Here is a 54,237-nt window from a genome sequence, read left to right on the forward strand (position 1 = left end):
CACATTTGGAATGCATTTTCCTGTGGGAGCCAGCCTGCTGGCGATGACGGCCTCAAACCGCGACGCTGATCTCCTGTTTGTCTACCGCCACCAACGTCTCGATCATTGCTCTCGCCGCCGGTGACAGCCGGAATCCCGTACGGCTCACAATCCCGCACCGCGCATTCATGCTCTCCAGATTCTGCGGCAGGTTGCGCCAGTGCAGCAGCGCCAGCGAGCCCTGGGCAATGTCCTCGACAAACGCCTCTTCAGTGCCCACGCCGATCGCGTTGGACTGCAGCACCACTTTCACCAGCGCAGGAAAATGTTCGGTCTCGATGGTCGGTGAAAAGTCGATCCGGCCGCTGAGATTCGCCAGCAATTTGCGAATGCCCGGCGGGATCAGCGTGGTCGCCAGCGGGTAGTCGAACATGTCGTTGGTCGACAGGCTTTCCTTGGCCAACAGTGGATGCCCCGGCCGGCAGAAAAACACCCCGCGCTTGGGTGTCAACGGCTGGGTCTGGAAGTTCGGGTCGGACTCGAAATGGCGGATGTCGGCGATGAAGAATTCGATCTCCTCGCGGCTCAGGGCGCGGCTGAGTTTTTCCCAGTTATCCACCTGAAAACAGGTGCGCACTTTCGGGTGGGCGTTGATGAATTGCGCCACCGCATCCGGCACCAGTTTCACCGCCGGTGCCGGACCGCAACCGAAGTGCAGTTCGCCGGCATCGAGCTTGGTCATCTGCGTCACTTCGGCGCTGAGCAACGCGGCGCCCTGCACAAGTGTGAGGGCGTGCTGCAGCACCACCTGGCCCTCCGGCGTGGGGCGCAGGTCCTTGTTGCCGCGGTCCACCAGCACACAGCCGAACTCCTGCTCCAGCCCTTGAATGCTGCGGCTGAACGCCGGTTGAGTGATGCCCATGGCGTCGGCCGCGCGGACAAAACTGCGGTGTTCGTTGAGGGCGATGAAGTAGCGCAACTGGCGAAGATCCATATGCTTTTCCGGCATCCTAAAAATAGCTCGAAGGCATTTGCGACGAGGTTGCTTGAGGTTTTAAATGCAAGCTCTTATTCCGTCAACGAAGCATGTGAATATCTATTAGATGTAAATGGAATATAGATAGAGCGTTGTTTCGCTGCCGTCCAACCGCAAGCAGTCGATGAGGGTCTTCCCATGAGCAATGCCGCACTCGCTGTAAAACCCGCTGTCCACGCGCTGGACATTCATCCGGTGGCCGGCCGTATCGGCGCCGAAATCCGTGGCGTGCACCTGTCCGGTGAGCTGGATGCCGCGACGGTTGAAGCCATTCAGCAGGCGCTGATCCAGTACAAGGTCGTGTTCTTCCGCGAGCAGACCCAGCTCGACGATCAGCGTCAGGAAGCTTTCGCCCATCTGCTTGGCGAGCCAGTGGCGCATCCGACCGTGCCATCCCGCGAGGGCACCCGTTACCTGCTGGAACTGGACGGCGCCGAAGGGCAGCGCGCCAACTCCTGGCACACCGACGTGACCTTCGTCGATGCCTACCCGAAAGCCTCGATCCTGCGCTCGGTAGTGGCCCCGGCATTCGGCGGCGACACCCTCTGGGCGAACACCGCGACGGCGTACAACGAACTGCCGACCGAGTTGCGCGAGCTGGCGGACAAACTGCTGGCCGTGCACAGCAACGAATACGACTACGCCGCCGTGAAGCCGGACGTGTCGGCGGAGAAGCTTGAGCGCTATCGCAAGATCTTCACTTCGACCGTTTACGAGACAGAGCATCCGGTGGTGCGTGTGCACCCGATCAGCGGCGAAAAGAGCTTGCTGCTGGGGCATTTCGTCAAACGCATCAAGGGTTATTCACAGGCGGATTCGGCGTATCTGTTTGGTCTGTTGCAGAGCCATGTGATCCGTCAGGAAAACATCGTGCGCTGGCGCTGGAAGGCCGGTGATGTGGCGATCTGGGATAACCGTTCGACGCAGCATTATGCGATTGATGATTACGGCACTCAGGATCGGGTGGTGCGTCGGGTGACGCTCAAAGGGGAAGTGCCGGTCGGGGCGAATGGGCAGCGTAGTCAGACCATCAAAGGGCGCGATTAAGATCAAAAGATCAAAAGCCCCTCACCCCCGCCCTCTCCCAGAGGGAGAGGGAGCTGACCGAGGTGTGTTACGTCATACATCGACCTGTAAAAGCTGTGTCGATTGTGGATTCGGTAAAGCTCAAACAGGTCAACGTAAATCACCAATATCCCGCGATCAGTCCCCTCTCCCCCCGGGAGAGGGTTAGGGTGAGGGAGCTCTTGCTCTTGCCTTCGCTCTACCAAACGCCAATCTGAACCATCTTCTCAGTCTCCGGCTCCCCATAGCGAAACCGTTGCCCACGCAAATCAATCTCCTGATGACTGATCGTCGTGCGCCGCTTCAACCCGCGCACCCATTCGAACAGATACCCCGCATGCTCCTCGCGCACCGCCGCATGCGCCGGGTCTGCGCCCAGATCCTGCAGCTCCTGCGGATCATTCAACAGATCGAAAAGTTGCGGCCGGAAGCCGTCGTACGCCAGGTATTTCCAGCGCTCGCTGCGCACCATGGTCATGCGGCAACGGTCGATCGGCTGGCCCAGTCGCTCCCGCGCCGGGGCCTGGAAGGCGTAGTCGTATTCGCTGATCGCATAGCGACGCCAGTCAGGGTTTTCACCGTGCAGCAGTGGAATCAACGAGCGACCTTCCAGTCGATGCTCGGCACCTGTCACGCCCAGCGCGTCGAGAAAGGTCGGCACGCCGTCGATGGTTTCCGCCAGACGTTCGTCCACCGTGCCCCGTGTGATGTCCGCCGCCGCACGCGGGTCGCGCACGATCAACGGCACGCCCACCGCTTGCTCCAGCAGAAACTCCTTCTCACCCAGCCAGTGATCGCCCAGGAAGTCGCCGTGATCGCTGGTGAACACGATCAGCGTGTCCTCCCAGCGCCCGTTGCTTTGCAGGAAATCGAACAGACGCCCCAACTGATCATCGACCTGTTTGACCAGGCCCATGTACGTCGGGATCACGTTCAGTCGTACCGGGTCTTTGGAGAAATTCAGGCTTTCCTCATGCTGGCAAAAGGCCTGATAGACGGGGTGGTCGCTTGGAGAGGCATTACGTACCGGTTCGAGAATCGATTTCGTACTGTACAATGTGTGGTACGGGGTCGGTACGATATAGGGCCAATGGGGTTTGATATAGGACAGGTGTAAAAACCACGGTTTTTCACCTTGCTCACCGATGAAGTCGATGGCTCGATTTGTAGTGTAGACAGTCTCTGAATGTTGCTCGGGAATTCGCGCCGGCAAATGGGCGTTGCGCATTTTCCAGCCGCTGAGGATTTCGCCGTTTTCGCCTTCGGCCGCATTGGCCCAGTCGTGCCAGGGGTTGCGTCCTTCGAAACCCTGTTCACGCAGGTAATGGGTGTATGGCGCGGATTCGCGTTTGTCATCGAACAGCGGGTCGTCGGGGAAGATGCCGTCGTGACGAAAGTACGGCTCGAAGCCGACTTCATTGAGCACTTCGGCTTGCGCGCTTTCAGGGTTGATCGCCAGCCGCTGCAAGGCGTCCACGTTGGCCGTGGCGTGGGTCTTGCCGACCAGCGCAGTACGAATGCCGTGGGGTCGCAGGTAATCGCCGATGGTCAGTTCTTCCAGCGGCAGCGGCACGGCGTTCCACGCCACCTGATGGCTGCTGACATAACGCCCGGTGTAGGCCGACATCCGCGACGGGCCGCAAATCGTGCCCTGGGTGTAGGCGCGGCTGAAGCGCACGCCGGCGGCGGCCAGGCGATCGATGTTCGGGGTGTGCAGGTGCGGGTGGCCATAGCAGGACAGGTAATCGCGGCGCAGTTGATCGCACATGATGTACAGCACGTTGCGCACGGTTTTTTGCGGCTTGGACATGGGATTCACCAGTCAGAAAGACAGGCGAGGTTTTTCGCTTTCGGCGAGGGTGTTCGGCAAGTGCATTCGGGGAATGCTTGCCATGCATGAAACGCATGGGCTCAGACGGCGAGGTTCGCCAGTGAACACACCTCTTCTTCCACCGCATCGATCGCCTTGATCTGCTCGATCATCGCCTCGGCCAGCGGCGATAGTCGATACCCGGCGCGGCTGACAATGCCGTAACGGGTGTAGAGCTCCTCCAGATCATCCGCCAACCCTTCGATCTTCAAGCACACCAATTCGCCCCGGGCCTGATGCAGCGCATCCGAATAGGCGCCGACGATGCCAATCGCATCAGAGCGCAGCACCACGCCCAGCAGGCTCGCGCTGTTTTCGCACTCCACGTTCGGAACGAAGTCCGGCCGACCACTAAGATCGACGATGACCTTGCGCAGATTCGGCGGGCGAATGCTCACGGCCAGTGGATAACTCATCAATTGCTCTGCCGTGACTCGTTCAAAAGCAGCCAGCGGATGCGCGGCGCGGCAGCAGAAATGCCATTTGCGCGGGCGCAACCGGTGGGTCAGATAATCCGGATCCGCCTCGAAGTGGCGAGTGTCGGCGACAAAGAATTCGAACTCTTCACACAGCAATCTCTTGCTCAGGCTCTGCCAGTCATCGACCTGGTAATGCACCCGCGCTTTCGGGTATCGGCCGATGAAGCTGCCGATCGCTCGCGGGATCAATCCTGCCGCCGGTGCCGGGCCGCAACCGAAGCGCAATTCCCCCGCCTCCAGCCCGTTGAACTGGCTGATCTCGTTAGCCATTTGCTGGGCACCGCTGACCAGCCGCCGCGCGTGTTCAAGCAACACCTGACCCTGTTTGGTCGGCGGCAATTCCTTGCGCCCGCGATCGACCAACTGGCAACCGACGCTGTGTTCCAGCGCCTGAATGCTGCGACTGAAGGCCGACTGCGACAGGTTCACTGCCTGCGCCCCCGCGACGAAGCTGCGTTGATCGGCGAGGGCGATGAAGTGGCGGAGCTGGCGCAAGTCGATATGCATTTTTCACATAAAAAATATCCGGGAAATGCATTGGATATGCATTAGGTCGACTCCTTATAAAGGCAATCTCTTATGCAGTAAATCTTTGTAAAAACATAAATAAATAACTTAAAAGAATATGCGACACGAAAGATGTCAGCGTGTTTTTTGACCAGGAGCAGCCCCATGAGTCCGTTGAACCTCGCTTCACCGCCGCCGCCACGACGGCTCAAACGTCTGCCCCTGGCCCTTTTGTTGGCGGGGAGTGCCAGTTGGACCCACAGCTACGCCGCTGAAACGGAAACCCCTGTGCCAGCACCGGCAGGCAAGACCGCGACCGCCACTTCGCAACTGGAAACCGTGACCGTCACCACTCGCCGTCGCGAAGAAAGTTCGCAGGATGTACCGACGCCGATGAGTGTGGTCAGCGGCCAGACTCTGGAGACGCAGCGGGTCTATCGAATCCAGGATTTGCAGCAACTGGTGCCCAGCGTCAACGTCGCCTACATGCATGCGCGCCAGTCCAGCGTGTCGATTCGCGGCCTGGGGAATAACCCGGCCAGCGACGGTCTGGAAGGCAGCGTCGGGCTGTACATCGACAACGTTTATCTGGGCCGGCCGGGGATGGCGGTGTTCGACCTGATGGACATCGAACAGCTTGAAGTCCTGCGCGGGCCGCAAGGTACGTTGTTCGGCAAGAACACCACCGCCGGGGTGATCAACATCAGCACTCGCGCACCGAGTTTCACCCCGGAGCGCAGCATCGAAACCTCGGTCGGCGAGGACGGCTATTTCCAGACCAAGGGCACGCTTTCCGGGCCGCTCAACGATCAATTGGCCGGGCGCATTTCCGCCTATCGCACCCGCAGCGATGGCGACATTAAAAACGAATTCAACGGTCATGACTTGAACGGCGGTTCCCGCGATGGCTTCCGTGCGCAGTTGCTGTTCAAGCCCAACGAAGATTTCAATCTGCGCTGGATCGGTGATTACAACGAAGAGGATTCCAGCGCTGGCACTCGCGTGCTGTACAACACCGGGCCGACCATCAATGGCGTCAACCTCTATCAGTCGCGGGCAAATGCCGCCGGCGCGACGCTGGTCAACGGCTCGCACCGCAAGGTCAATCTGGACAACGACCAACACGTCACGGTGCATCAGGGCGGTACATCGGTGGAGGCCAACTGGACGCTGCCGAGCGACTTCACCCTGACCTCGATCAGTTCCTACCGCTACTGGAATTTCACCCCGGCCAACGACGATGGCCTTAATGTCGCGGCGACCTACAACGCTGGCGTGTCGGTGGAAGACAAGCAGTACTCGCAGGAATTTCGCCTCGCATCGCCCAAGGGGGAGTCCTTCGATTACGTGCTCGGCGCGTACTACTTCGGCTCGGACCTGGACAACAAATCCTTCGCCTATTACGGCCCCCAGGCCGACATCTGGAATGGTACGCCACGGGGTGCATTGGCCAACGTTGGCAGCGTCGGTCGCGGGCACATCCAGACCGACAGTTTCGCGCTGTTCGCCCAAGGCACCTGGCATCTCACGCCGCGACTGGATTTCACCGCCGGCGTGCGTGGCACTTATGAAGAGAAGAACGCCTGGGTCAATCGCGATGCGCCGCAAGGAGGCGTGGCGGTAACCGGTGCCGCCGCCACCGCCCGACGTGGCCGGACCGGCGCCTACGATTCCGGCGATCTGAATCAGTACAGCTCCAGTCCCTCGGGTTTGCTCAACCTCAGCTATCGCATTACCGATGATCTGCTCGGCTACGCCACGCTGTCCCACGGCGAAAAGTCCGGCGGGGTCAACCTCGTGGTCGGCTCGGCCCCGACCGCTGGCGCCGACTCGTTGCTGATCGGCACCGAGCGCGCCAACAACGCTGAACTCGGTTTCAAGAGCACCCTGTGGGACCGCCGCTTGCAGCTCAACGCCAACGTGTTCTGGACCCAGGTCAACGCCTACCAGACCAACGCCTACGACGACGTCAACCGCGTGCAATACCTGACCAATGCCGGTTCAGTGCGCTCGCGTGGTGTGGAATTCGAAAGCACTGTGATCCCGCTGCGCGGCCTGACGCTGAACTTCAACGGCTCGTTCAACGACGTCAGTTATCTCTCGTACAAGGATGCGCCGTGCCCACCTGAAGTCAGCCTCGCCCCCCGGGCGCCGGCCTCTTGCGACCTTAGCGGTCATCAGGTCGTCGGTGCCTCGAAATGGATCGGCAACGCCAATGGCAAATACGAATGGAATCTGGCCAACGGGCTGCAACCCTACGTCACCGGCAGCTACGCATTCCGCTCCAAAGCGGTGGGCACGGTCGAAGATTCCGACTACGGCCAGATCCCGAGTTACGCGGTGGTCAATCTCTCCACCGGCCTGCGCGGCGATTTCAATCAGGGGCAGTGGGACGTCTCGCTGTGGCTGAAAAACGCCTTCGACAAAACCTACTACACGACCCTGTGGACCGGCGGCAACGGCGGCTATGAAGGCCTGCTCGGGACGCCGCGCACGCTCGGCGTTACCGGTCGCTACGACTTCTGAGGCCTTGCGCGCAAAGTCACTGCACTGTCAGACAAAGCTCGCTTGCGCACTTGGCGCTTCGTCTTTCGAAAATGACGAACAGGATTTTCGAATCCTTTCCGGTGGTCGTCACGGTTACGACCCCTTTCGAGTAATCCGAAATCAAGGACTCTTTGGGTTGAAGGAGATTTTTTGTGCCGCCCTGAAAGACATTGATCGGGGCGGCGGTTTTGTTATGAACCGATACCGAAAGGGCAAGCTGTGACCCCGAGCGGGTCGCCTGGACAGGTACGACATCGAGCTGGCCATCGGTCAGCGCCGTGGTATCGGCCTGTACGACCTGCAAGCAGGCGGGAACCATTAGAAGTAAAGAGCAGATCAGGCGTCTGGCATTCATGTCGGAACTCCTTGAGCAGATAGATAAACCCGGTACGTCGGTTATATTTATGAGACAAGGGCGAGGACCTGTCACCTGTCAAACCTGACAGGTATAGCGCTTTTATATGTATTCCCCGATGACGGGTTATCGCGATCAACCTGGAGCCAGAACTGACGCATTATTAGAGACGCCCTGAACGGGCAGCAGAGGGATGCTGGTTGTTGGATTGAATGCTATCAACGTTCGCGAAGTTCGAAATAAGTGATGAGCGATTTCACTGGTGCATATAAAACTGTCGTTTAATCGTCGCGTCGACAATAAATGAATGCCCAATCATTCTAAACTTCGTGAGCTTTCACGAGGAAGCGTGCGCACCACTTTGACAGTGAGGCAGTCAGTCTCGCCGGGGAGTTTTTGAAGCAATGAGAAAATCTGTAAGTCGAAGGCCGATGCATTAAAAAATGCATCGGCCTTTTTGTTTGATTTTTAAAAAGTTCGTCAACCATCACCTTGGCGTTAGTTGCCACTGAATACCGTGTCATCGATAACCCGATGCCTTGGATGAATACTTTTTATGCCGGGAAAGCATGTCGATTCTGACGAATCGCTGGAAGCCTTGCGGGGCGTGGCTTCGGCGGAAATGACCGATTCTCATATTCCATAAACATCTATTCATAACATGAAAGATTACTTTCGGAGATAAGGCTCTAGCCCAATGATTGACCCATCGATCACGCCGTGGGGGATTCAACAAGCGGCGAATCGGCTACGCGAAAAAACGCAAAGAGACCGCAGGGAGTAAATCAATGGGCAATGTCCAGACCGCCGCCAGTGCACAGGAGGTGCTGTGGCGCCAGGCGCCGAGCGGCGAGTTGGTCGATCTCGGCCGGCCCCATCGTGTGCCGTTGGGGCAACTGCGTTTGCAGCGCGCGCCCAAGGGCATTCTGAGTCGCCGCGAAACGATTCTGCTCGGCGTTCTGGCGCTGGTGGTGCATGGCGCGGTGATCTACTGGATCAATCAGCACCCGACGCCGGCGCTGCCGATCGTGCCGCCGGAAATTCCACCGATGACCATCGAGTTTTCGCGCCCGGCACCACCGGCACCACCTGTGGTTGTACCGCCACCACCTGCGCCAGTGGTCGAGCCTCCGCCACCGGTGGAAGACGAACTGGCAATCAAGCCGCCACCAAAACCGAAGCCGATTCCCAAGCCGAAACCGGTCGCCAAACCCGTACCAAAACCGGCCCCCAAAGCCGTCGAGCAACCCCCGGTTCCGCCACAGCCGGCCGCTCCGGTCGCCGCGCCAGCGCCACCAGCACCACCGGCGCCTGCTCCGGTGACGCCGGCTTCGGCCAACGCCGCGTACCTGAAGAACCCGGCGCCGGAATATCCGTCGCTGGCCCAGCGTCGCGGTTGGGAAGGCACGGTGTTGCTGCGGGTGCACGTACTGGCCAGCGGCAAACCGGGCGAGATCCAGATACAGAAAAGCAGTGGCCGGCAACAGCTCGACGACGCGGCGCTGGACGCCGTGAAGCGCTGGAGCTTCGTACCGGCCAAGCAGGGTGATGTCGCCCAGGACGGCTGGGTCAGCGTGCCCATCGATTTCAAGATTCATTAAACCGAAACCAATTTCGCGCTAAACGTTTACACGAGGGAACACATCATGACGTTACTGGCATCTCCACTGGAATCCATCGAAAGCGCGGTGATCTGGCTGCTGGTGGTCTTCTCTGTCGCCACTTGGGGCCTGGCATTGCTCAAGGCTGTGCAGTTCGGTCGGTTGAAGGCGCAGGATCGCAAATTTCACAAGCGCTTCTGGGCGGCGTCGAGTCTGGACTCCGCTGCCGAGTTGAGCGAAACCCAGCCCGGCGCCGCAGCGCGGGTGGCGCAGGCCGGTTACGCGGCGATTCAAGTGGGCGAGGCGCCGCAGGCCAATGACCTGAGCCAGGCGATCAACCATCAGGATCGTCTCGAACGTGCCTTGCGCCAGCAGATCGTCCGCGAGCGCCGCTCGCTGGAAACCGGTCTGGCGGTAGTCGCGAGTATTGGCAGCACCTCGCCGTTCATTGGTTTGTTCGGCACGGTGTGGGGAATTATGGAAGCGTTGAAGGGAATCAGCGCAGCAGGTTCGGCAAGCCTGGAAACGGTCGCAGGGCCCATCGGTGCAGCGCTGGTCGCCACCGGGGTGGGGATCGCGGTCGCGGTGCCGGCGGTGCTGGTTTACAACTACTTTTTGCGCCGTCTGAAACTGACGGCGGCGGACCTGGACGACTTTGCCCACGACTTCTACAGCCTGGCGCAAAAGAGCTCGTTCCGCGTGTTGATCCACCCGACCGCGCACAAGATTGCGGCTCAGGGCAACGCAACAAAAGTGAAGGAGGCATCCTGATATGGCCTTCTCCACGCAAGACAGCGACGAGGTGCTGAGCGAGATCAACGTGACGCCGCTGGTGGACGTGATGCTGGTGCTGCTGGTGGTGTTCATCGTCACCGCGCCGCTGCTGACCAACGCGATACCGATCAACCTGCCGAAGACCGAGGCGGTGGCGCCGGTCGAGCAGAAAGACCCGTTGGTGGTGAGTATCGACGGTGCTGGAAAACTGTTTATCAACAAGGACGAAATACAGCCGGATCTGCTGGAGTTCAACCTCAAGTCGGCCAAGGCCAAGGACCCGGAAGTGCGCGTGCAATTGCAGGCAGACGACGGGGTGAATTACGGCGAAGTGGCGCGAGCCATGGCTTCGATTGAGCGGGCAGGCATCACCAAACTGTCGGTGATCACTGCACGATAAGGGTTTCACGTTTTTCCGGGGCCGTCTCCTTGGCAGGGTGCGGCCCCTTTTTTGTCTGATGATTTATATTCTTTTCAGGTCTTAATAAATAGCTTCTTATTCCTTAACGAATATAAATCCCGTCCCTATACTCCTTCAGGAACAGACACGACGCAGGAGAGCTCCCCCATGCGCAACGAATCAATCCGCTATCTGATTGTGCCGGGCTGGCAAGGATCGCCAGAAGATCATTGGCAAAGCCACTGGCAGAACAGTCTGCCGAACAGCGCGCGTGTGGAGCAGGCCGATTGGCTGACGCCGCGTCGTGAAGACTGGGTCGCGGCGCTGGCCGAGGCGATTGCCGCCGACAGCACGCCGGTGATCCTGATCGCTCACAGCCTGGGTTGCATCACCGTGGCGCACTGGGCGGCCACCGCGCCGTTGCAGCACCTGCGTCAGGTTCGCGGCGCGCTGCTGGTCGCGCCGGCGGATGTGGAGCGTCCTGCTTGTGTACCGGCATTGCGCAATTTCGCGCCGATTCCGACTGATCTGCTGCCTTTCCCGAGCCAGGTCGTCAGTTCCGACAACGACGCCGCTGTCAGCGCACCACGAGCGCTGGAACTGGCGCGCAACTGGGGCGCCGAGGCGGGGATTCTCGCGGGCGCCGGCCATATCAACGTGAAGTCCGGGCATCAACGCTGGGAGCAGGGATTCGCTTATCTGTATCGCCTGCAAAACCGCATGGAACACCACGCCCGGCGCCGTGCCTGACCACTTTTAATTTTTCAACGCCCCCGTCTCCCGGCGATTTGGGGCGGGAGTCTGCCATGAGTCTTGAAACCTTTGGCCAGCCGTTGCTGACCTTTCCCGATGCGGAAAAAAGTCCCCTGAGCATTCGCGCCAAGGCGCTGGTGTTCGTCGATCCGCGCTCGCGCCAGTTGCGCGAGGAAATGGCCCAACTCGCACCGCGCTCGATCTCGGTGTTGATTCGCGGCGAGACCGGCACCGGTAAGGAATTGCTCGCCCGCCACATCCATCGCGCCAGTGATCGCAGTGGTTTGTTTGTCTCGGTCAATTGCGGGGCGATCAGCCCGACGTATGCCGATGCCGAGTTGTTCGGCTACGCCGCCGGCAGCTACAGCGGTTCGGCCAGCAGTCGCGCCGGCTGGTTCGGCTCGGCCAACGGCGGCACCTTGTACCTGGACGAGATCGGCGACTTGCCGCTGCCGATCCAGATCAAGTTGCTCGCCGCGCTGGAAAACCACGAAGTCACCCGCGTCGGTGCCCATCAACCAAGCCCGGTGGATGTGCGCCTGGTGGCCGCGACCAGCATCGATCTGGCCCAAGCGGTGGCGGCGGGGAAATTCCACGAGCGGCTCTATCACTATCTCAGCGAAGGGCATCTGGAACTGCCGGCATTGCGGGCGCGGGTCGGTGACATTCTGTCGTTGGCCGAGTACTTCCTCGGCATCTACAGCCAGCGTCTGGACCTTCCCGTTCCGCTGATCAGCGAAGCGGCGCAGGAGGTGCTGGAGCAGCACAGCTGGCCGGGCAACACCCGTGAGCTGGAAAACGTCATTCATTTTGCGCTGCTCGTAAGCACGGGTGATGAAATCCTGCCGGAGCACTTGAACCTGCCCGAGGTGTCTGGGTCGCTGGTTCAGATCGAACGTCAGGTGGCGAGCATCAGCGCCAAAGGGACTGCCGAGGAACGTAAGGCATTGAAAGAATTACTGTTGGGCCTGAGTGAGGCGTTGTAACCATTTTGTTCAATATGAACAAAATGGAATATGAAGCTGAATAAACGTTATTGTCCGGGAATAAAAAATCCCGGTATTGTCCGACTCACGCCAGCAGTAGCACATCGCTGGCACACGTATTAATGCCGTCGTCGATGACGACCGTGATTTTCGACTAAGGACACTGCATGAAAAAGGTTCTGTTGTTTACCGCATTGGCGGCTGCTCTGACTGCTTCCCTGGCCCAGGCGGGTGAAAAACTGGTGGTTGCCGCAACGCCGGTACCTCACGCCGAGATCCTCGAGCTGATCAAGCCGACCCTCGCCAAAGAAGGCGTGGATCTGGAAATCAAAGTCTTCACCGATTACGTGCAGCCGAACGTGCAGGTGGGTGAAAAGCGTCTGGACGCCAACTACTTCCAGACCAAGCCTTACCTGGACAGCTTCAACGCCGGTAAATACAAGGATGACAAAGCCAAGTACCTGGTGACCGTGCAAGGTGTGCACGTTGAACCGTTCGGCGGCTACTCCAGCAAGTACAAAACCCTGGCCGAACTGCCGGATGGCGCCACCATCGCCATTCCGAACGAAGGCAGCAACAGCGGTCGTGCACTGATCCTGCTGCAGAAGGCTGGCCTGATCGAACTGAAAGATCCGAAGAACGCTCTGGCGACCCCGAAAGACATCGCCAAGAACCCGCACAACTTCAAGTTCAAGGAACTGGAGTCGGCCCTGCTGCCGCGTGTTCTGAAAGAAGTCGACCTGGACATGATCAACACCAACTACGCGCTGGAAGCCAAGTTGAACCCGACCAAGGACGCCTTGGTGATCGAAGGTGCCGATTCGCCTTACGTTAACTTCCTGGTCGCCCGTGAAGACAACAAGAACAGCGACGCCATCAAGAAACTGGCCGCTGCCCTGACCAGCCCGGAAGTCAAAGCGTTCATCGAGAAGAAGTACAACGGCGCGGTACTGCCGGCGTTCTGATCTGACGCGGCAACAACCCCCTTCAAGGTTGAAAAAAACGCCGATGGCCAGTGATGGTCATCGGCGTTTTTGTGTGTGCCTCAAAAGCCCCCCCCCTCACCCTAACCCTCTCCCCGAGGGAGAGGGGACTGATTGGGGGATGCTGTAGAGGTACGCCGACCTGATTATTCTTCACCGAATCCATAATCGGCTAGGTCTTTCAGGTCGATATAAGACGCAAGACACTTCGGTCGCTTCCCTCCCCCAGGGGGGAGGGCTGGGCGGGCGGCGTTCCGATGAGGGGGCTTTTCGCCTTTGATCTACGCGGTGTGTTTCAACGCCCGGCGCAACGCCACCAACAATTTCACAATCTCCTGCGGATCCAGTCGCTGCGGCACTTTTACGTCCATGTTTTCTTCCTTGTTATGGGTTTGGCCGGGGGAGTCTGGCCAAAAGCTGTTCGTCCTTGGAGGGCTTTTATGAAAAAAAGATCCGTCCTACAGCGCTGGGGACAATAGCCTTCCTCCTTCTTCCCGGCAAACCCGCCGATTAGTTTTTTGCGTGATATCAATATGCTTTAACGGTATTTAAATTCTTCTTTTTATACCTTTAAAGTCGGTGCCTGCAGGACAGCTACCCGCTGTCCATGGACTGCACCACCGTCGCTTACCGAGCGGCGTCAGGATGTTTCATGACTTTCGATTACGCATTTATCCTCAGCACCCTGCCGGCGTTTCTCAAAGCCGTGGGCGTGACGCTGCAGGTCGGTTTGATCGCCATTGGCACCTCGCTACTGGTGGCGTTGCTCAATGCAACGATTCTGGTGTTTCGCACGCCTTACCTGCAAAAACTGGTCGGGCTGTATGTCGAGCTGGCGCGCAACACGCCGCTGCTGATCCAGCTGTTCTTCGTCTACTTCGCGTTGCCGGCCCTGGGGATCAAGGTTTCCGGATTCACCGCCGCGATCATCACCATGACTTTCCTCGGCGGTGCCTACCTCACCGAAGTGCTGCGCGCCGGTGTCGATGCGGTGCCCCAGGCGCAGCTTGAATCGGGCCGCTCCATCGGTCTGTCCCACGGCCAGTTGCTGCGCTACGTGATCCTGCCGCAAGCCGGGATTCTCAGCCTGCCGTCGCTGTTCGCCAATTTCATTTTCCTGCTCAAGGAGACCACCGTGGTCTCGGCCGTGGCGGTGCCGGAGATTCTCTACACCACCAAGAGCTACATCGCGCTCTACTACAAAACCTATGAAATGCTCGCCGTGCTGACGCTGATTTGCGTGCTGTTGTTCCTGCCGCTGTCGCTGCTGTTGAGCCGTCTGGAAAGGAGGCTCCAGCATGGCCAGTTCGGGTCTTGAGCTGCTCTGGGTGTCCTTGCCGCAATTGGCAAAGGGCGCCGGGCAAACCCTGTCGATCTCGTTTCTGAGCATCGCCATCAGCACCGTCGGCGGCGTGCTCTACGGCGTGCTGCGCACGCTCAACGTGACATGGCTGAACGCAGTGCTGCGGATCTATCTGGAGCTGTTCCGGGCGATCCCGGTGCTGGTGTGGTTGTACCTGCTGTTTTTCGGCCTGCCGATTTTCTTCGGCCTGAGCTTGCCGAGTTTCTGGTGCGCAGTGCTGGTGCTGTCGCTGTGGGGCGCCAGCGAAGTCGGCGAAGTGGCGCGCGGTGCGCTGCATTCGTTGCCGCGCGGGCAGCGTGAGGCGGGGCTGTCGATCGGCCTCAACGCAGCGCAGCTCTACGGCTATGTGCTGCTGCCCCAGGCGCTGAAACGCATGACGCCGCCGACCATCAACATCTACACACGGATCATCAAAACCAGTTCGCTGGCGGTGCTGATCGGCGTGGTGGATGTGATCAAGGTTGGCCAGCAGATCATCGAGCGCACCTACGAATCGGTGCTGATCTACGGCGCACTGTTCCTGTTTTTCTTTTTCATCTGCTACCCGTTGTCGGCCGCCTCGCGCGTGCTGGAGCGGCGCTGGACGCAAGCATGAGCGCATTGATCGAGTTTCAGCGTTTCAACAAATTCTTCGGCGAGCAGCAGGTGCTCAAGGGCATCGACCTGCAAGTGAAATCCGGCGAAGTCATCGTCATCCTCGGCCCCAGCGGTTGCGGGAAAAGCACCTTGTTGCGTTGCTTGAACGGTCTGGAAACCGCCCATGGCGGCAGCCTGAAACTCGCCGGTCGCGAACTGCTGGACAAGGCCACCGACTGGCGTGAAGTGCGTCAGCAGATCGGCATGGTGTTCCAGAGTTATCACCTGTTTCCGCACATGAGTGTGCTCGACAACTTGCTGCTCGGCCCGCTCAAGGTGCAGAAGCGCGAACGCCGCGAAGCCCAGCAACAAGCCGAAGCGCTACTTGAACGCGTGGGCCTGTCGGACAAGCGCGATGCCTTCCCGCGCCAGCTCTCCGGCGGCCAGCAGCAACGCATCGCCATCGTCCGCTCGTTGTGCATGAACCCGCGGGTCATGCTCTTCGACGAAGTCACCGCCGCCCTCGACCCGGAGATGGTCAAGGAAGTGCTGGAAGTGATTCAGGGCCTGGCCCGCGAAGGCATGACCCTGTTGATCGTCACCCACGAAATGGCTTTCGCCCGTGCGGTGGCCGATCGCATCGTGTTCATGGATGCCGGGTGCATCCTTGAACAGAACCCGCCCGAGCTTTTCTTTACGAACCCGCAAACCGCACGCGCGCAGCAGTTCCTGGAGAAGTTCTCCTACGTTGAAGCCCTGCCTTCAACGACTTCGCCCAAAACGACTCAAACCAAGGAACTGGAACTGCCATGAAAACTGCCAAAGCCCTATTCGCATTACCGCTGATCAGCCTCGCGCTGCTGGCCGGCTGCAACAAGACCGAAGAACCGGCCAAGCCGAAAGTCGCCAGCGAAAGCACCGCGCCGGCCGGTTATCTGGACAAGATCAAGGCCCGCGACAAACTGATCGTCGGCGTGTTCACCGACAAACCGCCGTTCGGTTTCGTCAACGAAGCGGGGCGCTATGTCGGCTTCGATACCGACATCGGCCGTCAATTCGCCAAAGACCTGTTGGGCGATGAAAACAAGGTCGAGTTCGTGGCCGTGGAGCCGGCGAGCCGCATTCCGTTTCTGCAAAGCGATAAGGTCGACCTGATTCTCGCCAACATGACCGTGACCCCGGAGCGCAAGGAAGCGGTGGAATTCACCAACCCGAACCTCAAGGTCGCGGTGCAGGCGCTGGTGCCGCAGGGCAGCGAGGTGAAGAAACTGGATGACCTGGCGACCCGCACCACCATTGTCACCACCGGCACCACCGCCGATATCTGGCTGACCAGGAATCACCCGGACTGGAAACTGCTGAAGTTCGAGAAAAACTCCGAGTCCCTGCAAGCCCTGGCCAACGGCCGTGGCGATGCTTACGCCCAGGATAATCTGGTGCTGTTCAGCTGGGCGAAACAGAACCCGGGCTACCGTGTGCTGGACGAAAAACTTGGCGCCGAAGCGCCGATTGCGCCGGCGGTGAAGAAGGGCAACATCGAACTGCGCGATTGGGTGAATACGGAGCTGGCCAAGCTTGGGGAAGAGAAATATCTGCTGAAACTGTATGACCAATATGTGCGTAAAGAGCTGAGTGATGACACCAAGCCTGAGAGTGTGATTGTCGAAGGCGGGAAGTGGCAGGGTTAATTGTCTGATAGTCCGCAGTGAACCCTCCCCCTCACCCCAGCCCTCTCCCGGAGGGAGAGGGAGCCGACCGAGGTGTGTTGCGTCCTGCATCGACCTGAACGACCGAGTTGACTATGGATTCAGTACAGCAAGATCAGGTCGGCGTAACTCTTGAGCATCCCCCAATCGGTTCCCTCTCCCCTGGGAGAGGGCTAGGGTGAGGGGCTCTTCAACTGGCACACCTAATCCGGCCAATTCCACGCCGGCTCATCCAAAACCCTCTGCCCGATGATCCCCGTCTGGCCGAGGGTTTTTTCCAGCACGATGCAATTGCATTCCTCATCTTCCTGCAACGCCGAAATCAGCCGTCGTGCATGTGAAACCACCCACACCTGACACTCCTGCGACACCCGGATGATCAAACGCGCCAGCGCAGGTAACAGATCCGGATGCAGACTGGTTTCCGGTTCGTTCAGCACCATCAGCGAAGGTGGACGCGGCGTCAGCAGTGCCGCGACCAGCAGCAGATAACGCAGCGTGCCGTCCGACAATTCCGCCGCCGACAATGGTCGCAACAACCCTTCCTGAAAGAACTCGATGGCAAAGCGTCCACCCGCCAGCGGTGCGATGTTCAAGCGTGCGCCGGGAAACGCGTCGCTGATCGCAGCCTGCAGCGCCTCGGGATCACCGATTTCACGGATGGTCTGCAACGCCGCGGCCAGATCCCGGCCGTCGTGATGCAGCACGGGTGTACGCGTGCCCAGTTGCGGCTGGCGCACCGGGGCGTCGGCGTCGCTGCGAAAGTGATCGTAGAAGCGCCAGCGGCGGATGAACTCGCGCATCTGGAACACTTCCGGCGAGGTGCGCAGGCTGCCGACCTGATCGAACAGGCTGTCGAAGTTCGGAGTGTGCTGCGCCAGCACGTCCCAACTGCGACCGTCACGGGTGCGGATCATCGGCCCGTTGCGATCCACCAGCAGACTGGCCGGACGATAAACAGGCCCGGCCCAGATGCATTCCTTTTTGATTTCAGGGTCGAGAGAAAAGAACGATAGGCTCGGCTCGGGCAATCCCAATGCAATCGAATAACTGAAGTCTTCCCCGGCAAATCCCAGTCGCAACCGTTTCACGCCCTGGCGCACCGTCGATTGAATCGGTACTTCGCCGTTGCGCATGCGCCGGCTGATGGTTTCCGGCCCGGCCCAGAAAGTCGAATCCAGCCCGCCTTCACGGGCCAGCGCATTGACCACACCGCCCTGAGCGGTTTCCGCCAGCAGTCGCAGCGCCCGGTAGAGATTGGACTTGCCGCTGCCGTTGGGGCCGGTGATCAGGTTGAGCCGACCCAGCGGAATCACCAATTTATTGATCGAGCGGTAATTGGCTACCGCTAGGGTCTTGAGCATGAAAGTCCTTCCTGGATGCCCTGAAATCCGGGTCAGGATACCCGTTGCACAGAAATGCATATATCGCCCGGACGAAGGTTGAACCCTGTTCTAAGCTCACAGTCGTATCGTCACTTGCACGTTCGTACACAGGAAGGAGTCTGCATGGCGAGTCCCGGATTGAAAACAGCGGCCCTGCTGAGCCTGCTCGCTTTGCTCGCTGCCTGCGGTGAAAAGAAACCGCCTCAGGAATACCTGCCACGGGTCTTTGTGCAAGAGGTCAAACCCGCTGACTTCGCGGCCTCCGTGACCCTCACCGGCGACGTTCAGGCGCGGGTGCAGACCGAGCTTTCGTTCCGGGTCGGCGGCAAGATCATCCAGCGCATGGTCGATGTCGGTGACCGTGTCTCGGCCAAACAAGTGCTGGCCAAACTCGATCCCAAGGATTTGCAGACCAACGTCGACTCCGCTCAGGCCCAGGTCCTGGCCGAGCAGGCGCGGGTCAAGCAGAGCGCCGCTGCATTCGTCCGCCAGCAGAAACTGTTGCCCAAGGGCTACACCAGCCAGAGTGAATACGATTCCGCCCAGGCCGCGTTGCGCAGCAGCCAGAGTGCCTTGAGCGCGGCCCAGGCGCAGTTGGCCAATGCCAAGGATCAACTGAGTTACACCGCGCTGGTTGCCGATGCGCCCGGCATCATCACCGAGCGCCAGGCCGAGGTCGGCCAAGTGGTTCAGGCGACCGCACCGATCTTCACGCTGGCCCGGGACGGCGACCGCGACGCGGTGTTCAACGTTTACGAATCCCTGCTGGCCGAGCGGCCGGCGGAGCGTTCGATCGTCGTCAGCCTGCTCGACAACCCACAGATCAAGACCACCGGCACCGTGCGTGAAATCACCCCGTCGGTGTCGGCGCAGTCCGGCACGGTGCAGGTCAAAGTCACCCTCGACAGCCTGCCGCAAGGCATGCAGCTCGGCTCGGTGGTCAGCGCCACCGCCAAGGGCAGCGGCAAATCGGCGGTGGAGCTGCCATGGTCGGCCCTGACCAAAAACATCAGCGAACCTGCGGTGTGGATGGTGGACGACAAAGGCGAGGCGCAACTGCACAACGTCACCGTTGGCCGTTATCTGACCGGGCACGTGATTATCAGCGCCGGCCTCACGGGCGGCGAGAAAGTGATCATTGCCGGCGGGCAACTGCTGCATCCGGGCATGAAAGTCGAGATCGCCGAGAACACCTACAAGGATCTGCAACCGGGAGCGCAGCCATGAAGCCTTTTTGGGCGATGTCGATCGGGCTGCTGCTGGGTGCCTGTTCCAAGAGTGAGCCACCACCGGAACCGGTACGCCCGGTGCTGTCGATCAAGGTCGAAGCACTGAGTGAGGAAAACCTCGGGCGCTTTGCCGGCAGCATTCAGGCGCGTTACGAGAGCAACACCGGATTCCGTGTCGGCGGGCGCATTGCCAGCCGCAATGTCGATGTCGGCGCCGAAGTGGAGAAGGGCACCTTGCTCGCCACCCTCGACCCGTCCGACCAGCAGAACCAGTTGCGCTCGGCCCAGGGCGACCTGGCGAAAGTCGAAGCACAGCTGATCAACGCCCAGGCCAATGCCCGGCGTCAGCAGGCGTTGTTTGATCGCGGGGTTGGCGCACAGGCGCAACTGGACATCGCCACCACTGATCTGAAAACCACCCAGGCTTCCCTCGATCAGGCGCGGGCGGCGGTCAACCAGAGCAAGGATCAGCTCGGCTACACCGAGCTGCGTTCCGACCACAAAGCGGTGGTCACCGCCTGGAACGCCGAAGCCGGGCAAGTGGTGACGGCCGGCCAGCAAGTGGTGACGCTGGCGCAACCGGACATCAAGGAAGCGGTGATCGATCTGCCGGACACGCTGGTCGACCAGATCCCCAGCGATGTGGTGTTTCTGGTGGCCGGCCAACTCGATCCGAGCATCAATACCACGGCGGTCATCCGTGAAATCGAACCTCAGGCGCAAAGCGCCACCCGTACCCGCCGCGCGCGTTTGACGCTGGCTGCCACGCCACCCGGGTTCCGCCTCGGCACGGCGATCAGCGTGACCCTCAGCTCAGCGATCAAGCCGCGAATCGAATTGCCCGCGACAGCCTTGCAGGAAGCCGACGGCAAAACCCGGATCTGGGTGATCGACCCGCAAAGCAAAACCGTTGCCCCCCGTGACGTCAGCGTGACCAGCCGCACCGACAGCACCGTGGTGCTGGCCGGCGGGGTCAAGTCCGGCGAGCGTGTGGTCAGCGCCGGCGTCAACAGCCTCAAACCCGGACAAGCCGTGAAACTCGACGAGGACAGTCAATGAAAGGGTCTTTCAATCTCTCCGAATGGGCCCTCAAGCATCAGTCATTCGTCTGGTACCTGATGTTCGTCGCACTGCTGATGGGGGTGTTCTCGTACATCAATCTGGGGCGCGAAGAAGACCCGTCGTTCACCATCAAGACTATGGTGATCCAGACCAAGTGGCCGGGTGCGACCCAGGAAGAAACGCTCAAGCAGGTCACTGACCGCATCGAGAAAAAACTCGAAGAACTCGATTCCCTCGACTATGTGAAAAGCTACACGCGCCCCGGCGAATCGACGGTGTACGTGTACCTGCGCGACACCACCAGCGCCAAGGACATCCCGGAAATCTGGTATCAGGTGCGCAAGAAAATCAACGACATTCGCGGCCAGTTTCCCCAGGGGATTCAGGGGCCGGGATTCAACGACGAGTTCGGTGATGTGTTCGGCTCGGTCTATGCGTTCACGGCTGATGGCCTGACGATGCGGCAACTGCGCGACTATGTGGAGCAGGCTCGGGCCGAGATCCGCAATGTGCCGGGGCTGGGCAAGATCGAGATGGTCGGTCAGCAGGACGAAGTGATCTATCTGAACTTCTCGACCCGCAAACTGGCGGCGCTGGGCATCGACCAGCGTCAGGTGGTGCAAAGCCTGCAATCGCAGAACGCGGTGACGCCGGCCGGGGTCATTGAGGCCGGGCCGGAGCGAATTTCGGTGCGTACCTCGGGTCAGTTCTCCTCGGAGAAGGATCTGGCCGAGGTCAACCTCAAGCTCAATGATCGTTTCTATCGTCTGGCCGATATCGCTGAAATCAGCCGGGGTTACGTCGATCCGGCGACCCCGGAATTCCGCTTCGACGGCAAACCGGCCATCGGCCTGGCAATCGCCATGCAGAAGGGCGGCAACGTTCAGGCATTCGGCAAAGCTTTGCACGCGCGCATCGATCAACTCACCGCCGATTTGCCGGTGGGCGTCGGCGTGCATACCGTTTCCGATCAGGCTGTTGTGGTGGAGGAGGCCGTTGGCGGTTTCACCAGTGCGCTGTTCGAAGCGGTGGTCATCGTGCTGGTGGTGAGTTTCATCAGCCTCGGCGTCCGGGCCGGCCTGGTGGTGGCGTGCTCGATCCCGCTGGTGCTGGCGATGGTGTTTGTGTTCATGGAGTACAGCGGCATCACCATGCAGCGGATTTCCCTCGGTGCGCTGATCATTGCCCTGGGCCTGCTGGTGGATGACGCGATGATCACCGTGGAGATGATGGTCACGCGCCTGGAGATGGGCGAGACCAAGGAGCAGGCGGCGACTTTCGCCTATACCTCCACGGCGTTCCCGATGCTAACCGGTACGCTGGTGACCGTGGCCGGTTTCGTGCCGATCGGTCTGAACGCCAGTTCGGCGGGTGAGTACACCTTTACCTTGTTTGCGGTGATCGCGGTGGCGATGCTGGTGTCGTGGATTGTCGCGGTGCTTTTCGCCCCGGTGATCGGCGTGCACATTCTTAGCACTAATGTGAAACCTCACGAAGCCGAACCGGGGCGCATCGGGCGGGCCTTCAATCATGGTTTGTTGTGGTCGATGCGCAACCGCTGGTGGTGCATTGGCATCACCGTGCTGTGCTTCGTGCTGGCGGTATTTTGCATGCGCTTTGTGCAGAACCAGTTCTTCCCGTCTTCAGATCGCCCGGAAATTCTGGTCGACCTGAACCTGCCGCAAAACGCTTCGATCGATGAAACCCGCAAGGCCGTCGACAAGCTCGAAGCCTCGCTCAAGGGCGACCCGGACATCGTGCGCTGGAGTACTTACATCGGTCAGGGTGCGATCCGTTTCTACCTGCCGCTGGACCAGCAACTGCAGAACCCGTACTACGCGCAACTGGTGATAGTCAGCAAAGACTTCAAGGCCCGCGAAGCCTTGAGCCAGCGCCTGCGTGATCGCCTGCGCAAGGATTTCGTCGGCATCGGCAGCTACGTGCAGGCCCTGGAAATGGGTCCGCCTGTGGGGCGTCCGATCCAGTACCGGGTCAGCGGCAAGGACATCGACCAGGTGCGCAAGCACGCCATCGACCTCGCCACCGAACTGGACAAGAGCCCGCACATCGGCGAGATCATTTACGACTGGAACGAGCCCGGCAAAGTCCTGCGCATCGACATCGCCCAGGACAAGGCGCGTCAGCTCGGATTGTCATCGGAGGACGTGGCCAACCTGATGAACAGCATTGTCAGTGGCTCGCCGCTGACCCAGGTCGACGACGATATCTACCTGATCAACGTGGTCGGGCGGGCGGTGGATTCCGAACGCGGTACGCCGGAAACCCTGCAGAACCTGCAGATCGTCACGCCCAGCGGCACGTCGATTCCGCTGTTGGCCTTCGCCACGGTGCGTTATGAACTGGAGCAGCCGCTGGTCTGGCGTCGCGACCGCTTGCCGACCATCACCATCAAGGCCTCGGTACGCGACGAAATCCAGCCGACTGATCTGGTCAAAGTCCTCAAGCCGACCATCGATGCCTTCGCCGCCAAACTGCCGGTGGGCTACAAGGTCGCTACCGGCGGTACGGTCGAGGAAAGCGGCAAGGCCCAGGGGCCGATTGCCAAGGTGTTGCCGCTGATGCTGTTCCTGATGGCGACCTTCCTGATGATCCAGCTGCACAGCGTGCAGAAGCTGTTTCTGGTGGCCAGTGTCGCGCCGCTCGGGCTGATCGGCGTGGTGCTGGCGCTGGTGCCGACCGGTACGCCGATGGGCTTCGTGGCGATCCTGGGGATTCTGGCGCTGATCGGCATCATCATCCGCAACTCGGTGATCCTCGTGACGCAGATCGAAGAATACGAGCAAAAAGGCTACGCGCCCTGGGATGCGGTGGTGGAAGCGACCGAGCACCGGCGCCGGCCGATACTGCTGACGGCGGCAGCGGCGAGCATGGGCATGATCCCGATCGCCCGGGAAGTGTTCTGGGGGCCGATGGCCTACGCGATGATCGGCGGGATTGTGATCGCGACGTTGCTGACGCTGCTGTTTCTGCCGGCGCTGTATGTGGCCTGGTACAAGATTCGCGAACCGAAGAAAAATTAGATCAAAAGCTTCCCTCACCCTAACCCTCCCGAAATGTCGGACCGCCCGGAGGGAGAGGGGACCGAATGGGGGATGCTCATGTGATACATCGACCTGACCTTGATGTGCCGAATCCATAATCGACACCGCACTTTCAGGTCGATGTATTGCGCAAGACATCTCGGTCGGCTCCCTCTCCCTCCGGGAGAGGGTTGGGGTGAGGGGCGGAGTCGCTGAAACACGTCAGTCTCATATTTTGCGCCAGACACTCGCCAGCCACGGCTGCTGCTCCCGCGGCAGCCCCGCCGGCCGGTAGTAATGCTCAAGTTCCACGAATCCAGCGGCAGTCAGCAACCCGCGCCAGGCTTCCAGATCGTGGTACGAGCCATAACGCGGCCCGTTCCACCCTTCACGGTCATCCCCACGCGGATTGGAGCTGAACAGCACGCCGTCCGGTTTCAATGCCCCGTGCAGTTGCTTCAAGACCCGTGGCAACTCCTGCAACGGCACATGAAACAGCACCGCATTGGCGAAGATGCCGTCGAAGCGTTCCGCCGGCAGATCCAGCTTCAGGAAATCCTGACACCACACTTCACAGCCACTGTCTTCCCGAGCCATCCGAGCGAATTTTTCCGCGCCGTCGAGGCCGACGGCGACGTGACCCAGACGGGTGAATGTCTGCAAATCCCGCCCCGGACCGCAGCCGAAATCGAGGATGAAAAACGGCGCCTCAGCGTGAATGTGCCGCAGCAGGGCATCGATGTTCTGGCTGACATCGTGATCGCGGGTGCCTTCACGAAAATCCTCGGCTACCGAGTTGTAGTGGCCGAGGGTAGTGGCGGTGATCTGCTCAAGGTCGACAGGAGTCTGTTTCATGTTCGGGCTGCGATGGCAATCGGGTTATCGGAATATACGCCATGCGGGACAGGCCTGGGATGCCAGGATCCGCGATCAGGTCTGGGCAGGTGTCATAACTATTTACCGCACGGCGTGTTCGGGCAGCGGTTGAAATAGCGCTAAAGCGATAGACGGCTGTCGCGTTGTCCGCCCGTTTCCAATCGGGAGGGACTCACTTGAAAAACAGGATTCCCCATGGTCACTGGTCGCAAACCCACCGTCACTTCACCGCCCGTTCGCCCAGCGGCGGGCTCAATCCCGAGCCGCGTGCGACCCGGCAGTCCACGCGTGATCGACGAGCCTGCCTTGAAGATTTCGCGGCCTGCATCACCATTCGCCGACAGCCAGCCCGGACTCCCGGTCACTCCAGATGCCATCACGATCAGCCAGTTGCCGCTCGCCGAAAGTGCTTCCATTCGTTCGGTGCTGCTGTCGCTGAAAAATTATTGCCTGAGCCTTTCGGCCCGTTTGCCGGAGGCCGATGTAGAAGGTATCAGGCATTTCAAGGGTCGCCAGTTCGTCGATATCGCTCCGGGCGAAATCGTGCAGGTTCAGCGGGATACCGCAACGGGCGAATACCGGGCGATGCTACCGTCCGAACGGCTTGCTTCAGGACCGACGCTGGTCCTTGATCGGTGGACGATGATCTGGAAGGCCGAGCCAGTATCGATCCTGTCCGGCATCAGTAGCGTCATGAACATCCGAGCGGATTACGACGCTGTCGACGTGAGGCATTCAGCCTCCCCGGACTCAGCGGGGAGGTTCTATGAAGGTCGTGATGACAGGTTCGAGCGGCGGGTCTCCAAAGCCGTGACCATTGTTGCGCGCGGTCTGGGACAGTTTTCCTCACAGCATTCAGCCATTCTGCGCTCGGAGCTGAGAGCGACGCAGCGGATATTCTCCGATGCAAAGGATTGCGTCACGGCGAACTATGTCGAGGCCGCAGGAATACTCCAGAGGTATTTCGGCCAGCATTATGAACTCGTTAGGGAGCGGTTCGCCGATTGCCTGTCGCGGGGCGAAGCGCTGTCAAAGGAGTATCAGGGGCCGTGGGGCCTGGACAAGTTCGTGGCCGTGGAGTCGGACCCGGATCGCAGTGCGTGGATGTACTCGCTCGATTTCCATGGCCGGTTTTTCATCAGCCTGAATTACCTGGAAGCGGGGGACTATGCTTCCGTTCTGGGGCATGAAATGTTGCACACGAACAGGATCAACCGGTTCGTCAGCGTCGGGCCCGGTGCGCTGGATTTCTTTTATCTGGATGCCCAATGGGGAAAAACCCTGGATCGCCCCGTGCCTGTTTACGATATCGCCGAGCAAGGTATTTCCGAAGTCATCATGCAGGGCGGTTTGACCGTGGCGTATCTGGACGGCTTTACAACTGACCATGAGAGTTTCATTGCCGGAGTCGCAAACCTTTTGGGACGGTCGGACACGCTGGACATTCAGATGGCTGTGGATCTGTTCAATGCCAACCCGGCGGTACGGTCTCAAATGGCTTCGAATAATGCCGACAGCATCATTTATGCTGCGAAAAGCCTGCAGGCACTGCATCTGGCGCGAACGGCCGACAGCCAATTGATGAACAGTCTGTTACTGAACTGACCCATTGGCCTGGCCACGCCAGACAACGGGCCGCCCGGCGTTTGTGTGATGGCTCAGCGCTTGTTCAACCCCCGCGCCAGACGGTCGCCGCCCAGTTGAATCAGCGCCACCAGCGCCACCAGCAGCACGATTACGGTCAGCATGATCTGGCTGTCGAAGCGCTGATAGCCGTAGCGATAAGCGATGTCACCCAGGCCGCCGGCGCCAATCGCCCCGGCCATGGCCGACGAGTTGATCATCGTCACCAGGGTGATGGTGAAACCGCCGACAATCCCCGGCAATGCCTCGGGCAACAACACATGCCAGATGATGTGCCAGCGCCGGCAGCCCATGGCTTGCGCGGCTTCGATCAAACCGTGGTCGACTTCGCGCAGGCTCACTTCGGCAATCCGCGCAAAGAACGGCGTGGCCGCAATGGTCAGCGGCACAACGGCCGCCCACACGCCGTAGGTGGTGCCGACGATCAAGCGGGTGAACGGAATCAGTGCCACCATCAAAATCAGGAACGGAATCGAACGGAACAGATTCACGAACGCACCCAACGCTCGATTTAGAACCGGCGCTTCGTAGATGCCGCCCTTGTCACTGGTGACCAGAATCACCGCCATCGGAATCCCCGCCAGCAGCGCGATCAACGATGACACGCCAACCATCAGAAACGTGTCGATGAAACCCTGCAGCAAGCGATCAAACCACATAACCCAGCACCTCCGTGCGTTGTGCCCACTGGCCGGCACGCTGACGCAATTGCTCGGCGTTCAGCTTTGATCCTGCGACTGCCAGCAGTAGTTGCCCCAGAGCATGCCCCTGAATCCGTTCCACGCCGCCCTGGAGCAATTTCACCCGGCCACCGAGCGCGGCGAACAGCGCGGCCAGATCCGGTTCATCCTGCTGGCTGCCGGTGAACTGCAAACGCAGCACCACGGCGGCATCGGGCGACGGTTGCGCCTGCAAACGGTTTTGCAATTCTTCGGGCAAGGCGTGTTGCAGCGGTGCGAGCAAGGTCTGGCTGACCTCGTGCAGTGGGTTGCCGAACACTTCCCAGACCGGACCTTGCTCGACGACGCGGCCGTGTTCCAGCACGACGACGCGGTCGCAGATTTCCCGGATCACGGCCATCTCGTGAGTGATCAGCACGATGGTCAAACCAAGGCGTTTGTTGATCTCGCGCAGCAGGCCAAGGATCGACTGGGTGGTTTCGGGATCGAGGGCCGAAGTGGCTTCGTCACACAGCAGAATGTCCGGGTCATGGACCAGTGCGCGGGCAATGCCGACGCGCTGTTTCTGCCCGCCGGAAAGCTGCGCCGGATACGCCTTGTGCTTGGCTTGCAGGCCCACCAGTTCCAGCAGTTCGCGAACCTTTTGCTCCCGTTTCTCCTTCGGAACGCCAGCGACTTTCAGCGGCAGTTCGACGTTCTGCCACACCGTTTTCGCCGACATCAGGTTGAAGTGCTGGAAGATCATGCCGATCCGCCGGCGCAGGGCGACGAGGCGATCCTCGTCGTACTCGCCGATGTCCACCTGATCGATCAGCACCCGGCCCGAGGTCGGTTGTTCGAGACGGTTGATGGTGCGGATCAGCGACGACTTGCCGGCGCCGCTGCGACCGATGATGCCGAACACTTCACCGCGCTGGATCGCCAGATCGATGCCTTGCAGGGCGGCGACCGGGCCTTGTTTGCCGTCGTAGGTTTTACCGAGCCCGACGAAACGCACGTGGGCGCGGTTCAGCTCGGGATGCAGCTCGGTGCGCTGTGCCAGCGCGGGTGGCTCCGGAAGATCCAGTCGCCGTTGGATGGCCGCGGTCATCCTCAGCTTTCCCAACCGGCCTGGTACAGCTTGCCGTGGGCCTTATCCAGCGCGGCGCGTACGGCCGGCGAATGCTGGTAGATGTCGACGAACTTGATCAGGCGCGGGTCGGTCTTGCTCTTTGGCTGGATCACGAACTGGATCACGTATTCCTTGTGGTCGAGGCCGTCGAACAGCAGCGCTGAGCCGGCATCGAAGGTCTTCGCCAGACGAATGTAGGCCGGGTAGCCCTGAACCAGGTCGGCGTCATCGTAGGCGCGTACCAGTTGCACGGCTTCGACCTGGAGGATCTTGATCTTCTTCGGGTTGGCGACGATATCGTCTTCGGTGGCTTTGTAGCCGACGCCCGGTTTCAGAGTGATCAACCCGGCCTTGGCCAACAGTTGCAGACCGCGACCGCTGTTTATCGGGTCGTTGGCGATGGCGACGCTGGCGCCCTCAGGCAGCTCATCGAAGCTTTTGTATTTCTTCGAGTACAGGCCGACGTTGTTGATGATCCCCGGGGCGAACGGCACCAGATCGAAACCGGAGGCAGCCTTGGCGTTTTCCAGGAACGGGATGTGCTGGAAGTAGTTCACGTCGATGTCGCCAGCGGCGAGGCTGACGTTCGGCGCGATCCAGTCGGTGAATTCCACCAGCTCGACTTTCAGACCCTGTTTGCCGGCCTCTTCAACGGCGGCTTCCAGCGGAATCGCGAAGGCGGCGGTGGTGCCGATTTTCAACGGGGCATCGGCGGCGAAAACGGCCGAGCTGAACAGGCCGAAGGCCAGGGCCAGTGCTTTGACTGGGTGGGACAGGATCTTCTTGGTCATGGTGGTTTTCCAGTCAGTGCGAGGAGGTGTGTCGGTAGTGGGCGCCAGTGTGTTGCTGCGGCAAATGCGCATCGCCGTGAAACAGTTTTTCCCGCAGGCTGCCGTTGTCGTACGCAGTCTTGTACGAGCCGCGCCGTTGCAGTTCCGGAATCACCAGGTCGATGAAATCCACATAGCTTTCCGGGGTGACGATGCGGGTCAGGTTGAAGCCGTCGAGACCGGTTTCGGCGATCCACGATTCCAGTTCATCCGCCACTTGCTGCGGCGAGCCGACCACGGTGATGTAGCGCCCGCCCAGAGCGTGCTGGTCGAGCAGTTTGCGCCGGGTCCAGTCGTTGTTCTGCAGATTCTTGGTGGCGGACTGGATCGCGTTGCTCTTCACGTACTGGATCGGTTCATCGATTTCGTACTGGGAAAAATCGATACCGGTGGACGCCGAGAAATGCGCCACGCCCGCTTCGGCGCTGGCGTAGCTCAGGTATTCGGCGTGCTTGGCCCAGGCCGCTTCCTCGGTCTCGCCGACGATCACGTTCAGGCCCATGAACACCTTGATGTCCTCGGGCTTGCGACCCGCTTCGGCGGCGCTGGTGCGGACCTTGTCCACTTGCACCTTGGTCGACGGCTTGTTCTGGCCGCTGATGAATACGCACTCGGCATGACGCCCGGCGAACAGCAGACCGCGATCGGAGCTGCCAGCCTGGAACAGCACCGGCGTGCGCTGTGGTGACGGCTCGCACAGGTGATAACCCTCGACCTGATAGAACTCGCCCTTGTGCTCGACCTTGTGCACCTTGTCTGGCTGCGCATAGATCCGCTGCAGCGGATCGTTGAGCACCGCACCGTTTTCCCAGCTGCCTTCCCAGAGTTTGTAGAGCACTTCGAGGTACTCGTCGGCCTGGTCGTAACGTCGGTCGTGCTCGACCTGTTCGCTCAGGCCCATGGCCTTGGCGGCGCTGTCCAGATAACCGGTGACGATGTTCCAGCCCACCCGCCCACGGCTCAGGTGATCGAGGGTCGACATGCGTCGGGCGAACAGATACGGCGGCTCGTAGGTCAGGTTGGCGGTCAGGCCGAAACCCAGATTTTTCGTCACGGCAGACATGGCCGACACCAGCAACAGCGGGTCGTTGACCGGCAGCTGGATCGACTCTTTCAGGGTGACGTCCACCGAGTTCTGGTAGACGTCGTACACGCCGACGATGTCGGCGATGAACAGTCCGTCGAACAGCCCACGCTCCAGCAGTTGCGCCAGTTCGGTCCAGTATTCGAGGGTCTTGTATCGGGTCGAGGTGTCGCGTGGATGGGTCCACAAACCGTGATTGATGTGGCCGATGCAGTTCATGTTGAACGCATTGAGCAGGATTTTTTTCTTGCTCATCAGATGGTCCCTCGCAGCGGAGGGTTTTCATCGTTGAGGTAGTAATTGCCCACAGCGTGATACTTCCAGCGCACCGGGTCGTGCAGGGTGTGAACCCGGGCATTGCGCCAGTGGCGGTCGAGGCCGTGCTCGCTCAGGGTGGCCTGGCTGCCGGCCAGTTCGAACAGTGTGCTGCCGGCGGCCAGGGAGATTTCGGTGCTGATCGCCCGTGCTTCGGCGACGGCAATCGAGGCCGCTGCAACCGTCTCGGCGTTAGTCTCGGCCTGGGCCGCATCGAGGAATTCGCCGGCACGTTCGAGCAAGGCTTCGGTGGCGTGCAGGCGAATGCTCAGGTGGCCGAAACTCTTGAGGGTCAGCGGATCTTCGGTGGCCTTGTCGTTGCCTGAATCAATCCATGGCCGGGTCTTGCTGCGCACGAAGTGCAACGCATCTTCGTAGGCGGCGCGGGCGATGCCGGTGTCGATGGCGGCGTGAAGAATCTGCGCCAGCGGGCCGACGGTGGTCGGACGTTCGAAAGCGCTCTGAAACGGAATGACGTCTTCAGCGGCGACATACACGTCTTCGAACACCACCGAACCGCTGCCGGTAGTGCGCTGGCCGAAGCCGCTCCAGTCGTCGATTACGTTTAGGCCCTTGCTGTCGCGGGGGACGAAGGCCAGTTGCTGCACGCCGTTTTCATCGACTACGGACGTTGGAATCCGTTGGGCGTAGATAGCACCGGTCGCATAGAACTTGCGGCCGTTGATGCGATAGCCGCTGCCGTCGCGTTCGAGGCTGGTGACACGGTCATGGGCGGTCCTGGTGCCCAGTTCCGCCAGGGCGTTGCCGAAGCGCTGACCGGCGAGGACTTCGGCGTATAGCCGTTGTTTCTGCTCGTGGCTGCCGTTCACCCGGAGCACTTCGAGGGCATAGAAATGGTTCTGTGGAATCTGCCCGAGCGAGCCATCGGCCCGGGCGATCAGGGCGATGACTTTGGCCAGGGTCACGTTGGACACGCCGGCACCGCCGTACTCCTTGGGCACGCTGATGCCCCACAGACCGGAGCGGGAAAACACGTCGAGTTCCGGCAGCGGCAGGCGGCGTTCGCGGTCGCGCAGGTTGCTGTCGCGCTGGAAGTCTTCGGCCAGGTCGCTGGCGACGATCAGGGCTTGCTCGTCGCTGGTGATGACCGCGACAGGATGGGAAAGAGTCATGTGTTTCTCCAGAGATCTGGTCAAAAGTGTTCTGGTCGTCAGATCCAGGAATGGCGAGCCGGAAGTTTTCCGTTCAGGCGGTAGGCGCCGACCGCGTGGTACTTCCAGCGCACCGGGTCGTGCAGCGTGTGCACCCGGGCGTTGCGCCAGTGACGGTCGAGATTGAATTCGGCGAGGGTGGCGCGGCTGCCGGCCAGTTCGAAGAGCTTTTCGCTGGCCAGCAGCGAGATCTCGGTGGTCAGCACCTTGGCTTCGGCCACGGCTATCGACGCGCGGGCAGCGGACTCGGCGGTGAGTGGCGCGGCGTGCACCTGATCCAGCACTTGCCCGGCCTTGCGCAGCAGCGCTTCGGCGGCGTGCAGTTCGATTTTCAGCTTGCCGATGTCGGCGATGACGTAGAGGTCATCACTGGCCCGCTCGACGTTGGCGTCGATCCACGGCCGGGCGCGGGTCTTGACGAATTCGATGGCGTCATCGATGGCGCCACGGGCGATGCCGGCGTCGATCGCCGCTTGAATCAGCTGTGACACCGCGCCCTGGGTATTGGGCTTTTCGTTGATCTTCCAGTTGTCCACCACAAGACCGGCGTCGACCCGCACGTTGTGCAGCAGGATCGTGCCGCTGGCGGTGGTGCGCTGGCCGAAACCCGACCAGTCATCGACGATGCGCAGGCCTGGCGTGCCACGACGGACGAAGGCCAAGACTTGCCTGCCGTCATCGTTGAGTGCCTTGACCGCCACCCAGTGGGCGAAGAGGGCGCCGGTGGAATAGAACTTCTGGCCGTTGATCACGTAGTCATCGCCATCGGCGGTGATGCGCGCTTTCAGCTCCAGAGTGTCCTTGGTGCCGCGCTCAGGCCCGGCGTTACCGATGCGCCAGCCTTCGAGCACGCTCTGCAACAGCTGCTTTTTCTGCTCTTCGGTGGCGCTGCCGAGGATCAGGTTGATGATGCCGAACTGGTTCTGCGGGATTTGCCCCAGCGCCGGGTCGGCCGCGGAAATGATCGCGAACACTTCGGCCAGAGTGACGAAGGAAACCTGCGGCCCGCCGTACTCGCGCGGGATGGCGATGCTGCCCAAACCGCTGCGGGTGAACTGTTCGATTTCCGACCACGGGAGCTTGCGCTGGCGGTCGCGTTTGGCAGCCTGCACGCGGGCTACTTGCGCCAGCTCGTGGGCGGCCTTGATGGCTTGAGCGTCGTTGCGCAGCACTTGTGCAGGCAACAACAACGGGGCGATGTCCAGGTCACTCTGGACGTTTGCGTCTGCCAGACTGGACATCAGTGCCGCTCCTTGGCTGCACGCAATGCCCTGGCGATTTGCACTGGGGTGATTGTGTTCCGGACCATGCTACCTACCTCACATCTCATGAAAAACGCCGCAAAAGCGCGGCGAACGAAAGAATGTCCGGTGGTCCGGTTCATATACCCTAAGCGTGTATAAAAATTAAATAAACTAACTTTTAGGAATATGTATAGAAGATCAAAAGCTCACTTGGCTTTACGCTTCGCGGCCATGGGAATCTGCTTCAAGGGCACTTTCAGATAAGGATTCACGCTACCGATTTTCAGCGTCCGTGACGGCGCCCAGCGCGAGTTGTTGCCGACCCGGTCGATGATGCAATAGGTCACATCCAGCCGCAGGTCTTCGCCGGCTTCGACGATGATTGCCGGAGGCACCCAGACCTGAATGCCGTGGCCGACATCGGCCTGAGCGACACGAGGCAGATCCATCCGTACGTCGCCCCAGCGCAGGGTGATTTCGTCACCTTCGGCCATGTTCAGGTAAGGCTCGATGGTCAGAGGCACGCCGCGCTTGATCTGGTTCGGGTTGACCCCGCGTCGGCGAATGACCTCGGGAAGGCTGATCGGCAGCAGGTACTGGTTCTCCTCCCCACAGCCTGCCGTAAATTGCCCGCCCGGGCAGTCGAGCTTGACCTGGAACTGCGCGCTCGCCGACAGCGCCGGGTTTCTTCCGACCTGCATCACCCGGTAATGCACATGCGGCAAACCGCTGATGATGAAACTTTCCGGTACTCGCAGGCTGACCGTGTTTCCGACATCCCCGGCCTCCAACACGCGGGAAGCAACGTAGTAGCCATCCCAGAACAGCTCGATCAGGTCGCCGTTGTCCATGCCGTGCCAAGGCCCGATATCGACCGACAGGTCCGTGGCCGCCATAAGGTTGATACCGGAGCCGTGAGCTTTTTCCAGGGTCGGTGGTGCCAGTAGCGGGGTGTTTGAAATGCAGGTCATCGGTTTCTCTCCTTGAAGCCTTGCAGCGAAGTCCGTTATTGAAAGAACGAATGGCGTGAATTAACCGGCAATAAAACTTCGGAGTTTCGTACAGGTTTTAAAGTGTCTTGTTGAACTAGCGTGCGCCGGTTGGTGACTAGATAAGAGTTCGCCGGAAGAGGTGTCAAGCAAGTGGATTAGTTAATCCGTGAATTACCGATTAATCAGAAGTTTCCTACATCGAAGGGACCGTTGGCCTAGGTTGCGCAGGGAAAAAAGCCACGGATTGCTGCGGTTTTTAGCTTGTTTCGCTGTGTGTTCTATCGAAGCGAACAATCAAGGCGCGGCGAATTTTACGCGCAGGGAACATGTTGCAGGACATATATATGTACTGCATTTTAAAGGATTTGATTGTTTATGTTTGAGGGAGTGTACTTGGGGGCACTACTTCCATCCGTGGAAGTGAGTGGTTGCACTTGTGAAGTTGTCAGCCGTTGTTGCGGAACTTGCTGAGAAACTGTCGTGTGCGTTCTTCTTTCGGATTGGCAAACAGCGCTTTGGCTTCGCCTTGTTCGACGATCACGCCCTTATCGAAAAACACCACGCGGTTGGCCACGTCACGGGCAAATGCCATTTCGTGGGTAACGATAACCATGGTGCGTTTTTCTTCGGCCAGACCGCGAATGGTCGCCAGTACTTCGCCCACCAGTTCCGGGTCGAGGGCCGACGTCGGCTCGTCGAACAGGATTACTTCCGGCTCCATCGCCAGCGCCCGGGCAATCGCCACACGCTGTTGCTGGCCACCGGACAGGCGCCGTGGGTAGGCGTCTTCCTTGCCCGCCAGGCCGACCTTGGCCAGCAGCTTCTTGCCCAGGGCAATGGCTTGCTCGCGTGGCATCTTCTTGACCACGATCGGGCCTTCGATGACGTTTTCCAGGGCGGTGCGGTGGGGGAACAGGTTGAAGTTCTGGAACACGAAGCCCACGTGCTGGCGCAGATTGCGCACCAGGCTTTGCTGCTGGTTCAGCGGGCGGCTGGTATCGATCTCGATATCGCCGACCTTGATCCGGCCGCTGGTGGGTTGTTCGAGGAAGTTCAGGCAGCGCAGGAACGTAGTCTTGCCCGAGCCGCTGGGGCCGATGATTGCCACGACCTCGCCTTCTTTCACTTCAAGATCGATGCCGTTCAGCACGACTTGACCCTTGAACTGCTTCGTCAGTTTTTCCACGACAATCATGGGGTCAGGACTCCTGGTCGTGCCGATTGACCCGCTCTTCCAACTTGTTCTGGAAGTGCGACAGCACAGTGGCCAGAATCCAGTAGATCAGCGCGGCGGCAAGATACATGGTGAAGACTTCGAAAGTCCGGGCGGTAATCAGTTGCGCCTGACGGAACAGCTCCGGCACCTGGATGGTGGCAGCCAGTGCGGTGTCCTTGACCAGTGAAATGAAACTGTTGCCCAGCGGCGGCAACGCCGTGCGCATCGCTTGCGGCAGGATGGCCCGGCGCAGGGTCTGCGCGCGGGTCATGCCAATGCTCGCAGCCGCTTCCCACTGACCGCGTTCGATCGAACCGATCGCGGACCGCAGGATTTCACAGGCGTAAGCGGCCATGTTCAGCGAGAAGCCGATCAGGGCCGCCGGCAGCGGGTCGAGTTCCAGACCCATTTGCGGCAAGCCGTAATAGATCACGAACAGTTGCACCAGCAACGGCGTGCCGCGAAAGAACGACACGTAGATGCGGGCCAGCCAGCTGACCGATTTGAAACGCGACAGGCGCATCAGCGCCAGGCCAAAGCCCAGCAGCAGGCCGAAAAACATGCCGCCGAGGCTGAGGACTACCGTGTAGTACGCGCCCTTGAGCAGAAAGGGCGCGGAGTCCAGTGCGAGTTGGAAAGCTGCTTCCATTATTTAGTGACGTCAGCTTGGAAGTACTTTTCCGAGATCTTGGCCAGGGTCCCGTCGGCACGCAGCTCGTCGAGGGCCTTGTTCAAGGCCGCCAGCAGTTCAGGCTCGCCTTTGCGCAGGGCGATACCGGATTCCTGACGGGAGAACGCCTGACCGGCCGCTACGGTTTTCGGTGCTTTCTTGGCGTATTCAAGCGCGGCCAGACGGTCGATCAGAATCGCGTCGGTGCGGCCGTTGTTCAGGTCGGCGAACTTGGTCGGATCATCGTCGTAGGTGCGAACGTCGGCACCCGGTACGTTGGCGCGAACCCACTGCTCGTAGTTGGTGCCCAGGCCCACGCCGACTTTCTTGCCGGACAGGTCAGCAGCGGACTTGATGTTCAGCGCAGCTTCCTTGTCCTTCAGCACCAGCGCCTGAATCCCGGAGATGGTGTACGGCTCGGAGAAGTCATACTTCTTCTTGCGCTCGTCGGAGATGGTCACTTGGTTGACTACAACGTCCAGACGCTTGGATTCCAGCGCGGCGAGGATGCCATCCCACTTGGTTGGCTGAATCTTGGCTTTGACGCCGAGCTTCTTGGCCAGGGCTTCGGACAGTTCGACTTCGAAGCCCGACAGTTTGCCGTCGGCATCGACGAAGCTGAACGGTGGATAAGTGCCTTCCAGGCCGACGTTGATAACGCCTTTGTCCTTGATCTGTTGCAGTTGCTCACCGGCAACGGCGCTGCTGATCAGACCGGCGCTCAATGCCAGGCCCAGTGAACCTACCAGCAGATTTCGACGTAGTGCGGAAAGAATCATGACAAGCCCCTGTGTTTTCTTATGGAAGACGCTTAAGGAAAGTTGGCGAATCCGGGAGTTGAACGACAGCGCTATCCTGCCTTAAAGCAGCTTATGCGTCTCCCGCGAAATTCGCCTGCGGCGAGACTATAAGACTGTTCTTTTAGAATGGAAAATAATGAATTTTATATTTGTTATGCATTTAGTGAATATGAATTCGCGCCGACGCTGAGCGTTCCCACGCAGGCCGTGGGAACGCGCTCAGGCCTAGAGAAAATCCTTGTAGGCAAACAACGCCGGGGCTCCGCCGGTGTGCAGGAAAATGATCGGGCCGTCGTCGAAACGCCCGCGACCGATGCCGTCGAGCAACCCGGCCATGGCCTTGCCGGTGTAGACCGGATCGAGCAGCACGGCTTCCTGACTCGCCATCAGCTTCACCGCCGCCAGTGTCCCGGCATTCGGTTCACCGTAACGCGGGCCGAAGTATTCGTCCCACAACTCGACCTTGAAACTCTCGGGCAACGCCACACCCAGCAGGTCGGCGGTGCGTTCGGCCAGGCCCTGGACTTTCGGGCGCTGATCTTCTTCGCTGCGCGATACTGTCACGCCGATCACCGGCAGCTGCGGCAGGGCTTCGCTCAAGGCCAGTGCCAGACCGCTGTGAGTGCCGGCGCTGCCCGAGGCCAAAACGACGGCGGAGAATTGCAGGCCGGTGTCCTTGATCTGTTCCGCCAGCTCCAGGCCGGCGCGCACGTAACCCAGTGCGCCCAGGGCGTTGGAACCACCGATCGGCACCAGATATGGCTTCTTGCCGTTGCTGCGCAGGCGCACGGCGAGCGCGGCAAGTTGTTCGTCGGCGTTGTCGAGGTTGTCGACCAGCTCGACCCTGGTGTCGAACAGGTCCAGCAGCAGGCGGTTGCCATTACCGGTGTAGTTGCTGTCGTCGGTACCCAGCGGATTTTCCAGCAGCGCCACGCAGCCCAGGCCCAGCTTCGCGGCCAGCGCGGCGGTCTGGCGAACGTGGTTCGATTGCAGTGCGCCGGCAGTGATCAGGGTGTCGGCGCCTTGGGCGAGGGCATCGGCGGCGAGGTATTCGAGCTTGCGCAGCTTGTTGCCGCCCATGGCCAGCGGCGTCAGGTCATCGCGCTTGATGTAGATGTCGCGGCCGAGCCAGGTGGACAGGCGCTCGAGTTTTTCCAGTGGGGTCGGTTGGCCGAGCAGGTCGAGGCGGTTAAAGCGGTCCAGCTGTTGTTTGATCATGAGTCCGTACTGATGCAAGGAGATGTCAGGACTATAGGCACGCCGATTTAGCGGGGCAACCGTGAATCGCTTATAGCCAAATGTGCTTAGTCCAGCACTATCGGTTCTTAATTCGCTTCCGGGGCGTTGCCGTAAAGTAGTGGCCGTTGACGCGGCCAGACAGTCCGGCCGCCCGTGAGGAGTCTTTACCGTGAGCGAGCGTTCCAGCCATTGGCAATTGCAGACCATCGTCAGCCAACTGCGTACCGCGCGGGATCAGTGGCGGGCACAAAATGGCCGTGCTTCCGGCGAGCAGGGCGGGCGCGAGTTGCCGTCCCGTGATGCGATGGCGCAGATTCTCGAAGCCTTGTGCGGCGCGTTGTTCCCGATGCGTCTGGGGCCGGTGGATCTGCGTGAAGAGAGCGAGGATTTTTACGTCGGGCACACCCTCGATGTTGCGTTGAACGCGTTACTGGCCCAGGCGCGACTCGAACTGCGTTACGTCGCCCGCCACAGCGCCCGGGATGACAGCGAAGTCGAGGCGCAGGCGATCAGGATCATTCAGGATTTCGCGCTGGCGCTGCCAGGCCTGCGCAGCCTGCTCGACACCGATGTGCTGGCCGCGTATCACGGCGACCCGGCGGCGCGCAGCGTCGATGAAGTGCTGCTGTGCTATCCGGGGATTCTGGCGGTGATTCACCATCGTCTGGCCCACCATTTGTATCGCGCGGGTCTGCCGCTGCTGGCGCGGATCAGTTCGGAAATCGCCCACTCGGCGACCGGCATCGATATTCACCCCGGTGCGCAGATCGGCCGCAGTTTCTTCATCGACCACGGGACCGGCGTGGTGATCGGCGAGACCGCGATCATTGGCGAGCGCGTCAGGATCTATCAGGCGGTGACCCTCGGCGCCAAACGCTTCCCGGCGGACGAGGACGGCCAGTTGCAGAAGGGCCATCCGCGGCACCCGATTGTCGAGGACGACGTGGTGATTTACGCCGGCGCGACGATTCTCGGGCGGATCACCATCGGCAAGGGTTCGACCATCGGCGGCAACGTGTGGCTGACCCGCAGCGTGCCGGCCGGGTGCAACCTGACCCAGGCCAATCTGCAGCATGATGACGGGACTCAAAAGTAATGCACTAAAGGGCTACCCCTCACCCCAGCCCTCCCGAAACGTCGGACCGCCCCGAGGGAGAGGGAGCCGACCGAGGTGTCTTGCGATGTACATCGACCTGAAAAAACCAGTCGATTATGGATTCGGTAAAGCTGGATCAGGTCGGCGTAACTCTCAAGCATCCCCCAATTAGTCCCCTCTCCCCCCGGGAGAGGGTTAGGGTGAGGGGGCTTTTGCTTTTACTGTGAACGATTTGCCTCAAACCCACGTCATACCCCTCCCTGAGCTAGCGTACGAAAGTGACCGCTGAGCCCTGCGATTAGTCCTTAGCGTGCTATCCATGTTTAACTTGAACGTTCATTCAAGTTAAACCGGCGGTTCGCTGCCCGCTCACAACAGGAGGCTTGCCTTTGCTGAGTCCGATTATTTCAGCCATTTCCCAACCCCTTGAGGTGCACCATTCATGAGTGCATCGTCCACCCCCGCCAGCGGTCTGGTACGCATGAATCCGCCGGTGTTCTGGTTCGCCGCGACGGTGATTCTGCTGTTCGGCCTGACGGTCATCGCCATGCCGGAACAGGCCGGCGCCTGGCTCCTTGAAGCGCAAAACTGGGCGGCCAATACGGTCGGCTGGTACTACATGCTCGCGATGACCCTGTATCTGGTCTTCGTGGTGGTCACCGCGTTATCGGGCTACGGCAAGATCAAACTCGGTGCCGACCACGACGAACCCGAATTCAGTTACCTGTCCTGGGCCGGCATGCTGTTCGCCGCCGGGATCAGCATCACGCTGTTTTTCTTCTGCGTATCCGAACCGCTGACCCACATGCTCCAGCCGCCGCAAGGCGAGGCCGGCACGGCGGATGCGGCGCGTCAGGCGATGCAGATTCTGTTTCTGCACTGGGGCCTGCATGGCTGGGGCGTGTTCGCCTTTGTCGGCATGGCGCTGGCTTATTTCGCCTACCGACACAACCTGCCGCTGGCCCTGCGTTCGGCGCTGTACCCGCTGATCGGCAAACGCATCAACGGCCCCATCGGCTACGCGGTCGACGGCTTCGGCATCATCGCCACGGTGTTCGGCCTCGGTGCGGACATGGGCTTCGGCGTACTCCATCTCAACTCCGGTCTGGACTACCTGTTCGGCATCGCCCACACCCAGTGGATTCAGGTCGGCCTGATCACGCTGATGATGGGCGCGGCGATCATCGTCGCCGTCTCGGGAGTGGATAAAGGCGTGCGGGTCATGTCCGACATCAACATGTTGCTGGCCTGTGCGCTGCTGCTGTTCGTGTTGTTCGCCGGCCCCACCCAGCATTTGCTCAACACCCTGATCCAGAACCTCGGTGATTACCTCGGCGCGTTACCGATGAAGAGTTTCGACCTTTACGCCTATGACAAACCGAGCGACTGGCTCGGTGGCTGGACGGTGTTCTACTGGGCCTGGTGGATCGCATGGTCGCCGTTTGTGGGCCTGTTCATCGCACGGATTTCCCGTGGCCGGACCATCCGCGAATTCGTCTTCGGCGTGCTGCTGATTCCGCTCGGTTTCACCCTGGCGTGGATGTCGATCTTCGGCAACAGCGCCATCGATCAGGTGCTCAACCACGGCATGTCGGCACTGGGCATGTCGGCCCTCGACAACCCGTCGATGACCCTTTACCTGCTGCTGGAAACCTACCCGTGGAGCAAAACCGTCATCGCGGTGACGGTGTTCATCAGCTTCGTGTTCTTCGTCACCTCCGCCGACTCCGGCACGGTGGTGCTCTCGACCCTGTCGGCCAAGGGCGGCAATCCGGATGAAGACGGGCCGAAATGGCTACGGGTGTTCTGGGGGGCGATGACTGCACTGGTCACCAGTGCGCTGCTGTTCTCCGGCAGCATCGATGCACTGAAGTCGGCGGTGGTGCTGACGTCGTTGCCGTTCTCGCTGATTCTGCTGCTGATGATGTGGGGCCTGCACAAGGCGTTCTATCTGGAGTCGCAGAAGCAGATCGCGCAACTTCATTCGCTGGCGCCGGTCTCCGGTTCACGGCGTGGCAAGGGTGGTTGGCGACAGCGCCTGAGTCAGGCCGTGCACTTCCCGTCGCGGGACGAGGTGTACCGCTTCATGGACACCACGGTGAAACCGGCCATCGAAGAAGTGACGGCGGTGTTCGTCGAGAAGGGGCTGAATGTTGTTACGCAACCCGATCCGGCCCACGACAGCGTCAGCCTGGAAATCGGTCATGGCGAGCTGCACCCGTTCATCTATCAGGTGCAGATGCGTGGTTACTTCACGCCGTCGTTCGCCCGTGGCGGCATGGGTTCCAAGCAGCTCAACAATCGTCGCTACTACCGCGCCGAGGTGCACCTGAGCGAGGGCAGTCAGGACTACGATCTGGTCGGTTACACCAAGGAGCAGATCATCAACGACATCCTCGACCAGTACGAACGGCACATGCAGTTCCTGCATCTGGTGCGTTGATCGGGGCAGGGCGCCGGGACGGTTTCAGGTCTCGGCGCTCAGCACCATGAACAACACCATCGCCGCGATCGGCACCCCGAACACGGCGCTGCCAATCGCAATCTCCGACCCCAGCGGCTGCCCCGCGTGCACCACGCCGACCGCGCCATTGATCACCGTCAATGCCAGCCACAACGTCGCGAAACCATAAGCCAGCGTCTGCCGACTGAAGCCGATGCGCTCGCCGATGTAGAACATCAGCGCCAGCAGGATCAGGCCGAAGAAGATGATGATTGCGGTGTGCATGGTCGGGATCTGCCTGTGGATGGGAGTCGTCCTGATTTTGCTCATGTTGAGCATAGGTCAGCTGTCGGGCTCATGCTGATCGACACATTTCGCCACGTATACATCTGTTTATGAGAGCTGTGTGCCAGGGCGCGTCCACCGCCGATCTGGCGATTAAACACGCGCCTGTCCACTAGGCTAATATTTCTCCAAGTGTGTATGGTGTGTATTGATGAAGAAGGACAGCTCTTAAAGTACGCAGCTCTTGCTGTCGAACAGGGCGAAGGAAATGCGTAGTCGGGAAATGATCAGGATGATCGAGGAGGATGGATGGTATCTGGTCGCCGTCAAAGGCAGTCACCACCAATACAAACATCCGGGCAAGCCAGGGAGGGTGACGATCAAGCATCCGGATTCAGATCTCCCCAAGGGAACGATCAACAGCATCTTGAAACAGGCGGGTTTGAAATGAAGCCCGTCATTGGAAACGAAAGTCCCTTAATGGACATGTCAGAGGAAGGATTCACTTACATGAAATTCCCGGTCGTTCTGCACAAGGATGCCGACTCAGACTACGGAGTGATTATCCCGGATGTGCCCGGGTGCTTCTCCGCAGGCACTACGGTAGCCGAAGCATTTGACAACACTCAGGAGGCACTGGCCTTGCACTATGAGGGACTGGTCGCTGATGGCGCACCGTTGCCTCGGGTTCAGGACATTGATGCCCATCTCGAGAATCCGGATTACGCCGGCGGTATTTGGGGTGTGGTCGAGTTTGATATCACTCCCTATTTCGGCAAGTCGGTGCGCTTCAACGCGACGCTGCCGGAGCAGTTGCTGGAGCGTATTGATCAGACGGTTCGGCGTGACCAACGCTACAGTTCTCGCTCCGGATTCCTGGCGGCTGCGGCCTTGCGCGAATTGTCGGCTTAGAGCCGACTTACAGGATTTTGGGTCAGGTGCTTTCCCGCTCGATGACTTGGCATTGCAGCAGATTCAGCCGCTGCACCTCATCGCTCGGCAACACGCCCAGACTCTCCAGCACCCGCGTCGCCGCCAGTACGCCTATCTCCAGCGCCGGCGGTTTGATGGTGCTCAGGCTCGGCAGTAGCATCTCGGCAAACGGGTAGTCGCCGAAGCCGAGGACGGCGCAGTCTTCGGGGATCTTGAGGCCGGCGCGTTGCCCGGCGAGCAGGCCGCCGGCGGCGAGGTTGTCGTTGGCGAAGATGATCGCATCCGGGCGCGGCGAAGCGTTCATCAGCACTTCCATCGCTTGCTTGCCGGCCTCGAACGGGGCGCGATCGGCATCCGGTGCGAATACCCACGGTTCCAGGCCCAACTCACGCACGGTCGCGGCGTAACCGTCGCGGCGCTCCAGTGCGCTGAAGTCGCCGGGTGCGCTGTTCTGCACGAAGGCGATCCGTCGATAGCCTTTGCCGTGCAGATAACGAGCGGCGCTGACGCCCACCTCGAAGTGCGAAAAACCGATCTGCATCGGCTCGCGATCCGGTTGGTAATCCCAGGTTTCGATCACCGGAATATCCGCCTCGGCGAGCATCTTTTCCGTGCCCGCGCTGTGGAAGTGACTGGTGACCACCAGCGCCGCCGGCGACCAGCCGAGGAAGGCCCGCACCGCGTTTTCTTCCTGTTCGGCGCTGAAGTAACTCGAGGCCAGCAGCAACTGATAACCGTGACGGCTGAGGGTGTCGCTGAAGCCTTGAATGGTGTTGGCGAAGATCGGCCCGGAGATGTTCGGGATCACCATGCCGACGATTTTTCCCCGCGCCGAAGCAAGTCCGCCGGCCACCAGATTCGGCACATAACCCAACTCGGCGACCACCGCCGCGATCCGTTCGCGGCGTTCGGGCGATACCTGTTCCGGCTGGTTGAAGTAGCGCGACACGGTGATCGCCGAAACTCCGGCCTGGCGCGCCACCGCGTTAAGGGTCACGCGACCGGCGCCACGGCGTTTGCGGGGCTTTTCTTCGCTCAAGGCTCGATCCTTCTTAAAAACCAAAACGCATATAAAAGTAATTTTTCAGTATTGGACGGTCTATGTGCGGCTTGCCAATACTGGCGATGTTAGCGCTAACAAAGCGCGTTGTCTGCTACTCGCTCGAGCGAATGCCCAAGACACCGAGACAGGCGCTGTCGTCGCAGAACGGCAGCGGTTCAGGGCAACTTTTCGAGCGGGCAAACATGCACAACATTCCTGGGGCGACACACAAACTGGCGCAATCGATCCGCACTGCGGGCTGGCTACTCACCGGGCTGGCCGCGCTGCCGCTGCCGGCCGCGTTTGCCGCCGACAGCACCGATCAGGAGCCGACTCTCAAATCCGTCACGGTCACCGCCACCCGCCGCGAAGAGTCGCTGCAAAAGGTGCCGGTGGCGGTGTCGGTAATCGACGGCGAACAACTGGAGCGCGACAACCGCAACAGCGTGGCGAGCATCGTCCAGCAAGTGCCGTCGCTGAATTTCCGCACCGGCGCGTCGAACAAGGACACCTCGTTGTTCGTGCGTGGCGTGGGCACGATTTCCACTTCGCCGGGCGTCGAGCCGACGGTGGCTACAGTGATCGACGGCGTGGTCTACGCCCGTCCTGGCCAGTCGACTCTGGATCTGCTGGATCTGGAGCGCGTCGAAGTCTTGCGCGGTCCCCAAGGCACGTTGTTCGGCAAGAACGCCTCGGCCGGCGTGTTGAATATCACCAGCAAGGCGCCGACCGCCGAGACCCACGGTTACATCGATCAGTCGTACTACAGCGGCAATGAAAGCCGCACCCGTTTCGGCATCGGCGGCAGCCTGATTCCGGATACGCTCAAGGGCTCGATCAGCACCTTGTTCGGCAGCTATGACGGCAACGTGGACAACAAGCACAACGGTCAGGAGGTCAATGGCTACAACCATCGCGGCGTGCGCGGCAAACTGGAATTCACCCCGAACGACGACGTCACCTTCACGCTGATCGCCGACTACATGCAGTCCCACGATGACGGTCCGAACGGCGTCGTGAGCAAGGCACTGCCCCCGACCTTTGCCAATGCGCTGAGCCCGGTCAGCGCGACCAGCCATAACCGCGACATCAACACCGACACCCGCACCCACGTCGAGGACACCAACAAAGGTTTGTCCGGCCAGCTCGACTGGCAATTGGGCGATTACACCCTGACCTCGATTACCGCGTGGCGCGGCTGGGACAACACCCAGTATCAGGACGGCGACCGCCTCGGCACGGTGACGGCAGCATTCCCCGGCACGGCGGACAAGGGCGATCTGGCGTTCGACCAGTACTCGCAGGAGCTGCGTCTGGCTTCGCCGAAAGGCGAGTTCCTCGAATACGTCGGCGGCCTGTTCTACATGCACGGCAAGGATGACGAGACGTATCAACGCACGCTGACTACGACCACGCGGACTGATCGCGGCGTCGCCGATTACAGCACCACCAGCGACAGCTACGCGGTGTTCGGCGAAAGCACGCTGAATTTCACCTCGGACTTCCGTGGCATTGCCGGCCTGCGCTACACCCACGACGATCTGGAATACGATCACCGTCGCGTTTCCACATCAGCCACGACGGTCAGCGGCATTCAACCGGCGACCAGCAGCTCCGGCTCGGTTGATGAAGACGGCTGGTCCGGTCGGCTCGGTTTGCAGTACGACCTGAGCGATACCGTCACCACTTACCTGACTTATTCGCGTGGCTACAAAGGCCCGGCCTACAACGTGTTCTTCAACATGCAGCCACGCGACACCGAAGCACTGAAACCGGAAACCTCCAACACCTGGGAGGCGGGGATCAAAGCCTCGTCCTGGAACAATCGCCTGACCACCAACCTCGCGGTTTTCCACAGCGACTACGACAACTACCAGGCGAACTTTTTCGACACCGTCGCCGGACAAGTGGTGACGCGTCTGATCAACGCCGGCAGCGTCAGCACCGAGGGCGTGGAACTCGACTACGCCTTGCAGGCGACCCAGCAACTGAAGCTCTCCGGTGCGCTGGCCTACACCCGCGCCCGCATCGACCAGTTCGCCTGCCCGGCGGGCGCGGCGGCGTCGTGCAACGTCAACGGCAAACCGCTGCCGTTCAGCCCGGACTGGAAAAGCTACGTGCGTGCCGACTACACCATCCCGCTGGAAAACGGTCTGGATATCGAACTCGGCACCGACTACAGCTGGCAGAGCGAAGTGCAGTACGACATCAGCCAGAACGCCGACACCAAGCAGGGCGCCTACGGCCTCTGGAACGCCAGCGTCGCCCTGGCCGACTACACCAACGGCTGGCGCGTGGCGTTGCTCGGCAAAAACCTTGGCGACAAGTCCTATTCGCCGTTGCTCGCCAGCGGTGGCAACTACATCTACCGCGCCGTGCCTCGCGATGACGAACGCTACTTCGGCGTGCAACTGCGCAAGGACTTCTGAGATGAGCAGACAGTTGAAACTCGGTGCGTTCCTCATGGCGACCGGGCACCACGTCGCCGCGTGGCGCCATCCGGACGTACCGGCCAATGCCGGGCTGGATTTCGCCCATTACAAACGCCTGGCGCAGATTGCCGAGGCAGCGAAGTTCGACACCTTGTTCGTCGCCGACAGCGTCGCTGCGCCGCCCCAGGACATCGCCAGCCGCATGGCCCGTTCGGATCACTTCGAACCGCTGACCTTACTCTCGGCCTTGAGCGCGGTGACCGAGCACATCGGCCTGATCGCCACCGCCACCACCAGCTACAACGAGCCGTACCACGTGGCGCGTAAATTCGCTTCGCTCGATCACCTCTCGGGCGGGCGAGCGGGGTGGAATCTGGTGACCTCGGACAACGCCGCCGAAGCGCAGAATTTCGGTCGCGACGAACACATCGGCCATGCCGAACGCTACAGTCGCGCCCGGGAGTTTCATCAGGTGGTGACCGGGCTCTGGGACAGTTGGCAGGACGACGCTTTCCTCCGCGACAAGGCCAGCGGCAGGTATTACGACCCGGAAAAACTGCACGTGCTGAATCACGTCGGCGAGCACTTCCGGGTCAAAGGCCCGCTGAATGTCGCGCGTTCGCCCCAGGGACAACCGGTGATCGTGCAGGCCGGGTCGTCGGAAACCGGGCGTGAACTGGCGGCGCAGACGGCCGAAGTGGTGTTCACCGCGCAGACCTCGCTGGCCAGCGCCCAGGCGTTTTACGCCGACCTCAAGGGGCGCTTGCCGAAGTACGGACGCAGCGCCGATTCGCTGAAAATCATGCCCGGCGTGTTTGTCGTGGTCGGGCAGACGGAAGCTGAAGCACAGGAAAAATGTGAAACGTTTCAGCAATTGGTCGAACCCGAGGTTGGCGTCGCCCTGCTTGGGCGTATGCTGGGTAACTTCGACCTGTCGAAGTACCCGCTGGACGGGCCGCTGCCGGAATTACCGCTGACTGAAAATGGCCAGCAGAGCCGGCAGAAACTGCTGACCGAACTGGCCGGCCGCGAGCATCTGACCCTGGCCGAACTGGGCCGCAGAATTGCTGGCGGTCGCGGGCATTACAGCATCGTCGGCACACCGACGCAGATTGCCGACCGCTTGCAGGAATGGTTCGAGCAAGGCGCGGCGGACGGCTTCAACGTGCTGGTGCCGCACCTGCCCGGCGGGCTCGAAGACTTCGCCAACGGCGTGGTCCCGGAACTGCAACGGCGCGGGCTGTTCAGAACCGAATACGAGGGCCGGACCTTGCGCCAGAACCTTGGCCTTGCCCGGCCCGACAATCGCTTTGCGTAGCAATCGACACCCATTTCAAGACCGACAAGAGAGGATTCGATGACTTACACCGCTGCCGAAAACCGCTATGACTCCATCCCTTACCGCCGCGTCGGACGCAGCGGTCTGGTGTTGCCGGCGCTGTCCCTGGGCCTGTGGCACAACTTCGGCGACAGCACGCCGATCGACACCCAGCGTGCGTTGCTGCGCACTGCGTTCGACCTGGGGATCAACCACTTCGACCTGGCCAACAACTACGGCCCGCCCTACGGCAGCGCCGAGACCAATTTCGGCCGTCTGCTGCGCGAAGACTTCAAGCAGTACCGCGATGAACTGATCATCTCCAGCAAGGCCGGTTGGGACATGTGGCCCGGCCCTTACGGCCAGGGCGGCGGTTCGCGCAAATACGTATTGGCGAGCCTCGACCAGAGCTTGCAACGCCTGGGCCTGGATTATGTGGATATCTTCTATTCGCACCGCTTCGATCCGGACACTCCGCTGGAAGAAACCGCCAGCGCCCTCGCCACGGCGGTGCAGCAGGGCAAGGCGTTGTACATCGGCATCTCGTCGTACTCCGGGGTGAAAACCCGCGAAATCGCCGCGCTGCTCAAAGAGTGGAAAGTGCCGCTGTTGATTCACCAACCGGCCTACAACCTGCTCAACCGCTGGGTGGAAAAGGATCTGCTCGACACCACCGATGAACTCGGCACCGGTGTGATTGCGTTCACCCCGCTGGCGCAAGGTCTGCTGACCGACAAATACCTCAACGGCGTGCCTGCGGATGCGCGAGTCAATCGTCCGGGCGGTGGTTCGCTGCAGGCTTCGCACTTGTCCCAGGCGAACATTGCTCATGTGCGGGCGCTGAACGAGATTGCCAAGCGTCGTGGGCAGAGCCTGGCGCAATTGGCCTTGGCGTGGACGTTGCGGGATCCGCGAGTGACCTCGGCGCTGATCGGTGCGAGCCGGCCGGAGCAGATTGTCGAGAACGTCGGGGCGTTGAAGAATTTGAGCTTCAGTGCGGAGGAACTGGCGGAGATTGACCGGTTTGCCCAGGAGGGCGGGATTAATCTTTGGGAGAAGCCTTCTACGGCGGAGTGATCAGGATCAGGGTGGGTCAGCTCGGCCCAGCCCTCACCCCAGCCCTCCCGAAACGTCGGACCGCCCGGAGGGAGAGGGAGCCGACCGAGGTGTCTTGCGTCATACATCGACCTGAGAAACCGGGTCGATTATGGATTCAGCACAGTTTGATCAGGTCGGCGTACTTCTGATGCAACCCCCATTCAGTTCCCTCTCCCTCCGGGAGAGGGCTAGGGTGAGGGGGGGCTTTTGCTTTTGACGTAAAAGGCTCAACGAAAAAACGGCACATCCCCCAACACCGTAGCCCGCTGCATAACCCGCCGCGCCGGACGGTAATCATCCACCGCGTAGTGCTGCGTCACGCGGTTGTCCCAGAAAGCAATATCGTCCTTCTGCCAGCGCCAGCGAATGGTGAACTCCGGCCGCGTCGCGTGGGCGAACAGGAACTTCAGCACCGCTTCACTCTCGGTTTCCGACAGCTCATTGATCTTCGACGTGAAGCCTTCGTTGACGAACAGCGAACGGCGTCCGCTCACCGGATGCGTGCGGATCACCGGGTGGGACAGCGGTGGATTCTTGCGCCGCGCCTCTTCCCACTGCGCCAGTGCTTGCGGCGTGTTGCCATAGCGCTCCAGTGGGAACGAGCGGGTGAAGTCGTGAGTCGCGGTCAGCCCTTCGAGCAGCGTTTTCATCGGTGCAGAAAGTGCCTCATACGCAGCAATCCCGCTGGCCCACAACGTATCGCCACCAAACTCCGGCAACAGCTTGGCGCTGAGTACCGCGCCCATGGCGGGGGTAGGCAGGAAGGTCACGTCGGTGTGCCAGATCGCGTTATCGCGCACGTCGGTGACGGCGGTGTCGAGGATCAGCACTTCCGGTTGTTCCGGCACATTCGGGTAGATCGGGTGAATGTGCAGGTCGCCGAAATAGTGGGCGAAGCGCGCCTGTTGCGACGGCTCGATCGGCTGATTGCGGAAGAACAGCACCTGATACTTGAGCAGCGCCTGCTCGATGGCGTCGCGTTGTTCCAGGTTCAGCGGCTGGCTGATGTCGACGCCGCTGATCTGTGCGCCGAGGGCCGAGCTTAACGGGGTGATGTTCAGGCTGCTCATGGTGGTTCTCTTCAATTCCGGGGCCCCGAAAACTGTCGGGGTAGTCAGTGCTGAAAAATCAGTGGGCCTGGCCGTGCCACGGCACCAGTTTGCGTTGCAGGGCACGCAGGCCCATTTCCATGGCGAAGGCGATCAGGGCGATGACCAGAATCCCCAGCACCACCACATCGGTGACCAGGAACTGCGCGGCCGACTGCACCATGAAGCCCAGGCCGCTGGTGGCCGCGATCAGTTCGGCGGCGACCAGAGTCGACCAGCCGACACCCAGACCAATGCGCACACCGGTCAGAATGTCCGGCAGGGCGCTGGGCAAAATCACATGGCGGATCAGTTGTGCGCGAGTCGCCCCCAGCGATTGCGCAGCGCGCAGTTTGGCCGGGTCGACGGTGCGTACGCCGGTAGCAGTGGCAATGGCGATCGGGGCGAAAATCGCCAGGTAGATAAGCAGCACTTTCGACAGCTCGCCGATGCCGCACCAGATCACGATCAGCGGCAGATAGGCGAGCGGTGGAATCGGGCGGTAGAACTCGATCAGCGGATCGAGCACGCCACGGGCGATGCGGTTGGCGCCGATGGCAATGCCCACCGGCACTGCGGTCAAAATCGCAAAACCGAGGCCCAGACCGATGCGGCTCAGGCTCGCGCCCAAGTGCTGCCACAACGTCGAATCCATGTAGCCCGTGGTCGCCAGCAACCAGCCTTTTTGCAGTACGGCGGACGGTGGTGGCAGGAACAGCGGTTCGATCAGACCGGTGGCGGTCACGGCCCACCAGATCACCAGCAACCCGAACAAGGTCAGCAGGCTGATCCAGCGGGTGCTGAGGCTGCGGCGCACGGGAATCACCACCGACGTGGCGGCGGGTTTTACCGTGGTGGCGGAAACGTCGTAACTGCTCATGCGCGCTCCTGCCGTTGAACGGCGCTGCGTTGCGAGAACACTTTGGCGAGCACGTGTTCGCGGGTTTCGATGAAGCGCGGATCGGACTTGATCGCCCGCGCCGATTCGCCGGCGGCGTAGCGCTGGCCGAAATCCAGGTGCAGGCGCTCGACGATCTGCCCCGGATTCGGCGCCAGCAGAATCAGGTCGGTCGCGAGGAACACCGCTTCTTCAATGTCGTGGGTAATCAGGAACACCGGTTTGGCGGTGCGTTGCCAGACTTGCAGCAACAGTTCCTGCATCTGTTCGCGGGTGAAGGCATCGAGGGCGCCGAAGGGCTCGTCCATCAGCAAAACACGCGGGTCGGCTGCTAGGGCGCGGGCCAGGCCAACACGTTGTTTCTGGCCGCCGGAAAGTTGCCAGATGCGACGGTGTTCAAAACCCGAAAGGTCGACCAGCGCGAGCATTTCCCGGGCGCGCTGTTCGCGTTTGTCCTTGGCCACACCGGCCAGTTCGAGACCGAAGGCAACGTTGGCCAGCACGTCCTGCCAAGGCAGCAGGGCGTCGTCCTGGAACACCACGCCGCGTTCGGCGCTCGGGCCTTTGACCGGTACGTTGTCGAGGGTGATGCGGCCGGCGCTCGGTTCGACGAAGCCGGCAATCAGGTTCAACAGCGAAGTCTTGCCACTGCCGGACGGGCCGAGGGCCACCAGCAATTGCTGAGGGCCGAGGGTCAGGGAAATGTCGGACAGTACCGGTTCCGGGCTGCCGGGATACTGTGCGCTGATGCGCTCCAGTTGTAGCAAGGCCATCGCAATTAACTCCCGATCAGTTGGTGATGTACTTGGGGGTGACGTACGGCGCGTAGTCCGGCAGAACCGCTTCGACCTTGCCTTGCTCTTTAAGGAACGCAGCGGTGTCGGTGATGGCTTTGGTGGTCGGCGCGCCGAGGTCACTGACCTGATCCGCCGCCAGCGGGTAGACGTTGCCTTGGAGCAGCAATGGAATGTCGCTGGCTTTGGCGCCGGACAGTTTCACCAGTTTGTCGACGTTGCTCTGATTGGCCAGCCAGGCTTTCGGATCCTTGCGGTAGTCGGCGTAGGCGTCGAGGGTGACCTTGGCGAATGCGGTGACGATTTCCGGGTGCTTCTCGGCGAAGTCCTTGCGCACGATCCAGGCGTCGAAGGTCGGTGCGCCGAACTTGGCCAACTCACCGGAAGTGATCAGCACTTTGCCGTTTTCCTTGGCCACACCCAGCGCCGGATCCCACACGTATGTAGCATCGATGTCACCGCGTTTCCACGCGGCAATGATCGCTGGAGGCGCGAGGTTGAGTACGGTGACTTTCGAAGGATCGATGTTCCAGTGCTTCAGTGCAGCGAGCAGGCTGTAGTGACCGGTGGACACGAACGGCACGGCGATTTTCTTGCCGATCAGATCCTGCGGCGTCTTGATGCCGGAGCCGTCGCGGGCGACCAGCGCTTCGGCGGCGCCGATCTGGGTGGCGATGAGGAAGGTTTCCACCGGGACTTTGCGAGTGATCGCAGCGGTCAGCGGGCTGGAGCCGAGGTAGCCGATCTGCACGTCGCCGGAAGCGATGGCGGCGATGATGTCGGCACCGTTATCGAACTTGCGCCAGTTGATGTCGGCCTTGGTGGCTTTTTCATAGGCGCCGTCGGCCTGGGCGACTTTTGCCGGGTCAACGGTGGTCTGGTAAGCGACGGTAAGGTCGGCAGCCTGGGCCAGGAAACTCGCAGCAGCCAGAGAGGCCACGGCCAGCAGGCGAAGCGGGAAGTTCAGTTTCATCGAAGAGCTCCATATCAGGCGACCGAGGATCGGCGTGAAAGGAGACTAAATGATCTAAGAATCCAGAAATAAATAACTTTTTAGACTTAGCTTATGAGCGGAAAAATCTAAGGCTCGGAGGGATTGGGGGGCGTTTGAGTTTTGGGTATGGCTTGAGAACTTTTCCCCCTCACCCCAGCCCTCCCGAAGCGTCGGACCGCCCCCAGGGGGGCGAGGGGAAAGGGAGCCGATTGGGGGCTTTTCAAATTCGGAGTTCGACTGGGAATTTCAGGTCGGCGTAACTCTGATAAACACTGCAGTCAGTCCCCTCTCCCTCCGGAAGGGGGAAAGGGAGCTGATCGGGGGCTTTTCAAATTCGGAGTTCGACTCGGTATTTCAGGTCAACGTAACTCTGATGAACACCGCGGTCGGCCCCCTCTCCCTCCGGGAGAGGGCTGGGGTGAGGGGCTGCGACCTAAAGCCAAATAATCAGTTACTAATCGCCAGAATGCTCGCCTGATACGACCCGACAAACACGTCGAAATCCCCCACCTCGTTCTGCTCCAGCTCAGCCTGTTGCGCCAGCGACGAGCGCGCCAGTTCTTCGAACTTCGCTTGCTCGTCAGCCGCCAGCGGCTCGCTGCGGAAGAACTCGGCGTGAGCCTGGCTCTGGCGCAGGGAGAATTGCGCGAAGCTTTCCTTGTGCTCGGCCATCGCCGCCAGCACCTGGGCCGAAGGTGTCAGGGACGAATCCTTGACCTTGGCCAGTTGCGCGTCGAGTGCCTTGCTGTGGGCATCGCCGCCATGGCTTTGATCCAGCATTGCTGCCAGCGGAGCGATTTTCTCCAGCAGTTCGGCGGCCCACTCCTTCAGCTCGACCGGTTGGCCGTCACGCTGTAATTGCAGGCCCGGACGACGACCTTCCTTGACCACGCTGAGGAAGTTCGACGTGGCGTTGCCGCAGCTGATGTTGGTCAGCAGCGGGCTGTCGTTCAGCGCGCAGTACAGCAGGAACGCGTCGAGGAAGCGCGACTCGGTGAGGTCGATGCCCATCGGCAGGAACGGGTTGATGTCCAGGCAACGCACTTCGACGTACTGGATGCCACGGGCGACCAGCGCCTGGATCGGCCGCTCGCCGGTGTAGGTCACGCGTTTCGGGCGGATGTTGGAGTAGTACTCGTTTTCGATCTGCAGGATGTTGGTGTTCAGTTGCACCCACTCGCCATCCTGGTGCGTGCCGACTTCAACGTACGGCGCGTATGGCGTGGCCACCGCTTTGCGCAGGCTGTCGGTGTAACTTGCCAGGTCGTTGTAGCAAGGGGTCAGGCCGGCCTGAGCGTTGCTCTGGTAACCGAGGTCGCTCATGCGCAGGCTGGTGGCGTAAGGCAGGTACAGGGTGTCCGGATCCAGCTGTTCCAGCTGATGCGAACGGCCGCGCAGGAATCCGGCGTCCAGCGCCGGCGAAGCACCGAACAGGTACATCAGCAGCCAGCTGTAGCGACGGAAATTGCGGATCAGCGCGATATAGGACGACGACTGGAAATCCCGGTCGGTGCCGACGAAGCCTTCGGCTTCCTTCAGCAGCGGCCAGAGTTTTTCCGGTAGGGAGAAGTTGTAGTGAATCCCGGCGATGCACTGCATGGTCTTGCCGTAACGCAGGGCCAGGCCCTTGCGGTAGACGTACTTGAGCTGACCGATGTTGGAGGTGCCGTAGTAGGCGATCGGGATATCTTCCTCGGCCGGCAACGGGCACGGCATCGATGGACTCCACAGGTACTCGTTGCCGAGCTTGCTGTAGGCGAAACGATGAATCTTGTCCAGGCTGGCCAGGGTGTCGGCCGGGTCTGGCAGGGCAGGCGTGATGAATTCCAGCAGCGACTCGGAATAGTCGGTAGTGATCTGTTCGTTGGTCAGCGCGGAACCCAGGCTTTCAGGGTGCGGCGTTTGCGCCAGACGTCCCTCGCCGGTCACGCGCAGGCATTCACGTTCGATACCGTGCAGGCACTGCTCGAGCAGAGAGAGGTTGGCGCGCTCACCGAGCAGAGCCAGGCGGCGGTTGAGAAGTTCGCTCAATTTGGATTCCTTCACGCGTCAGTCGCCCCAATATGGGGGTGGGCAGGACGGTCTACAAGGGTGAAGTTGAAACTGGCGTTTTCGCCTGGTTTTTCGGGCTGTGAAGCCCCCGTTGAAACGCCAACTTCACTCCCTGAATCTGGCCGATGCACGCGAAGATTACGCGGTCCCTGTGGGAGCGGGCTTGCCCGCGAAGGCGTCGTGTCAGGCAACCT

At 60.6% G+C, this 54,237-nt stretch carries 47 protein-coding genes; 23 read left to right on the forward strand and 24 right to left on the reverse strand.

Translation table 11 applies throughout. The annotated features are described in order from the left end of the window. Window positions 1–52: 52 nt before the first annotated feature. Window positions 53–973 (reverse strand): LysR family transcriptional regulator, encoded by a 921-nt coding sequence (locus tag ACW9HX_RS20940; protein WP_039764497.1) that lies wholly within the window; start codon window positions 971–973, stop codon window positions 53–55. Between the two features lie 180 nt (window positions 974–1,153). Here ACW9HX_RS20940 and ACW9HX_RS20945 point away from each other — a divergent pair, with 180 nt between their 5' ends. Beyond that, window positions 1,154–2,062: a TauD/TfdA dioxygenase family protein gene (locus ACW9HX_RS20945; protein ID WP_457382072.1), complete on the forward strand. Its 909-nt coding sequence runs from the start codon at window positions 1,154–1,156 to the stop codon at window positions 2,060–2,062. Between the two features lie 217 nt (window positions 2,063–2,279). Here the strand turns inward: ACW9HX_RS20945 and ACW9HX_RS20950 are convergent, their stop codons facing one another. Both ACW9HX_RS20950 and ACW9HX_RS20955 read right to left on the reverse strand, forming a co-directional pair. Beyond that, window positions 2,280–3,890 carry an alkaline phosphatase family protein gene (locus ACW9HX_RS20950; protein WP_457382073.1) on the reverse strand — a complete coding sequence of 537 codons (1,611 nt, stop codon included), beginning with the start codon at window positions 3,888–3,890 and terminating at the stop codon, window positions 2,280–2,282. 101 nt (window positions 3,891–3,991) lie between these two features. Continuing rightward, complete coding sequence (locus ACW9HX_RS20955) at window positions 3,992–4,936, reverse strand: LysR family transcriptional regulator (RefSeq protein WP_457382074.1); 945 nt, start codon at window positions 4,934–4,936, stop codon at window positions 3,992–3,994. 165 nt (window positions 4,937–5,101) lie between these two features. On the opposite strand from ACW9HX_RS20955, the gene ACW9HX_RS20960 reads away from it, so the two are divergent. Beyond that, the gene (locus ACW9HX_RS20960; protein WP_457382075.1) at window positions 5,102–7,462 is read left to right on the forward strand and encodes a TonB-dependent receptor; all 2,361 of its coding nucleotides are present in this window, start codon (window positions 5,102–5,104) and stop codon (window positions 7,460–7,462) included. Window positions 7,463–7,478: 16 nt separating this feature from the next. On the opposite strand, the gene ACW9HX_RS20965 is transcribed toward ACW9HX_RS20960, so the two are convergent. Continuing rightward, on the reverse strand, window positions 7,479–7,838 hold the full coding sequence (locus ACW9HX_RS20965; protein WP_457382076.1) for a hypothetical protein: 360 nt from the start codon (window positions 7,836–7,838) through the stop codon (window positions 7,479–7,481). A 788-nt stretch (window positions 7,839–8,626) separates the two neighbouring features. Here ACW9HX_RS20965 and ACW9HX_RS20970 point away from each other — a divergent pair. The 10 genes from ACW9HX_RS20970 to ACW9HX_RS21015 all read left to right on the forward strand — a co-directional run bounded on the left by ACW9HX_RS20970 (window position 8,627) and on the right by ACW9HX_RS21015 (window position 16,962). Beyond that, window positions 8,627–9,439, forward strand: a complete 813-nt coding sequence (locus ACW9HX_RS20970) for an energy transducer TonB (protein ID WP_457382077.1) — start codon at window positions 8,627–8,629, stop codon at window positions 9,437–9,439. Window positions 9,440–9,484: 45 nt separating this feature from the next. Beyond that, on the forward strand, window positions 9,485–10,210 hold the full coding sequence (locus ACW9HX_RS20975; protein WP_457382078.1) for a MotA/TolQ/ExbB proton channel family protein: 726 nt from the start codon (window positions 9,485–9,487) through the stop codon (window positions 10,208–10,210). A 1-nt stretch (window position 10,211) separates the two neighbouring features. Beyond that, window positions 10,212–10,613, forward strand: a complete 402-nt coding sequence (locus ACW9HX_RS20980; protein ID WP_003220570.1) for an ExbD/TolR family protein — start codon at window positions 10,212–10,214, stop codon at window positions 10,611–10,613. Window positions 10,614–10,781: 168 nt separating this feature from the next. Next, a complete protein-coding gene (locus ACW9HX_RS20985; protein ID WP_085712674.1) occupies window positions 10,782–11,363 on the forward strand; it encodes an alpha/beta hydrolase in 582 nt (193 codons plus the stop codon). A 56-nt stretch (window positions 11,364–11,419) separates the two neighbouring features. Next, window positions 11,420–12,352: a sigma 54-interacting transcriptional regulator gene (locus ACW9HX_RS20990; protein WP_457382079.1), complete on the forward strand. Its 933-nt coding sequence runs from the start codon at window positions 11,420–11,422 to the stop codon at window positions 12,350–12,352. A 167-nt stretch (window positions 12,353–12,519) separates the two neighbouring features. Then, the gene (locus ACW9HX_RS20995) at window positions 12,520–13,317 is read left to right on the forward strand and encodes a MetQ/NlpA family ABC transporter substrate-binding protein (RefSeq protein WP_011331930.1); all 798 of its coding nucleotides are present in this window, start codon (window positions 12,520–12,522) and stop codon (window positions 13,315–13,317) included. Between the two features lie 670 nt (window positions 13,318–13,987). Further along, window positions 13,988–14,653, forward strand: a complete 666-nt coding sequence (locus ACW9HX_RS21000; RefSeq protein ID WP_007918712.1) for an amino acid ABC transporter permease — start codon at window positions 13,988–13,990, stop codon at window positions 14,651–14,653. After that, a complete protein-coding gene (locus tag ACW9HX_RS21005) occupies window positions 14,634–15,293 on the forward strand; it encodes an amino acid ABC transporter permease (protein WP_457382080.1) in 660 nt (219 codons plus the stop codon). The genes ACW9HX_RS21000 and ACW9HX_RS21005 overlap by 20 nt, the downstream gene beginning before the upstream one ends. Continuing rightward, on the forward strand, window positions 15,290–16,087 hold the full coding sequence (locus ACW9HX_RS21010; protein ID WP_457382081.1) for an amino acid ABC transporter ATP-binding protein: 798 nt from the start codon (window positions 15,290–15,292) through the stop codon (window positions 16,085–16,087). Before ACW9HX_RS21005 ends, ACW9HX_RS21010 begins: the two co-directional genes overlap by 4 nt. Further along, window positions 16,084–16,962 (forward strand): transporter substrate-binding domain-containing protein, encoded by an 879-nt coding sequence (locus tag ACW9HX_RS21015; RefSeq protein WP_457382082.1) that lies wholly within the window; start codon window positions 16,084–16,086, stop codon window positions 16,960–16,962. Before ACW9HX_RS21010 ends, ACW9HX_RS21015 begins: the two co-directional genes overlap by 4 nt. A gap of 221 nt (window positions 16,963–17,183) precedes the next feature. Here the strand turns inward: ACW9HX_RS21015 and ACW9HX_RS21020 are convergent, their stop codons facing one another. Continuing rightward, complete coding sequence (locus ACW9HX_RS21020; protein ID WP_457382083.1) at window positions 17,184–18,344, reverse strand: AAA family ATPase; 1,161 nt, start codon at window positions 18,342–18,344, stop codon at window positions 17,184–17,186. Between the two features lie 144 nt (window positions 18,345–18,488). Here ACW9HX_RS21020 and ACW9HX_RS21025 point away from each other — a divergent pair, with 144 nt between their 5' ends. From ACW9HX_RS21025 to ACW9HX_RS21035, 3 genes are read left to right on the forward strand one after another with little or no spacing between them, the layout of a single operon-like run. Beyond that, entirely contained in the window at window positions 18,489–19,592 is a 1,104-nt protein-coding gene (locus tag ACW9HX_RS21025) for an efflux RND transporter periplasmic adaptor subunit (protein WP_457382084.1), read from the forward strand. Next, window positions 19,589–20,653, forward strand: a complete 1,065-nt coding sequence (locus ACW9HX_RS21030) for an efflux RND transporter periplasmic adaptor subunit (RefSeq protein WP_457382085.1) — start codon at window positions 19,589–19,591, stop codon at window positions 20,651–20,653. Before ACW9HX_RS21025 ends, ACW9HX_RS21030 begins: the two co-directional genes overlap by 4 nt. Next, window positions 20,650–23,697 carry an efflux RND transporter permease subunit gene (locus ACW9HX_RS21035; protein WP_457382086.1) on the forward strand — a complete coding sequence of 1,016 codons (3,048 nt, stop codon included), beginning with the start codon at window positions 20,650–20,652 and terminating at the stop codon, window positions 23,695–23,697. The genes ACW9HX_RS21030 and ACW9HX_RS21035 overlap by 4 nt, the downstream gene beginning before the upstream one ends. 228 nt (window positions 23,698–23,925) lie before the next feature. On the opposite strand, the gene ACW9HX_RS21040 is transcribed toward ACW9HX_RS21035, so the two are convergent. Further along, on the reverse strand, window positions 23,926–24,552 hold the full coding sequence (locus ACW9HX_RS21040; protein ID WP_457382087.1) for a class I SAM-dependent methyltransferase: 627 nt from the start codon (window positions 24,550–24,552) through the stop codon (window positions 23,926–23,928). 216 nt (window positions 24,553–24,768) lie between these two features. Between ACW9HX_RS21040 and ACW9HX_RS21045 the strand changes: the two genes are divergently transcribed. Beyond that, the gene (locus ACW9HX_RS21045) at window positions 24,769–26,178 is read left to right on the forward strand and encodes a hypothetical protein (protein WP_457382088.1); all 1,410 of its coding nucleotides are present in this window, start codon (window positions 24,769–24,771) and stop codon (window positions 26,176–26,178) included. A gap of 53 nt (window positions 26,179–26,231) precedes the next feature. Here the strand turns inward: ACW9HX_RS21045 and ACW9HX_RS21050 are convergent, their stop codons facing one another. The 11 genes from ACW9HX_RS21050 to ACW9HX_RS21100 all read right to left on the reverse strand — a co-directional run bounded on the left by ACW9HX_RS21050 (window position 26,232) and on the right by ACW9HX_RS21100 (window position 37,549). Further along, a complete protein-coding gene (locus ACW9HX_RS21050; protein WP_457382089.1) occupies window positions 26,232–26,876 on the reverse strand; it encodes a methionine ABC transporter permease in 645 nt (214 codons plus the stop codon). Then, entirely contained in the window at window positions 26,866–27,987 is a 1,122-nt protein-coding gene (locus tag ACW9HX_RS21055; RefSeq protein WP_457382090.1) for a methionine ABC transporter ATP-binding protein, read from the reverse strand. Before ACW9HX_RS21055 ends, ACW9HX_RS21050 begins: the two co-directional genes overlap by 11 nt. 2 nt (window positions 27,988–27,989) lie before the next feature. Beyond that, the gene (locus tag ACW9HX_RS21060; protein WP_457382091.1) at window positions 27,990–28,799 is read right to left on the reverse strand and encodes a MetQ/NlpA family ABC transporter substrate-binding protein; all 810 of its coding nucleotides are present in this window, start codon (window positions 28,797–28,799) and stop codon (window positions 27,990–27,992) included. Window positions 28,800–28,812: 13 nt separating this feature from the next. Then, window positions 28,813–30,177, reverse strand: coding sequence for an LLM class flavin-dependent oxidoreductase (locus tag ACW9HX_RS21065; RefSeq protein ID WP_457382092.1), 1,365 nt, complete (start codon window positions 30,175–30,177; stop codon window positions 28,813–28,815). Beyond that, a complete protein-coding gene (locus tag ACW9HX_RS21070; protein WP_457382093.1) occupies window positions 30,177–31,370 on the reverse strand; it encodes an SfnB family sulfur acquisition oxidoreductase in 1,194 nt (397 codons plus the stop codon). The genes ACW9HX_RS21065 and ACW9HX_RS21070 overlap by 1 nt, the downstream gene beginning before the upstream one ends. Window positions 31,371–31,408: 38 nt before the next feature. Then, window positions 31,409–32,650 carry an SfnB family sulfur acquisition oxidoreductase gene (locus tag ACW9HX_RS21075; RefSeq protein WP_457382094.1) on the reverse strand — a complete coding sequence of 414 codons (1,242 nt, stop codon included), beginning with the start codon at window positions 32,648–32,650 and terminating at the stop codon, window positions 31,409–31,411. 209 nt (window positions 32,651–32,859) lie between these two features. Beyond that, window positions 32,860–33,624 (reverse strand): hypothetical protein, encoded by a 765-nt coding sequence (locus tag ACW9HX_RS21080; RefSeq protein WP_457382095.1) that lies wholly within the window; start codon window positions 33,622–33,624, stop codon window positions 32,860–32,862. A gap of 466 nt (window positions 33,625–34,090) precedes the next feature. Continuing rightward, the gene (tcyN, locus tag ACW9HX_RS21085) at window positions 34,091–34,840 is read right to left on the reverse strand and encodes an L-cystine ABC transporter ATP-binding protein TcyN (protein WP_457382096.1); all 750 of its coding nucleotides are present in this window, start codon (window positions 34,838–34,840) and stop codon (window positions 34,091–34,093) included. A gap of 4 nt (window positions 34,841–34,844) precedes the next feature. Next, window positions 34,845–35,510, reverse strand: coding sequence for a cystine ABC transporter permease (tcyL, locus tag ACW9HX_RS21090; RefSeq protein WP_085733348.1), 666 nt, complete (start codon window positions 35,508–35,510; stop codon window positions 34,845–34,847). Further along, window positions 35,510–36,310 (reverse strand): cystine ABC transporter substrate-binding protein, encoded by an 801-nt coding sequence (gene tcyJ, locus ACW9HX_RS21095; protein WP_457382097.1) that lies wholly within the window; start codon window positions 36,308–36,310, stop codon window positions 35,510–35,512. The genes tcyL and tcyJ overlap by 1 nt, the downstream gene beginning before the upstream one ends. 246 nt (window positions 36,311–36,556) lie before the next feature. Further along, window positions 36,557–37,549, reverse strand: a complete 993-nt coding sequence (locus ACW9HX_RS21100) for a D-cysteine desulfhydrase (protein ID WP_457382098.1) — start codon at window positions 37,547–37,549, stop codon at window positions 36,557–36,559. A 190-nt stretch (window positions 37,550–37,739) separates the two neighbouring features. Between ACW9HX_RS21100 and epsC the strand changes: the two genes are divergently transcribed. Both epsC and betT read left to right on the forward strand, forming a co-directional pair. Continuing rightward, complete coding sequence (gene epsC / locus ACW9HX_RS21105; protein WP_085733345.1) at window positions 37,740–38,666, forward strand: serine O-acetyltransferase EpsC; 927 nt, start codon at window positions 37,740–37,742, stop codon at window positions 38,664–38,666. Between the two features lie 481 nt (window positions 38,667–39,147). Continuing rightward, window positions 39,148–41,109 (forward strand): choline transporter BetT, encoded by a 1,962-nt coding sequence (gene betT, locus ACW9HX_RS21110; protein ID WP_457382108.1) that lies wholly within the window; start codon window positions 39,148–39,150, stop codon window positions 41,107–41,109. Between the two features lie 24 nt (window positions 41,110–41,133). Here the strand turns inward: betT and ACW9HX_RS21115 are convergent, their stop codons facing one another. Continuing rightward, window positions 41,134–41,394: a hypothetical protein gene (locus ACW9HX_RS21115; protein WP_457382099.1), complete on the reverse strand. Its 261-nt coding sequence runs from the start codon at window positions 41,392–41,394 to the stop codon at window positions 41,134–41,136. Window positions 41,395–41,662: 268 nt separating this feature from the next. Between ACW9HX_RS21115 and ACW9HX_RS21120 the strand changes: the two genes are divergently transcribed. Both ACW9HX_RS21120 and ACW9HX_RS21125 read left to right on the forward strand, forming a co-directional pair. Next, the gene (locus ACW9HX_RS21120; RefSeq protein ID WP_065261145.1) at window positions 41,663–41,845 is read left to right on the forward strand and encodes a type II toxin-antitoxin system HicA family toxin; all 183 of its coding nucleotides are present in this window, start codon (window positions 41,663–41,665) and stop codon (window positions 41,843–41,845) included. A 59-nt stretch (window positions 41,846–41,904) separates the two neighbouring features. Continuing rightward, a complete protein-coding gene (locus ACW9HX_RS21125) occupies window positions 41,905–42,306 on the forward strand; it encodes a type II toxin-antitoxin system HicB family antitoxin (RefSeq protein ID WP_085684410.1) in 402 nt (133 codons plus the stop codon). A gap of 22 nt (window positions 42,307–42,328) precedes the next feature. On the opposite strand, the gene ACW9HX_RS21130 is transcribed toward ACW9HX_RS21125, so the two are convergent. After that, the gene (locus ACW9HX_RS21130) at window positions 42,329–43,366 is read right to left on the reverse strand and encodes a LacI family DNA-binding transcriptional regulator (protein WP_457382100.1); all 1,038 of its coding nucleotides are present in this window, start codon (window positions 43,364–43,366) and stop codon (window positions 42,329–42,331) included. A 206-nt stretch (window positions 43,367–43,572) separates the two neighbouring features. On the opposite strand from ACW9HX_RS21130, the gene ACW9HX_RS21135 reads away from it, so the two are divergent. The 3 genes from ACW9HX_RS21135 to mgrA are packed head-to-tail and all read left to right on the forward strand — an operon-like array spanning window position 43,573 to window position 48,196. After that, entirely contained in the window at window positions 43,573–45,798 is a 2,226-nt protein-coding gene (locus tag ACW9HX_RS21135; RefSeq protein ID WP_457382101.1) for a TonB-dependent receptor, read from the forward strand. Between the two features lies 1 nt (window position 45,799). Continuing rightward, window positions 45,800–47,119, forward strand: a complete 1,320-nt coding sequence (locus tag ACW9HX_RS21140) for an LLM class flavin-dependent oxidoreductase (RefSeq protein WP_457382102.1) — start codon at window positions 45,800–45,802, stop codon at window positions 47,117–47,119. Window positions 47,120–47,158: 39 nt separating this feature from the next. Next, window positions 47,159–48,196, forward strand: a complete 1,038-nt coding sequence (gene mgrA, locus ACW9HX_RS21145; protein WP_457382103.1) for an L-glyceraldehyde 3-phosphate reductase — start codon at window positions 47,159–47,161, stop codon at window positions 48,194–48,196. Between the two features lie 248 nt (window positions 48,197–48,444). Here the strand turns inward: mgrA and tauD are convergent, their stop codons facing one another. The 5 genes from tauD to gshA all read right to left on the reverse strand — a co-directional run bounded on the left by tauD (window position 48,445) and on the right by gshA (window position 54,022). Then, window positions 48,445–49,287: a taurine dioxygenase gene (tauD, locus tag ACW9HX_RS21150; RefSeq protein ID WP_457382104.1), complete on the reverse strand. Its 843-nt coding sequence runs from the start codon at window positions 49,285–49,287 to the stop codon at window positions 48,445–48,447. A 58-nt stretch (window positions 49,288–49,345) separates the two neighbouring features. Further along, complete coding sequence (gene tauC, locus ACW9HX_RS21155; RefSeq protein ID WP_457382105.1) at window positions 49,346–50,185, reverse strand: taurine ABC transporter permease TauC; 840 nt, start codon at window positions 50,183–50,185, stop codon at window positions 49,346–49,348. After that, window positions 50,182–50,976 carry a taurine ABC transporter ATP-binding subunit gene (gene tauB / locus ACW9HX_RS21160; protein ID WP_011331959.1) on the reverse strand — a complete coding sequence of 265 codons (795 nt, stop codon included), beginning with the start codon at window positions 50,974–50,976 and terminating at the stop codon, window positions 50,182–50,184. Before tauB ends, tauC begins: the two co-directional genes overlap by 4 nt. 16 nt (window positions 50,977–50,992) lie before the next feature. Continuing rightward, the gene (gene tauA / locus ACW9HX_RS21165; protein ID WP_457382106.1) at window positions 50,993–51,970 is read right to left on the reverse strand and encodes a taurine ABC transporter substrate-binding protein; all 978 of its coding nucleotides are present in this window, start codon (window positions 51,968–51,970) and stop codon (window positions 50,993–50,995) included. Window positions 51,971–52,438: 468 nt separating this feature from the next. Then, on the reverse strand, window positions 52,439–54,022 hold the full coding sequence (gene gshA, locus ACW9HX_RS21170) for a glutamate--cysteine ligase (protein ID WP_457382107.1): 1,584 nt from the start codon (window positions 54,020–54,022) through the stop codon (window positions 52,439–52,441). Window positions 54,023–54,237 lie beyond the last annotated feature (215 nt).

The organism is Pseudomonas sp. SDO52101_S400 (assembly GCF_054071635.1).

Excerpts from the sequence above, each read along its gene's own strand:
- ACW9HX_RS20940 (WP_039764497.1), bottom strand. The coding sequence starts at position 973 with ATGGATCTTCGCCAGTTGCGCTACTTCATCGCCCTCAACGAACACCGC.
- ACW9HX_RS20945 (WP_457382072.1), top strand. The coding sequence starts at position 1,154 with ATGAGCAATGCCGCACTCGCTGTAAAACCCGCTGTCCACGCGCTGGAC.
- ACW9HX_RS20950 (WP_457382073.1), bottom strand. The coding sequence starts at position 3,890 with ATGTCCAAGCCGCAAAAAACCGTGCGCAACGTGCTGTACATCATGTGC.
- ACW9HX_RS20955 (WP_457382074.1), bottom strand. The coding sequence starts at position 4,936 with ATGCATATCGACTTGCGCCAGCTCCGCCACTTCATCGCCCTCGCCGAT.
- ACW9HX_RS20960 (WP_457382075.1), top strand. The coding sequence starts at position 5,102 with ATGAGTCCGTTGAACCTCGCTTCACCGCCGCCGCCACGACGGCTCAAA.
- ACW9HX_RS20965 (WP_457382076.1), bottom strand. The coding sequence starts at position 7,838 with ATGAATGCCAGACGCCTGATCTGCTCTTTACTTCTAATGGTTCCCGCC.
- ACW9HX_RS20970 (WP_457382077.1), top strand. The coding sequence starts at position 8,627 with ATGGGCAATGTCCAGACCGCCGCCAGTGCACAGGAGGTGCTGTGGCGC.
- ACW9HX_RS20975 (WP_457382078.1), top strand. The coding sequence starts at position 9,485 with ATGACGTTACTGGCATCTCCACTGGAATCCATCGAAAGCGCGGTGATC.
- ACW9HX_RS20980 (WP_003220570.1), top strand. The coding sequence starts at position 10,212 with ATGGCCTTCTCCACGCAAGACAGCGACGAGGTGCTGAGCGAGATCAAC.
- ACW9HX_RS20985 (WP_085712674.1), top strand. The coding sequence starts at position 10,782 with ATGCGCAACGAATCAATCCGCTATCTGATTGTGCCGGGCTGGCAAGGA.
- ACW9HX_RS20990 (WP_457382079.1), top strand. The coding sequence starts at position 11,420 with ATGAGTCTTGAAACCTTTGGCCAGCCGTTGCTGACCTTTCCCGATGCG.
- ACW9HX_RS20995 (WP_011331930.1), top strand. The coding sequence starts at position 12,520 with ATGAAAAAGGTTCTGTTGTTTACCGCATTGGCGGCTGCTCTGACTGCT.
- ACW9HX_RS21000 (WP_007918712.1), top strand. The coding sequence starts at position 13,988 with ATGACTTTCGATTACGCATTTATCCTCAGCACCCTGCCGGCGTTTCTC.
- ACW9HX_RS21005 (WP_457382080.1), top strand. The coding sequence starts at position 14,634 with ATGGCCAGTTCGGGTCTTGAGCTGCTCTGGGTGTCCTTGCCGCAATTG.
- ACW9HX_RS21010 (WP_457382081.1), top strand. The coding sequence starts at position 15,290 with ATGAGCGCATTGATCGAGTTTCAGCGTTTCAACAAATTCTTCGGCGAG.
- ACW9HX_RS21015 (WP_457382082.1), top strand. The coding sequence starts at position 16,084 with ATGAAAACTGCCAAAGCCCTATTCGCATTACCGCTGATCAGCCTCGCG.
- ACW9HX_RS21020 (WP_457382083.1), bottom strand. The coding sequence starts at position 18,344 with ATGCTCAAGACCCTAGCGGTAGCCAATTACCGCTCGATCAATAAATTG.
- ACW9HX_RS21025 (WP_457382084.1), top strand. The coding sequence starts at position 18,489 with ATGGCGAGTCCCGGATTGAAAACAGCGGCCCTGCTGAGCCTGCTCGCT.
- ACW9HX_RS21030 (WP_457382085.1), top strand. The coding sequence starts at position 19,589 with ATGAAGCCTTTTTGGGCGATGTCGATCGGGCTGCTGCTGGGTGCCTGT.
- ACW9HX_RS21035 (WP_457382086.1), top strand. The coding sequence starts at position 20,650 with ATGAAAGGGTCTTTCAATCTCTCCGAATGGGCCCTCAAGCATCAGTCA.
- ACW9HX_RS21040 (WP_457382087.1), bottom strand. The coding sequence starts at position 24,552 with ATGAAACAGACTCCTGTCGACCTTGAGCAGATCACCGCCACTACCCTC.
- ACW9HX_RS21045 (WP_457382088.1), top strand. The coding sequence starts at position 24,769 with ATGGTCACTGGTCGCAAACCCACCGTCACTTCACCGCCCGTTCGCCCA.
- ACW9HX_RS21050 (WP_457382089.1), bottom strand. The coding sequence starts at position 26,876 with ATGTGGTTTGATCGCTTGCTGCAGGGTTTCATCGACACGTTTCTGATG.
- ACW9HX_RS21055 (WP_457382090.1), bottom strand. The coding sequence starts at position 27,987 with ATGACCGCGGCCATCCAACGGCGACTGGATCTTCCGGAGCCACCCGCG.
- ACW9HX_RS21060 (WP_457382091.1), bottom strand. The coding sequence starts at position 28,799 with ATGACCAAGAAGATCCTGTCCCACCCAGTCAAAGCACTGGCCCTGGCC.
- ACW9HX_RS21065 (WP_457382092.1), bottom strand. The coding sequence starts at position 30,177 with ATGAGCAAGAAAAAAATCCTGCTCAATGCGTTCAACATGAACTGCATC.
- ACW9HX_RS21070 (WP_457382093.1), bottom strand. The coding sequence starts at position 31,370 with ATGACTCTTTCCCATCCTGTCGCGGTCATCACCAGCGACGAGCAAGCC.
- ACW9HX_RS21075 (WP_457382094.1), bottom strand. The coding sequence starts at position 32,650 with ATGTCCAGTCTGGCAGACGCAAACGTCCAGAGTGACCTGGACATCGCC.
- ACW9HX_RS21080 (WP_457382095.1), bottom strand. The coding sequence starts at position 33,624 with ATGACCTGCATTTCAAACACCCCGCTACTGGCACCACCGACCCTGGAA.
- tcyN (WP_457382096.1), bottom strand. The coding sequence starts at position 34,840 with ATGATTGTCGTGGAAAAACTGACGAAGCAGTTCAAGGGTCAAGTCGTG.
- tcyL (WP_085733348.1), bottom strand. The coding sequence starts at position 35,510 with ATGGAAGCAGCTTTCCAACTCGCACTGGACTCCGCGCCCTTTCTGCTC.
- tcyJ (WP_457382097.1), bottom strand. The coding sequence starts at position 36,310 with ATGATTCTTTCCGCACTACGTCGAAATCTGCTGGTAGGTTCACTGGGC.
- ACW9HX_RS21100 (WP_457382098.1), bottom strand. The coding sequence starts at position 37,549 with ATGATCAAACAACAGCTGGACCGCTTTAACCGCCTCGACCTGCTCGGC.
- betT (WP_457382108.1), top strand. The coding sequence starts at position 39,148 with ATGAATCCGCCGGTGTTCTGGTTCGCCGCGACGGTGATTCTGCTGTTC.
- ACW9HX_RS21115 (WP_457382099.1), bottom strand. The coding sequence starts at position 41,394 with ATGCACACCGCAATCATCATCTTCTTCGGCCTGATCCTGCTGGCGCTG.
- ACW9HX_RS21120 (WP_065261145.1), top strand. The coding sequence starts at position 41,663 with ATGCGTAGTCGGGAAATGATCAGGATGATCGAGGAGGATGGATGGTAT.
- ACW9HX_RS21125 (WP_085684410.1), top strand. The coding sequence starts at position 41,905 with ATGAAATTCCCGGTCGTTCTGCACAAGGATGCCGACTCAGACTACGGA.
- ACW9HX_RS21135 (WP_457382101.1), top strand. The coding sequence starts at position 43,573 with ATGCACAACATTCCTGGGGCGACACACAAACTGGCGCAATCGATCCGC.
- ACW9HX_RS21140 (WP_457382102.1), top strand. The coding sequence starts at position 45,800 with ATGAGCAGACAGTTGAAACTCGGTGCGTTCCTCATGGCGACCGGGCAC.
- mgrA (WP_457382103.1), top strand. The coding sequence starts at position 47,159 with ATGACTTACACCGCTGCCGAAAACCGCTATGACTCCATCCCTTACCGC.
- tauD (WP_457382104.1), bottom strand. The coding sequence starts at position 49,287 with ATGAGCAGCCTGAACATCACCCCGTTAAGCTCGGCCCTCGGCGCACAG.
- tauC (WP_457382105.1), bottom strand. The coding sequence starts at position 50,185 with ATGAGCAGTTACGACGTTTCCGCCACCACGGTAAAACCCGCCGCCACG.
- tauB (WP_011331959.1), bottom strand. The coding sequence starts at position 50,976 with ATGGCCTTGCTACAACTGGAGCGCATCAGCGCACAGTATCCCGGCAGC.
- tauA (WP_457382106.1), bottom strand. The coding sequence starts at position 51,970 with ATGAAACTGAACTTCCCGCTTCGCCTGCTGGCCGTGGCCTCTCTGGCT.